At 68.1% G+C, this 54,829-nt stretch carries 59 protein-coding genes and 1 pseudogene (2 of these 60 only partly in view); 19 read left to right on the top strand and 41 right to left on the bottom strand.

What is annotated here, in order from left to right:
• The 3 genes from pyrH to rpsB form a co-directional block, all read right to left on the bottom strand.
• Positions 1 to 590, bottom strand: the 5' portion of a protein-coding gene (gene pyrH / locus EZE58_RS00565) for a UMP kinase (protein ID WP_040341769.1). Its footprint begins 163 nt before the window's first position; only the first 590 of its 753 coding nucleotides appear in the window; it begins with the start codon at positions 588 to 590; its stop codon lies off the left edge, out of view.
• A 159-nt stretch (positions 591 to 749) separates the two neighbouring features.
• Positions 750 to 1,577 (bottom strand): translation elongation factor Ts, encoded by an 828-nt coding sequence (gene tsf / locus EZE58_RS00560; RefSeq protein WP_009378352.1) that lies wholly within the window; start codon positions 1,575 to 1,577, stop codon positions 750 to 752.
• Between the two features lie 33 nt (positions 1,578 to 1,610).
• Positions 1,611 to 2,594 carry a 30S ribosomal protein S2 gene (gene rpsB, locus EZE58_RS00555; RefSeq protein ID WP_063249026.1) on the bottom strand — a complete coding sequence of 328 codons (984 nt, stop codon included), beginning with the start codon at positions 2,592 to 2,594 and terminating at the stop codon, positions 1,611 to 1,613.
• Between the two features lie 794 nt (positions 2,595 to 3,388).
• Here rpsB and EZE58_RS00550 point away from each other — a divergent pair.
• Positions 3,389 to 4,297 carry a peptidoglycan DD-metalloendopeptidase family protein gene (locus EZE58_RS00550; RefSeq protein ID WP_342474209.1) on the top strand — a complete coding sequence of 303 codons (909 nt, stop codon included), beginning with the start codon at positions 3,389 to 3,391 and terminating at the stop codon, positions 4,295 to 4,297.
• A 26-nt stretch (positions 4,298 to 4,323) separates the two neighbouring features.
• Here EZE58_RS00550 and EZE58_RS17145 read toward each other — a convergent pair whose 3' ends face one another.
• From EZE58_RS17145 to smc, 18 genes are all read right to left on the bottom strand, one after another.
• Positions 4,324 to 5,448 carry a tyrosine recombinase XerC gene (locus EZE58_RS17145; protein WP_009378349.1) on the bottom strand — a complete coding sequence of 375 codons (1,125 nt, stop codon included), beginning with the start codon at positions 5,446 to 5,448 and terminating at the stop codon, positions 4,324 to 4,326.
• A gap of 17 nt (positions 5,449 to 5,465) precedes the next feature.
• On the bottom strand, positions 5,466 to 6,695 hold the full coding sequence (gene dprA, locus EZE58_RS00535; RefSeq protein WP_040341767.1) for a DNA-processing protein DprA: 1,230 nt from the start codon (positions 6,693 to 6,695) through the stop codon (positions 5,466 to 5,468).
• Positions 6,692 to 8,356, bottom strand: coding sequence for a YifB family Mg chelatase-like AAA ATPase (locus EZE58_RS00530; RefSeq protein WP_009378347.1), 1,665 nt, complete (start codon positions 8,354 to 8,356; stop codon positions 6,692 to 6,694). Before EZE58_RS00530 ends, dprA begins: the two co-directional genes overlap by 4 nt.
• Positions 8,353 to 8,769 carry a YraN family protein gene (locus EZE58_RS00525; RefSeq protein WP_009378346.1) on the bottom strand — a complete coding sequence of 139 codons (417 nt, stop codon included), beginning with the start codon at positions 8,767 to 8,769 and terminating at the stop codon, positions 8,353 to 8,355. The genes EZE58_RS00530 and EZE58_RS00525 overlap by 4 nt, the downstream gene beginning before the upstream one ends.
• Before the next feature lie 174 nt (positions 8,770 to 8,943).
• Complete coding sequence (locus EZE58_RS00520; RefSeq protein WP_009378345.1) at positions 8,944 to 9,261, bottom strand: DUF2469 domain-containing protein; 318 nt, start codon at positions 9,259 to 9,261, stop codon at positions 8,944 to 8,946.
• Positions 9,258 to 9,998, bottom strand: a complete 741-nt coding sequence (locus tag EZE58_RS00515; protein ID WP_009378344.1) for a ribonuclease HII — start codon at positions 9,996 to 9,998, stop codon at positions 9,258 to 9,260. The genes EZE58_RS00520 and EZE58_RS00515 overlap by 4 nt, the downstream gene beginning before the upstream one ends.
• Entirely contained in the window at positions 9,998 to 10,699 is a 702-nt protein-coding gene (gene lepB / locus EZE58_RS00510) for a signal peptidase I (RefSeq protein ID WP_009378343.1), read from the bottom strand. The genes EZE58_RS00515 and lepB (EZE58_RS00510) overlap by 1 nt, the downstream gene beginning before the upstream one ends.
• A gap of 54 nt (positions 10,700 to 10,753) precedes the next feature.
• A complete protein-coding gene (lepB, locus tag EZE58_RS00505) occupies positions 10,754 to 11,434 on the bottom strand; it encodes a signal peptidase I (RefSeq protein WP_009378342.1) in 681 nt (226 codons plus the stop codon).
• Positions 11,435 to 11,467: 33 nt separating this feature from the next.
• Positions 11,468 to 11,809, bottom strand: coding sequence for a 50S ribosomal protein L19 (rplS, locus tag EZE58_RS00500; RefSeq protein WP_009378341.1), 342 nt, complete (start codon positions 11,807 to 11,809; stop codon positions 11,468 to 11,470).
• A 171-nt stretch (positions 11,810 to 11,980) separates the two neighbouring features.
• Positions 11,981 to 12,751: a tRNA (guanosine(37)-N1)-methyltransferase TrmD gene (trmD, locus tag EZE58_RS00495; protein WP_009378340.1), complete on the bottom strand. Its 771-nt coding sequence runs from the start codon at positions 12,749 to 12,751 to the stop codon at positions 11,981 to 11,983.
• Positions 12,752 to 12,759: 8 nt separating this feature from the next.
• Positions 12,760 to 13,260, bottom strand: a complete 501-nt coding sequence (rimM, locus tag EZE58_RS00490) for a ribosome maturation factor RimM (protein ID WP_009378339.1) — start codon at positions 13,258 to 13,260, stop codon at positions 12,760 to 12,762.
• A 230-nt stretch (positions 13,261 to 13,490) separates the two neighbouring features.
• On the bottom strand, positions 13,491 to 13,721 hold the full coding sequence (locus EZE58_RS00485) for an RNA-binding protein (RefSeq protein ID WP_009378338.1): 231 nt from the start codon (positions 13,719 to 13,721) through the stop codon (positions 13,491 to 13,493).
• 1 nt (position 13,722) lies between these two features.
• Positions 13,723 to 14,196: a 30S ribosomal protein S16 gene (rpsP, locus tag EZE58_RS00480; protein WP_009378337.1), complete on the bottom strand. Its 474-nt coding sequence runs from the start codon at positions 14,194 to 14,196 to the stop codon at positions 13,723 to 13,725.
• Between the two features lie 155 nt (positions 14,197 to 14,351).
• Positions 14,352 to 15,956, bottom strand: a complete 1,605-nt coding sequence (ffh, locus tag EZE58_RS00475; RefSeq protein WP_009378336.1) for a signal recognition particle protein — start codon at positions 15,954 to 15,956, stop codon at positions 14,352 to 14,354.
• Between the two features lie 212 nt (positions 15,957 to 16,168).
• Complete coding sequence (locus EZE58_RS00470; protein ID WP_009378335.1) at positions 16,169 to 17,389, bottom strand: ammonium transporter; 1,221 nt, start codon at positions 17,387 to 17,389, stop codon at positions 16,169 to 16,171.
• 233 nt (positions 17,390 to 17,622) lie between these two features.
• Positions 17,623 to 18,765, bottom strand: a complete 1,143-nt coding sequence (gene ftsY / locus EZE58_RS00465) for a signal recognition particle-docking protein FtsY (RefSeq protein ID WP_009378332.1) — start codon at positions 18,763 to 18,765, stop codon at positions 17,623 to 17,625.
• 125 nt (positions 18,766 to 18,890) lie between these two features.
• On the bottom strand, positions 18,891 to 19,292 hold the full coding sequence (locus EZE58_RS00460; protein ID WP_009378330.1) for a hypothetical protein: 402 nt from the start codon (positions 19,290 to 19,292) through the stop codon (positions 18,891 to 18,893).
• Between the two features lie 192 nt (positions 19,293 to 19,484).
• Positions 19,485 to 23,078, bottom strand: a complete 3,594-nt coding sequence (smc, locus tag EZE58_RS00455; RefSeq protein ID WP_167559568.1) for a chromosome segregation protein SMC — start codon at positions 23,076 to 23,078, stop codon at positions 19,485 to 19,487.
• A gap of 177 nt (positions 23,079 to 23,255) precedes the next feature.
• Between smc and EZE58_RS00450 the strand changes: the two genes are divergently transcribed.
• Complete coding sequence (locus EZE58_RS00450; protein WP_009378326.1) at positions 23,256 to 25,190, top strand: BCCT family transporter; 1,935 nt, start codon at positions 23,256 to 23,258, stop codon at positions 25,188 to 25,190.
• A gap of 34 nt (positions 25,191 to 25,224) precedes the next feature.
• Here EZE58_RS00450 and EZE58_RS00445 read toward each other — a convergent pair whose 3' ends face one another.
• Complete coding sequence (locus tag EZE58_RS00445) at positions 25,225 to 25,371, bottom strand: zinc finger domain-containing protein (RefSeq protein WP_009378324.1); 147 nt, start codon at positions 25,369 to 25,371, stop codon at positions 25,225 to 25,227.
• Between the two features lie 601 nt (positions 25,372 to 25,972).
• On the opposite strand from EZE58_RS00445, the gene trxB reads away from it, so the two are divergent.
• The 8 genes and pseudogenes from trxB (at position 25,973) to chrA (ending at position 31,953) form a co-directional block, all read left to right on the top strand.
• Positions 25,973 to 26,947, top strand: a complete 975-nt coding sequence (trxB, locus tag EZE58_RS00440; RefSeq protein WP_040341762.1) for a thioredoxin-disulfide reductase — start codon at positions 25,973 to 25,975, stop codon at positions 26,945 to 26,947.
• On the top strand, positions 26,944 to 27,270 hold the full coding sequence (gene trxA / locus EZE58_RS00435; RefSeq protein WP_063249033.1) for a thioredoxin: 327 nt from the start codon (positions 26,944 to 26,946) through the stop codon (positions 27,268 to 27,270). Before trxB ends, trxA begins: the two co-directional genes overlap by 4 nt.
• A complete protein-coding gene (arsB, locus tag EZE58_RS00430; protein ID WP_063249034.1) occupies positions 27,267 to 28,373 on the top strand; it encodes an ACR3 family arsenite efflux transporter in 1,107 nt (368 codons plus the stop codon). The genes trxA and arsB overlap by 4 nt, the downstream gene beginning before the upstream one ends.
• On the top strand, positions 28,373 to 29,365 hold the full coding sequence (locus tag EZE58_RS00425) for a metalloregulator ArsR/SmtB family transcription factor (RefSeq protein WP_009378314.1): 993 nt from the start codon (positions 28,373 to 28,375) through the stop codon (positions 29,363 to 29,365). Before arsB ends, EZE58_RS00425 begins: the two co-directional genes overlap by 1 nt.
• Before the next feature lie 15 nt (positions 29,366 to 29,380).
• Positions 29,381 to 29,779, top strand: a pseudogene (locus tag EZE58_RS17295) (arsenate reductase ArsC); the annotation flags it as partial.
• Positions 29,780 to 29,821: 42 nt separating this feature from the next.
• Positions 29,822 to 30,226: a low molecular weight phosphatase family protein gene (locus EZE58_RS17290; protein WP_223289987.1), complete on the top strand. Its 405-nt coding sequence runs from the start codon at positions 29,822 to 29,824 to the stop codon at positions 30,224 to 30,226.
• A 163-nt stretch (positions 30,227 to 30,389) separates the two neighbouring features.
• A complete protein-coding gene (locus tag EZE58_RS00415) occupies positions 30,390 to 30,740 on the top strand; it encodes a PadR family transcriptional regulator (RefSeq protein ID WP_009378310.1) in 351 nt (116 codons plus the stop codon).
• Positions 30,733 to 31,953: a chromate efflux transporter gene (gene chrA / locus EZE58_RS00410; RefSeq protein WP_009378308.1), complete on the top strand. Its 1,221-nt coding sequence runs from the start codon at positions 30,733 to 30,735 to the stop codon at positions 31,951 to 31,953. Before EZE58_RS00415 ends, chrA begins: the two co-directional genes overlap by 8 nt.
• Before the next feature lie 95 nt (positions 31,954 to 32,048).
• On the opposite strand, the gene mutM (EZE58_RS00405) is transcribed toward chrA, so the two are convergent.
• Positions 32,049 to 32,903, bottom strand: coding sequence for a bifunctional DNA-formamidopyrimidine glycosylase/DNA-(apurinic or apyrimidinic site) lyase (gene mutM, locus EZE58_RS00405; RefSeq protein WP_040341758.1), 855 nt, complete (start codon positions 32,901 to 32,903; stop codon positions 32,049 to 32,051).
• 579 nt (positions 32,904 to 33,482) lie between these two features.
• Complete coding sequence (locus EZE58_RS00400) at positions 33,483 to 34,481, bottom strand: bile acid:sodium symporter (protein WP_167559564.1); 999 nt, start codon at positions 34,479 to 34,481, stop codon at positions 33,483 to 33,485.
• Positions 34,482 to 34,586: 105 nt separating this feature from the next.
• On the opposite strand from EZE58_RS00400, the gene EZE58_RS00395 reads away from it, so the two are divergent.
• Genes EZE58_RS00395 through lspA form a run of 4 tightly spaced genes read left to right on the top strand, consistent with a single transcriptional unit; the run spans position 34,587 to position 37,876 of the window.
• Positions 34,587 to 35,012, top strand: a complete 426-nt coding sequence (locus EZE58_RS00395) for a MerR family transcriptional regulator (RefSeq protein ID WP_009378303.1) — start codon at positions 34,587 to 34,589, stop codon at positions 35,010 to 35,012.
• 37 nt (positions 35,013 to 35,049) lie between these two features.
• On the top strand, positions 35,050 to 35,409 hold the full coding sequence (locus EZE58_RS00390; RefSeq protein ID WP_007633539.1) for a metalloregulator ArsR/SmtB family transcription factor: 360 nt from the start codon (positions 35,050 to 35,052) through the stop codon (positions 35,407 to 35,409).
• The gene (locus EZE58_RS00385) at positions 35,406 to 37,316 is read left to right on the top strand and encodes a cation-translocating P-type ATPase (RefSeq protein ID WP_171007022.1); all 1,911 of its coding nucleotides are present in this window, start codon (positions 35,406 to 35,408) and stop codon (positions 37,314 to 37,316) included. The genes EZE58_RS00390 and EZE58_RS00385 overlap by 4 nt, the downstream gene beginning before the upstream one ends.
• Complete coding sequence (gene lspA, locus EZE58_RS00380) at positions 37,313 to 37,876, top strand: signal peptidase II (protein WP_009378298.1); 564 nt, start codon at positions 37,313 to 37,315, stop codon at positions 37,874 to 37,876. The genes EZE58_RS00385 and lspA overlap by 4 nt, the downstream gene beginning before the upstream one ends.
• A gap of 195 nt (positions 37,877 to 38,071) precedes the next feature.
• Here lspA and EZE58_RS17285 read toward each other — a convergent pair whose 3' ends face one another.
• The 6 genes from EZE58_RS17285 to merA form a co-directional block, all read right to left on the bottom strand.
• A complete protein-coding gene (locus tag EZE58_RS17285) occupies positions 38,072 to 38,197 on the bottom strand; it encodes a zinc finger domain-containing protein (RefSeq protein WP_223289965.1) in 126 nt (41 codons plus the stop codon).
• 591 nt (positions 38,198 to 38,788) lie between these two features.
• The gene (locus EZE58_RS00370; RefSeq protein WP_009378292.1) at positions 38,789 to 39,706 is read right to left on the bottom strand and encodes a cytochrome c biogenesis protein CcdA; all 918 of its coding nucleotides are present in this window, start codon (positions 39,704 to 39,706) and stop codon (positions 38,789 to 38,791) included.
• A 3-nt stretch (positions 39,707 to 39,709) separates the two neighbouring features.
• Positions 39,710 to 40,189, bottom strand: a complete 480-nt coding sequence (locus tag EZE58_RS00365) for a redoxin family protein (RefSeq protein ID WP_009378285.1) — start codon at positions 40,187 to 40,189, stop codon at positions 39,710 to 39,712.
• A 45-nt stretch (positions 40,190 to 40,234) separates the two neighbouring features.
• Positions 40,235 to 40,528, bottom strand: a complete 294-nt coding sequence (locus EZE58_RS00360; RefSeq protein WP_009378284.1) for a hypothetical protein — start codon at positions 40,526 to 40,528, stop codon at positions 40,235 to 40,237.
• A gap of 28 nt (positions 40,529 to 40,556) precedes the next feature.
• The gene (gene merB, locus EZE58_RS00355; RefSeq protein ID WP_009378283.1) at positions 40,557 to 41,225 is read right to left on the bottom strand and encodes an organomercurial lyase MerB; all 669 of its coding nucleotides are present in this window, start codon (positions 41,223 to 41,225) and stop codon (positions 40,557 to 40,559) included.
• A gap of 50 nt (positions 41,226 to 41,275) precedes the next feature.
• Positions 41,276 to 42,697 (bottom strand): mercury(II) reductase, encoded by a 1,422-nt coding sequence (gene merA / locus EZE58_RS00350; RefSeq protein WP_009378282.1) that lies wholly within the window; start codon positions 42,695 to 42,697, stop codon positions 41,276 to 41,278.
• Between the two features lie 103 nt (positions 42,698 to 42,800).
• On the opposite strand from merA, the gene EZE58_RS00345 reads away from it, so the two are divergent.
• Positions 42,801 to 43,190 (top strand): heavy metal-responsive transcriptional regulator, encoded by a 390-nt coding sequence (locus EZE58_RS00345; RefSeq protein WP_009378277.1) that lies wholly within the window; start codon positions 42,801 to 42,803, stop codon positions 43,188 to 43,190.
• A gap of 352 nt (positions 43,191 to 43,542) precedes the next feature.
• Here the strand turns inward: EZE58_RS00345 and mutM (EZE58_RS00340) are convergent, their stop codons facing one another.
• From mutM (EZE58_RS00340) to EZE58_RS00300, 9 genes are all read right to left on the bottom strand, one after another.
• The gene (mutM, locus tag EZE58_RS00340; RefSeq protein ID WP_040341752.1) at positions 43,543 to 44,382 is read right to left on the bottom strand and encodes a bifunctional DNA-formamidopyrimidine glycosylase/DNA-(apurinic or apyrimidinic site) lyase; all 840 of its coding nucleotides are present in this window, start codon (positions 44,380 to 44,382) and stop codon (positions 43,543 to 43,545) included.
• Complete coding sequence (mutM, locus tag EZE58_RS00335) at positions 44,375 to 45,322, bottom strand: bifunctional DNA-formamidopyrimidine glycosylase/DNA-(apurinic or apyrimidinic site) lyase (protein ID WP_167559562.1); 948 nt, start codon at positions 45,320 to 45,322, stop codon at positions 44,375 to 44,377. The genes mutM (EZE58_RS00340) and mutM (EZE58_RS00335) overlap by 8 nt, the downstream gene beginning before the upstream one ends.
• Positions 45,323 to 45,344: 22 nt before the next feature.
• The gene (gene rnc / locus EZE58_RS00330; RefSeq protein WP_009378269.1) at positions 45,345 to 46,049 is read right to left on the bottom strand and encodes a ribonuclease III; all 705 of its coding nucleotides are present in this window, start codon (positions 46,047 to 46,049) and stop codon (positions 45,345 to 45,347) included.
• A 3-nt stretch (positions 46,050 to 46,052) separates the two neighbouring features.
• The gene (gene rpmF, locus EZE58_RS00325; protein WP_063249041.1) at positions 46,053 to 46,256 is read right to left on the bottom strand and encodes a 50S ribosomal protein L32; all 204 of its coding nucleotides are present in this window, start codon (positions 46,254 to 46,256) and stop codon (positions 46,053 to 46,055) included.
• A gap of 2 nt (positions 46,257 to 46,258) precedes the next feature.
• Positions 46,259 to 46,777, bottom strand: a complete 519-nt coding sequence (locus EZE58_RS00320; protein ID WP_009378265.1) for a YceD family protein — start codon at positions 46,775 to 46,777, stop codon at positions 46,259 to 46,261.
• Positions 46,778 to 46,908: 131 nt separating this feature from the next.
• A complete protein-coding gene (locus EZE58_RS00315) occupies positions 46,909 to 48,096 on the bottom strand; it encodes an MFS transporter (protein WP_009378263.1) in 1,188 nt (395 codons plus the stop codon).
• Between the two features lie 3 nt (positions 48,097 to 48,099).
• On the bottom strand, positions 48,100 to 48,588 hold the full coding sequence (coaD, locus tag EZE58_RS00310; protein WP_009378261.1) for a pantetheine-phosphate adenylyltransferase: 489 nt from the start codon (positions 48,586 to 48,588) through the stop codon (positions 48,100 to 48,102).
• 641 nt (positions 48,589 to 49,229) lie between these two features.
• Positions 49,230 to 49,679: a hypothetical protein gene (locus EZE58_RS00305; protein WP_095375932.1), complete on the bottom strand. Its 450-nt coding sequence runs from the start codon at positions 49,677 to 49,679 to the stop codon at positions 49,230 to 49,232.
• Between the two features lie 47 nt (positions 49,680 to 49,726).
• Entirely contained in the window at positions 49,727 to 50,476 is a 750-nt protein-coding gene (locus EZE58_RS00300; protein WP_167559560.1) for a GntR family transcriptional regulator, read from the bottom strand.
• 113 nt (positions 50,477 to 50,589) lie between these two features.
• On the opposite strand from EZE58_RS00300, the gene EZE58_RS00295 reads away from it, so the two are divergent.
• Genes EZE58_RS00295 through ehuA form a run of 4 tightly spaced genes read left to right on the top strand, consistent with a single transcriptional unit; the run spans position 50,590 to position 53,730 of the window.
• On the top strand, positions 50,590 to 51,471 hold the full coding sequence (locus EZE58_RS00295) for a transporter substrate-binding domain-containing protein (RefSeq protein WP_009378249.1): 882 nt from the start codon (positions 50,590 to 50,592) through the stop codon (positions 51,469 to 51,471).
• A gap of 21 nt (positions 51,472 to 51,492) precedes the next feature.
• A complete protein-coding gene (gene ehuC / locus EZE58_RS00290; protein ID WP_063249045.1) occupies positions 51,493 to 52,284 on the top strand; it encodes an ectoine/hydroxyectoine ABC transporter permease subunit EhuC in 792 nt (263 codons plus the stop codon).
• Positions 52,284 to 52,940, top strand: a complete 657-nt coding sequence (ehuD, locus tag EZE58_RS00285; RefSeq protein WP_063249046.1) for an ectoine/hydroxyectoine ABC transporter permease subunit EhuD — start codon at positions 52,284 to 52,286, stop codon at positions 52,938 to 52,940. Before ehuC ends, ehuD begins: the two co-directional genes overlap by 1 nt.
• Positions 52,927 to 53,730, top strand: a complete 804-nt coding sequence (gene ehuA, locus EZE58_RS00280; protein ID WP_095375936.1) for an ectoine/hydroxyectoine ABC transporter ATP-binding protein EhuA — start codon at positions 52,927 to 52,929, stop codon at positions 53,728 to 53,730. Before ehuD ends, ehuA begins: the two co-directional genes overlap by 14 nt.
• Positions 53,731 to 53,810: 80 nt before the next feature.
• On the opposite strand, the gene EZE58_RS00275 is transcribed toward ehuA, so the two are convergent.
• Together EZE58_RS00275 and rsmD are read right to left on the bottom strand one after the other, a co-directional pair.
• The gene (locus tag EZE58_RS00275) at positions 53,811 to 54,281 is read right to left on the bottom strand and encodes a hypothetical protein (protein WP_095375937.1); all 471 of its coding nucleotides are present in this window, start codon (positions 54,279 to 54,281) and stop codon (positions 53,811 to 53,813) included.
• On the bottom strand, positions 54,278 to 54,829 hold the 3' portion of the coding sequence (gene rsmD, locus EZE58_RS00270) for a 16S rRNA (guanine(966)-N(2))-methyltransferase RsmD (protein ID WP_095375938.1). The gene runs 96 nt beyond the window's last position; only the last 552 of its 648 coding nucleotides appear in the window; its start codon lies off the right edge, out of view — the gene reads right to left on this strand; its stop codon occupies positions 54,278 to 54,280. Before rsmD ends, EZE58_RS00275 begins: the two co-directional genes overlap by 4 nt.

Here is a 54,829-nt window from a genome sequence, read left to right as displayed (position 1 = left end):
ATCTCGTCGATCTTCGCAGCCGTCGGGTCGAGCTTCGGGTCGGCGGTGTAGACGCCGTCGACGCCGTTCTTGGCGATGAGGACCTCATCGGCGTGGATCTCGAGCGCGCGCTGGGCCGCGACGGTGTCGGTGGAGAAGTAGGGCAGACCGGCGCCGGCGCCGAAGATGACGACGCGGTTCTTCTCCATGTGGCGCATCGCCCGGCGCGGGATGTAGGACTCGGCGACCTGGGACATCGGGATCGCGGTCTGCACGCGGGTGTCGACGCCGAGCTGTTCGAGGAAGTCCTGCAGAGCGAGGCAGTTCATCACGGTTCCGAGCATTCCCATGTAGTCGGCGCGCGTGCGGTCCATGCCGCGCTGGGAGAGCTCGGCGCCGCGGAAGAAGTTGCCGCCGCCGACGACGATGCTCACTTCGACGTCCTCGACGGTGGGGGCGACTTCCCGGGCGACGGCAGCGACGACGTCGGGGTCGACGCCGATGCTGCCTCCGCCGAAGACCTCGCCGGAGAGCTTGAGGAGCACGCGGCGACGATGCGTGCGCACCGGTCGGCTGGCGTGGCTCGATTCGTGTACCGGGGTGGATGTCATGAGGTCCTTCTTCCATGCGTTCGGCGCCGCCGCAGGCAGCGCCGATCCGGGTGGTTCGTCTGGGTCAGTCTAGCGAAAACGGGGCCGGACCCATCGGTCCGACCCCGTCATCGGATCCTGTGGGAGTCCTCACGGACCCCCACAGCGATCACAAGCGGATCAGGCTCCCACGCGGTAGCGGAGGAAACCGGTCGCCTTGAGGCCGGCGGCCTCGAGGACCTTGCCCACGGTCTGCTTGGGATCCTTCGCGAATCCCTGGTCGAGCAGGCAGTTCTCCTTGAAGAAGCCGTTGACGCGGCCTTCGATGATCTTCGGCAGAGCCTGTTCCGGCTTGCCTTCGTTCTTCGCGGTGTCCTCGGCGATGCGGCGCTCGTTCTCGACGAGCTCGGCCGGGACGTCCTCACGCGAGAAGTACTTCGGCGCGAGGGCGGCGATGTGCACGGCGACGTCGTGCGCGACGGCCTGGTCGTCACCTTCGTAGGCGAAGAGAACACCGACCTGCGGGGGCAGGTCCTTGTTCGTGCGGTGGAGGTAGGACTCCACCTTCTGGCCTTCGAGACGACCGACGCGGCGCAGGTCGACCTTCTCGCCCAGGGCGGCACCGGACTCGGTGATGAACTGGGCGACGGTCTTGCCGTCGGCCTCGACCGAGAGCAGCGACTCGGCTGACTCGGACTTGTTCGACACGGCGAGTGCGAGGACTTCGTCGGCGAGGTCGATGAAGCGCTGCGACTTCGCGACGAAGTCGGTCTCCGAGTCGAGCTCGATCATGGTGCCGACGCCGCCGTCGACGAAGGTGGCGACGAGACCGTCGGAGGTGGCACGGCCTTCGCGCTTCGTGGCGCCCTTGAGGCCCTTCACACGGAGGAGCTCGATGGCCTTCGCCTGGTCGCCGTCGGCCTCATCGAGGGCCTTCTTGACGTCCATCATTCCGGCGCCGGTCTTCTCGCGCAGTTCCTTGATGTCAGCGGCAGTGTAGTTTGCCATTCTTTCTCCTAGTGGTGGTGGAGGTGAGTGAGATCAGGACTCGGTGGAGTCAGCGGCAGCGTCGGCGGCTGCGGCCTTGCCCTCGGCGTCCGCTGCCTTCGCATCGGCGTCGGCGACGGCACCTTCGGCGGCGGCGTCCGTCGCGTCGGTGGCGGTGGTCTCCTCGGACTGGGCCTCGGCTGCGGTGGCAGCGGCGGAGGCTTCGGTCGAGGCGGATGCGGCGTCGGCGTTCGCCTCGGCGGCGTTGCCCTCGAGGAGCTCGCGCTCCCACTCGGGCATCGGCTCGACGGCGGAGACGTTCTTCTCACCGGACTCGTCGTCGCCGGAGTGGCGGGCGATGAGGCCCTCGGCCACGGCGTCGGCGATCACGCGGGTGAGCAGCGAGACCGAGCGGATGGCGTCGTCGTTGCCCGGGATCGGGTAGGTGACGTCGTCGGGGTCGCAGTTGGTGTCGAGGATCGCGATGACCGGGATGCCCAGCTTCTTCGCCTCGTCGACGGCGAGGTGCTCCTTCTTCGTGTCGACGATCCACACAGCGGACGGGGTGCGCTGCATGTCGCGGATGCCGCCGAGGGTCTTCTCGAGCTTGTCCTTCTCGCGACGGAGGATGAGGAGTTCCTTCTTCGTGTGCGAGGAGCCCGCAACGTCGTCGAAGTCGATCTCTTCGAGTTCCTTCAGCCGGCGCAGACGCAGGGAGATGGTCTGGAAGTTCGTGAGCATGCCGCCGAGCCAACGCTGGTTGACATACGGCTGGCCGACGCGCTTGGCCTGCTCGGCGATCGATTCCTGGGCCTGCTTCTTCGTGCCGACGAAGAGGATGGAGCCGCCGTGGGAGACGGTCTCCTTGACGAACTCGAACGCGGTGTCGATGTAGCCCAGCGACTTCTGCAGGTCGATGATGTAGATGCCGTTGCGCTCGGTGAAGATGAAGCGCTTCATCTTCGGGTTCCAACGACGGGTCTGGTGTCCGAAGTGAACGCCGCTGTCGAGCAGCTGGCGGATGGTGACGACGGCCATGCCGACGCCCTCCTTTCTCGTGCACCCTGCGGGTGCGTTGTGCCATGGTTCGCGGCCAACACGGGGCTGGCGGCGACGATGGCGGTTTCGGTTGATTCCTGGTACCCGGTTCGCCCAACCCACATGCGCGTACGCATGCACCATGGGATGGAGAAGAGATCGGATACGCGTAGTCAGAAGACACGCTTCTGCTGAGGGCAGTCTATCGCGGGTGGCCAAGCCTGCGCCAATCGGAGGATGTCCCTCGCCGAGGCGGCCGCCGGGTGTGCCTGTCCCGTGCCCGGGCGGCTGCGCCACCTCCCGCCGAGGCTGCCGTCGGGTTCGCGTCGCCTCTGCGCTCTCGGGCGGGCTCCCCGCTTCCGCGACTCGTGCGCATTCGGCTGTGGACGCGCATTGCGCTCAGCATGCCTCCCCGCGGTGTGGGGCACCGGCGAGGGTGAGCGGAGCCCGGCCCATCGGGGGTCCGGTGGTCCCACTCGTGTGCTCTCTCCTGTGCATGCGGCACCGACTCGTGTGCGCGCGGCCTGTGGACGCCCGATGGTCGTCCACAGGCGGAGAATCCTCTGCTGACAGCACCGGCGGCATCGATTTCCATGGGCGTTATGGCCGTTCCCGAATCGACTCGTCCGCCCCACCGCAGCGCTGCCCCTCTTCCGCGACGGCGACTGTCGGCCCGTCCGACTCGGCGTCCGTCTGCGCGTCCGCCTCGGCGACGCAAAGCCGGTCCCCTGCCGAGCAGGCCGCTGCTGTGGATCAGCGTCCTCGTCACCGCGGTTCTCGTCGCCCTCGGCGGCGTGGGCGCAGCTGACGCCTCCCCGCAGGCTTCCCGAGCCGCGGGCACCACCTGGGTCACGCCGGTACCGGCGATGGAGATCGTCACCGCCTTCGATCCGCCGCGGGAGACATGGCTGGCCGGGCACAGAGGCATCGACGTCCGGGCCGTACCCGACGAACCCGTGCGCGCCCCGACCGCGGGCACCATTCGCTTCCGCGGCTCGGTGGCGGGCACCGAGACGATGAGCATCACGACGGAGTCCGGTCACGTCGTCTCCTTCCAACCGGCGCGTTCGGATGCCTCCGTCGGCGACCGCTTCGCAGCTGGTGAGCAGATCGGCACAGTCTCGACGGGCGCGCACTGCCAGGAGTCCTGCCTCCACATCGGCGTCTGGCCTAAGGACAGCGACCGGGCGTATGTCGATCCGGCGCCGTTCTTCGGTCAGGATGCGTCCCTCCTGCTGCCGCTTGCACGCAAGCCGGCCGAAGAGCCGGCCGGCGATGACACGGCTTCGGGTGCGGGAGGGTGGGGCGGACACCGGAATGGGCGCATTCCCTCCTCGGCGCTGTGCCCGCTCACCACCGCCCCCGGGCACATGCTCCGATGCGATGCGCAGGCCGCATTCGACCGCCTCTCCCACGCGTACTCCGCGCGGTTCGGCAGGCCGATCTCGGTCACCGACTCCTACCGGGACTACGACACGCAGGTCATCCTCAAACGGCGCAAGGGAAGGCTCGCGGCGACGCCGGGGACGTCGAACCACGGGTGGGCGCTTGCGATGGACCTCGGGGGCGGCATCAACTCATTCGGCAGTGCCGAGCATCAGTGGATGCGGGCGAACGCTCCGACGTTTGGATGGGTGCATCCGACGTGGGCACGGCAGGGAGGGTCCCTGCCCGAGGCATGGCACTGGGAGTTCAGGAAGTGAGCGCGTGCCGGACGTGAGCGAGTCGCTCAGGCCCGCGGGTGGGCCTGCCGGTAGGTCTCCTGCAGGCGCTGCATCGACACATGGGTGTAGATCTGCGTGCTGCTCAGCGTCGAATGCCCGAGCAGCTCCTGGATCTGGCGCAGATCGGCACCGTTGTCGAGCATGTGCGTGGCAGCCGAGTGGCGGAGACCGTGCGGTCCGATGTCGGGGGCGTCGGGGTTGTTCGCGCCGTAGCGGTGGACGAGCTCGCGGACCTGGCGGGCGCCGATTCGGCCTCCACGCAGGCCGAGGAAGAGCGCGTCACCGCTCCTGTCGGTGGCGAAGCGCTCCCGCAGTCTCAGCCAGATCGCGAGGGCATCGCGTGCCGGGCCGCCGAAGGGCACCCGGCGCTCCTTGTCGCCCTTGCCGAGCACGGTGATCATCGACCGCTGGTGGTCGACGTCGCTGCGGTCGAGGCCGCAGAGTTCGGATACGCGCACGGCCGTCGCATAGAGCATCTCGAGGATGGCGGCGTCCCGGGCGAGCAGCGCCTGAGCGTCATCGTCAGACTCTGCGGCCTCATCCTGTTGGGAGTCCGCCCCCGCTCCCCTGCTCGCTGTCGCTCCGGCCCCCTCACGCGCGCGGTCCGACCCGGCTCCTCCCCGCCGATTGCCTCCGTCACCACTGCGTCCTGCCGAGACGAGGGCGGCCGCCTGCTGGGGTTTGAGCACGGTGGGCAGCCGTGAGTCCTTCTTCGGGGTGCGCAGACGCGCGGCCGGGTTGGACGGCAGTCCGTGGGTGCTCACGCAGTAGGAGAAGAACGATTTGATCGCCGCGATCTTGCGCGCCACCGTCGACTTCGCCGCTCCCGCATCGTCGAGGGCGATGAGCCACGACCGCAGATCGTCGAGGCTGATGTCGGACACGGCGATCCCACGTCCGGACCCCACTGACCCAGCGCCACCCGAATCGTCGGTCTTCCGTGACCGGTCGGTCTCCCGTGACTGTTCGGGGGTCCGGGTTGCGCGTCGCCCCGGCAGATGGGCGGCGTGCGCGAAGAAGTCGCCGACATCACCGACGTAGGCGCGGCGGGTATGGGCGGAGACGTCACGCGCGCGCAGGTGGTCGGCGTAGTCGTCGACCACCTCGGGGAAGCGAGGCGATGAGGTCACGCTTCAAGCGTACTCGTTCAGCGCCGGCGCAGCTTCTTCCACCCGGGCCCGTCGCGTTCGCTCAGTCCCTCGATCTCGAGGAGGGCGAGCGCCGAGAGCGCATCGGCCACCGTCAGGCCCGCTCTGGCCGCAAGCGTGCCGACATCGAGGGCTTTCGTCGCCGAGAGCGCGTTGAGGCAGATCCGCTCCCGTTCGCCGAGGTCGTCGACCCGGTCATCGCGGCCGCCCGCTCCAGAACCCCCACCAGCTCGAGAGGAATCCCCGGCTGCACTGCCGCCGAGGTCGCCCAACGGCAGCTCCTCGGGCCGGACGAGGTCGAGGACGTCGGGGGCGCCGGTGACGAGGTCGGCTTCCCTCAGACGGATGAGCCGGTTCGTTCCGGCCGATGACGCCGAGTACACCGACCCGGGGTAGGCGGCGACGACGCGGGAGAGTTCGAGCGCGTGCCTGGCGGTGTTGAGCGCCCCGCTGCGCCACCCGGCCTCGACGACGACCGTGGCAAGCGCCGAGGCGGCGATGAGGCGGTTGCGCAGGAGGAACCGGTGGCGCATCGGAGTCATCCCGGGTGCGGTCTCGGAGACGAGGAGACCGTGCTCGAGCACCTGTGCGAAGAGGTCCGAGTTCGCCGCGGGATAGAACCGGTCGACTCCCCCGGCCATGAATGCGACCGTCGTGCCCTCCCGGGCGAGCGCCGCACGGTGAGCGGCCGCGTCGATGCCGAAGGCTCCCCCGGAGACGACGGTGTACCCGTCGGCGGCGAGATCCCAGGCAAGGTCGGAGGCGCACTTCGTCCCATAGCCGCTCGCCGCCCGCGCCCCGACGACGGCGACCGCCTGCGCAAGCGCCTCGCGCAGGGTCGCCGACCCGCGCACCCACAGCCCCAAGGGCGCTGCGGGACCGAGTTCGTCGATGGCGGTCGGCCATTCGTCGTCGGTGGGGATGACGAGACGTCCGCCGAGGCGGGCCATGCCTTCAAGGTCGTGTTCGCCGTCGGCGTCGGCGGCGCGCACTGCCCACCGGGCGAGCGCCTCGGGGAGTCTCCCCTGACCGGTGATGTCCCCGAGCTCGGCGGAGAGCCGTCCGACGACCTCGTCGACCGCGACCGCCCCGGAGGAGATCGCCCGGATGAGTTCGACCGCGGTCACAGGGCCCGCGGCATCGACGAGGGCCTTGAGCAGGCCGTCACCGGGTTCGCCGATCCGCAGGAGTGCTGCGACGGCGATGCGCTGCGGGGTCACGTCCATCATGTCTCCTGGGTCCGCAGCGCGAGGGCCGCAGCGATCCGGTCGGCGTCGGGAGCCTCCGCCCCGGCGAGGTCGGTCAGGGTCGTGGCGACCCGGAGCACTCGGTCGTAGCCGCGCATCGTGATCCTCCCCGTCTCGAGCGCGCGGTCGAGGCTGCGCAGAGCTGCCGGTCGCATCCCGAAGTGGTCGCGCAGCCACGGCCCCGGTGCCATCGCATTGAGCGACCAGTCGCAGTTCGCATACCGATCCGCCTGCGCGCGCCTCGCGTGCTCGACTCGTGCGGCCACACCTGCGCTCGACTCCTGCTCCCCGCCGAGACGCAGGTCGGCCGGAGTGACGGGGTAGAGCTCGAGCTGGAGGTCGACACGATCGAGGAGAGGCCCGGAGAGGCGATTGCCGTACCGGCGTCTGTCCATCGGCGTGCAGTTGCACACCGTGTTCGCGCCCGCCTGCATGCCCGCCCCGCACGGGCACGGGTTCGCGGCCATGACGAGCTGGAACGATGCCGGCAACACCATCGACCCCCAGGCCCGGTGGATGTGGACCTGACGGGCCTCGAGCGGCTGCCGCAGCGCTTCGAGCACGTCCCGGGAGAACTCCGGCGCCTCGTCCATGAAGAGGACACCCCGATGGGCTTTGCTGAGGATGCCGACCGTGCCGGGCTTCCTGCCTCCCACGAGCGCCGAGGCGGTGCTCCGGTGATGGGGTGCCTCGAACGGCGGCCGGTGATCGAGCTCCTCACCGGGCACGAGTTCCCCGCGCAGAGAGCGCACCGCGGCGACTTCGAGGGCCTGGGCGTCGTCGAGCGGTGGGAGGATCCCGGGCAGGCACTGAGCGAGCAGGGTCTTCCCCGCGCCCGGGGTGCCGCGCATGAGGAGGTTGTGACCGCCCGCAGCGGCGACCTCGAGCCCGAACCGAGCCTCATCCTGCCCCTGCACCTCGGCGAGGTCGTGGAGTTCGGTCGGATGCGCTCCCGGTCCGGGAGCCTCGACGACCGGTGGCAGGGCGGGAACGGCGAGGCTGCCGCCGTAGGCGTTGACGAGTTCGGCCAGCGAGGACACCGCGAGGACATCGACGTCTCCGATGAGCGCGGCCTCCGCCCGGTTGCCGGCGGGAACGACGAATCGGTCGAAGCCGGCGAGCAGGCCGCAATGGAGGCTCGGCAGCACGCCGCTCACCGGTCGGATGCGGCCGTCGAGGCCGAGTTCCCCACAGTGGATGACCGCCTCGGTCTCGGCGGAGCTGATGATCCCGCGGGCCTTGAGCACGGCGACGGCGATGCCGAGATCGAAGCCGGTGCCGATCTTCGGCACACTGCCCGGGGTGAGGTTGATCGTCAGATGCTGGGTGGCGACCGGGATGCCGAGGAAGGCGAGCGCCGCACGCAGCCGCTTGCGCGATTCGCTCACCGAGGCGTCGGGAAGGCCGACGATGTCGATGCCGGGAAGACCTGCGCTGACGACGGCTTCGATCGAGACGATCTTTCCGGCCAGCCCCCAGAGGGCGACGGCGGCGGCCCGTCCGACGACGGTCTTCTCCGGTGTCGTCTCGCCACTCCTCGCGTCCTCGACTCCCAATGGTTCGTCGCCGTCGGGGCTCCAGTCGGCGTCGACAGCATCGCAGTCATCCCCTGGGTCATCGACGATGTGCAGCTGTTCGCTCATGCGTCGACCTGCACATTGCGCACATGGGTGACGGTCGGGCGCGGTGACATGACGATGCCGATCGCGTCGATGCGGGTCGCAGGGTAGAACTCGGCCTGCTCGCGCAGCCACAGTCCCGAGAGCATCCTGATCCGACGCAGCTTCACCGGCGTGATCGCTTCGAGCGGTGAGCCCTGCCGCATCGTGCGGCGGGTCTTGACCTCGACGAAGACGATGGTCGCTCCGTCGCGGGCGATGATGTCGATCTCTCCCTCACGGCACCTGACATTGCGGTCGAGGACGACCATGCCCTCGGCCTCGAGGCGGGCGACGGCGAGGTCCTCACCCGTCCGGCCCAGGGCGAGCTGACGGTCACCGCGGGTCGGGGTGTCCGTCGGCCGCGCAGTCCGTCCTGTCTTCGTCGTCCGTGCCATGCCGTCCAGGCCACCACAGCACGTGGTCGTCTGGAAGCATCAGAGAACGGCCTGTGGACAGCGGTTGAGCCTCCACAGGCCGTGAGCACATGAGTGCGCGACGCTCCACACCCGGATCACGCACGAGTCAGGGCTGTCAGCCTCGGCGCCGACGGCATTCCGTTCAGCGGCGGCTCAGCGCCCGATCGAGGTCGGCGGCTCGAGGTCGGACTTGGCGATCTCCTCAATGTTGACGTCCTTGAACGTGAGCACGTGGACCATCTTGATGAACCTGGCCGACCGGTAGCTGTCCCACACCCAGGCATCGCGCAGGGTGAGCTCGAAGTAGACGTCGCCGGCGTCGTTGTGCGCTTTGAGGTCGACGTGGTTGGCGAGGTAGAAGCGGCGTTCGGTCTCGACGACGTAGGCGAAGAGACCGACGACATCGCGGTACTCCTTGTAGAGCTGGAGTTCGAGCTGGGCCTCGTAGTCGTCGAGATCGTCTGTGCTCACGTCGTTCCTCTCTTCGCGTCGTTCTCGGGGTGCAGCCGGAAGCTCATCCGGTGGTGGAGGCTCGGTCCGTGCTCGGCGATGGCCTGCCGGTGGTGAACGGTTCCGTATCCGACGTTCGACTCCCAACCATACTGCGGGTGCGCCTCGGCGAGGCTGATCATCGTTTCGTCGCGGTGCACTTTCGCCACGATACTCGCCGCCGCGATGACGGGAACGCTGCCGTCGCCCTTGATCACGGTGCGCACGGGCGGCAGCTCCATGTCGGCGGCGGGCCCGAATATCCCCAGGCAGTCGAGCGTGAGTGGAGCCGAGAGCCAGTCGTGCTTGCCGTCGAGGAGGATCATCGTCGGTCGCGACGACGCACCCGCACCCGGGCCGCCGGACGCTGTGCCGAGCGCACCCTCGAGTGCCCGCCGAGCCGCGAGGTTGAGGGCCATGGTCATCCCGAGGGCGTCGATCTCGGCAGGCAGGGTCGATCCGACGGCCGAGGCGTGCGCCCATGCCTGGACGCGAGCGGTCGCCGCCGACCGAGAGGGACCGTCGAGCTGTTTGGAGTCGTGGATGCCCTCGGGCACGTCGGCGGCGCACAGGGGGCCGAGTTCGAAGACGGCGACGCCGACGCTCACCGGTCCGGCGAGCGCTCCGCGTCCCACCTCGTCGACGCCGATGACGATCTCATACCCCTCGGCGGCGAGTGCGCGTTCGACGCCGAGGTCGTGCAGTCCTCGTCCGGTCATCAGCTGACAGTGATTCCCTGCGGATCGGGCACGTCTGCGAAGACGTCCTTGGGGGTGGAGACCCACCGGACGTGGCTGAGCGGCCAGTTGACGAAGAACACGGTGCCGACGACGTTCTCGGCGGGAACGAACGGCTGGGTGTCCTGGTGGTAGCGCGAATCGGCGGAGTTGCTCCGGTTGTCGCCCATCACCCAGTAGGAGCCTTCGGGCACGGTGACGGAGAACTCCATCTCGGAGGGCGCAGTGTCCGGCGGCAGATACGTCTCCTCGATGGGGGTGCCGTTGACGAGGATCCTCCCCTGGGCGTCGCAGCATTCGACGGTGTCCCCGCCGACCCCGATGACGCGTTTGACGAGCTGGTTGCCCGCGTCGGAGGGGGCGAGGCCGAGGAATTCGAGGACGGGGTTGGGCTGGTAGGCGGACACCTCGGCGTCGGTGAGCCAGTCGTCGGGATCGTCGAAGACGATGATGTCACCGCGGTTGGCCGGGCCGAACTTGGGGGCGAGCTGGTTGACGAGGACCCGGTCGTCGATCTGCAGGGTGTCCATCATCGAGCCGGAGGGAATGTAGAACGATCGGACCACCCAGGTCTTCAGCGCGGTGGAGATGAGGAGGGCGATGATGATGATGACCACGGTCTCGGCAAGGCCGCGCAGGAGCTTCTTCGACTTGGGCGGGGAGGGCTGAGGTTCGGTGGTCATTCGTTCGCTTTCGCATGGGTCCGCGACCGGCGCGGGGTGGCTGGAACGAGCGTATCAGTCGATGCTGGAGCCGTGACCGATGACCGGGCCGATGACGCGGTCGACGGGGATGAAGCCGCCGCCGGGGCGCCCGAGCAGCGCCCGGGAATCGGCGGAGTCGTTCCGGTTGTCGCCCATCACCCACATGGTGCCTTGGGGGATCCGGGTGGAGAATTCGGTCGCCGAGGCGGGTAGCGGCGCGTACTCCTCGTTCAGGGGTTCGCCGTTGAGGAGCAGTCGGCCCTGCGCATCGCAGCATTCGACGGTGTCCCCGCCCAGGGCGATGACGCGTTTGACGAAGTAGACGTCGCGGGGACCGACGCCGACCCACGAGCCGATCTTCTGCAGCGGGGTGGGCAGGGCGTCGTCGACGAAGGAGCCGCGTCCGTCGAAGACGACGATGTCGCCGCGGTCGATCCGACCGCCCAGCGCATCGGGGCGCCACACGGAGATCGTGTCGCCGGCCATGAGGGTCGGCTGCATCGACTCACTGGGGATGGTGAAGCGCTGGATGACGAAGCCGCGCGCCGAGGCGCCGAGGACGACGATGACGACGGCGATGGCGGCGAGGACCTTCCACACCGTGGGCGAGAGGCGGCGGGACGAGGACGCGCCGCCTTCGCGCGCGCCTCCTCGCCCCATCCCGGAAATGCGAAAACGCGACCCGGAGGTCGCGTTCTCGTCATGCTGCGGCATGTCGTGTCCGTGCGGCGCTGAGCCGGACGGTCATCAGGCCTTTTCGCGGATGCGAGCAGCCTTGCCGCGGAGGTTGCGGAGGTAGTAGAGCTTCGCGCGGCGGACGTCGCCGCGGGAGAGGACCTCGATCTGCTCGACGATCGGCGAGTGCACCGGGAGGGTGCGCTCGACTCCGACGCCGAAGCTGATCTTGCGAACGGTGAACGTCTCGCGAACGCCGTCGCCCTGGCGACGGATGACGACGCCCTTGAAGACCTGGATACGCGAACGGCTGCCCTCGACCACGCGGACGTGGACGTTGAGGGTGTCACCGGGGCGGAAATCGGGGACGTCGGACTTCAGCGAGGCTGCATCGACAACATCGAGCTTCTGCATAGTGCTTCTCCTGTGGCCTCTGCTTCAGGTCGAGGACACGCATATCGGACCGGTCTGACCGGTGATCGGATTCGTCTGCCGGGATCGCTCCCCTGGCCGCCGGAGTCCATCCGGCGGGCGATTCGGGCACCCATCCCCCTGAAGCAGGTGGATGCCAACAAACGCGACGATCTATTCTGTCACGGTTCCGTCCCCGGACTCAAACCGATCGAGGACCTCCCGGTCCCGGGCGTCGAGGTCACCGAGGCCCGTGAGCAGGTCCGGCCTGACCTCGGCGGTGCGTTCGAGACGTCGGTCACGTCGCCACCGGGCGATCGCGGCATGGTTGCCGCTGAGCAGGATCTCCGGGACGTCGTGGCCGCGCCAAGTGGCGGGCTTGGTGAAGATCGGGTATTCGAGGAGGCCGTCCTCGTGGCTCTCTTCGGTCAGGGACTCGGGGTTGCCGATGACGCCGGGGATGAGCCGGCTGACCGCTTCGATCATCACCATCGAGGCGACCTCGCCGCCGTTGAGGACGTAGTCGCCGATGCTCATCGGCCGCACCTCGAAGGACTGCCCCGCCCAGTCGAGGACGCGCTGGTCGATGCCCTCGTAGCGTCCGCACGCGAACGTGAGGTGCTCGGTGTGCGCGAGCTCCTCCGCGATCCGCTGATCGAAGACCTCACCTGCGGGACTCGGGACGATGAGGATCGGCTTCGTCGCCTCCCCCGTCCCCTCGCCGAGGATGTGCTCGAGCGCGAGTGCCCACGGCTCGGCCTTCATCACCATGCCTGCCCCGCCCCCGTAGGGCGAGTCGTCGACGGTGCGGTGGCGGTCGAACGTGAAGTCGCGGAGGTCGTGGACGGTGAGGTCGAGGAGTCCCTGCTCGATGGCCTTGCCGATGAGGGAGAGCTTGAGCCCCTCGAGATAGGCGGGGAAGATCGAGACGACGTCGATGCGCATGCCCGGGCTCACTCGGCGTCGAGGAGGCCGGCCGGCGGGGTGAGCGCGATGCGTCCGGCGTCGGTGTCGACCTCGGGGACGATCTCGGTAACGAACGGGATGAGGACCTCGTGGCCGTCGGTGTGCCTGAGGTGGAGGAGGTCCTGGGCGGTGCCGTTGGTGACGTCGACGATCTCGCCGACCTGCTCATCGCCGACGAACGCCTTGAGTCCGATGAGGTCGTCGAGCAGCCACGCCTCTTCGTCGTCGGCTTCGTCGTCCTGCTCGGCGAGGAGCAGCGTGTTGCGGATCTCCTCGGCGCGTGTCCGGTCGGGGACCTCGTCGAAGGCGAGCAGCAGGCGGTCGCGGTGCCAGCGGGCGGACGTGAGCGTGAGTTCGCCGATGTCCGGGTCGGTCGCATAGGTCATCCCGGGCACGAGCCGCTCGTCGGGCCGGTCGGTGCGGACCTCGACGGTGAATTCGCCTCTGATGCCGTGCGGTTTGCCCAGCCGGGCGACCACCAAGTCCATGCGTGCTCCTTGTCGTGTGCGAGTGCTCGTTCAGCACTCAGTGTAGTTCTCCGGCCGGGACCCTCTGCGGCTGCACCCGCTCGGTTCCGATCCGCATGGCATGGATCGATCCGTACCATGCGGACTCAGACCGAGCGGTTGCGTCGGCACCGACCCGAGCCCCGCCTCGGCGGTGAATGCACGAAGGGGACGTCCGGCACGCGGCCGACGTCCCCTTCGCGGTGGTTGGTCTACGCCTCGATGAGGTCCACCCGCACCGACTCACGGCCGGCGAGGGAGTTGATCACGGTGCGCAGGGCCTTCGCGGTGCGACCCGCGCGGCCGATGACACGTCCGAGGTCGTCGGGGTGAACCCGGACCTCGAGCGTCGTCCCACGCTGGGACGACCGGGACCGAACTGCGACGTCGTCGGGATGATCGACGATACCGCGGACCAGGTGTTCGAGCGAATCAGCCAACATGTCAGGCGTTGTCCTCAGCGGCTTCGGCCTGAGCGGCGTCCTCGGCCTCGACGGCCTTGGCGACGTCGTCGGCAGCGGTGTCCTCAGCCTCGACCTCAGCGGCGTCGGCCTTGCCGGAGCCCTTCTGGGTGATGGCTTCCTTGATCACCGAGTCGGCGTTGGGAGCGACGTAGGCTTCCTTCTCCGGCTGCGGCTTGACGGTGTTGACGGCTTCGCCCTCACCGGTGAACTTCTGCCAGTCGCCGGTCAGCTTGAGGAGGTTGCGGACCTGGTCGGTCGGCTGGGCGCCGACGGAGAGCCAGTACTGCGCGCGCTCCGAGTCGATCTTGATGACCGAGGGGTCGCTGAGCGGCTGGTAGATGCCGATCTCCTCGATCGCGCGACCGTCGCGACGGGTGCGCGAGTCGGCGACGACGACACGGTAGAAGGGTGCATGGACCTTGCCGATGCGGGTCAGACGAATCTTGACTGCCACTGTAGTGGTGTCTCCTTTTGTGTTCTGTTTGCACAGAGGCACCGCACAGTCGTGGGGTTGACGTGGCGGAGTCTGCGACCTGGACTATCGACTCGAGGCAGAAGAGAGGGCCCGCGCCGAGGCGAAAGTACAAGAGATCATTGTGCCAGAAAGGGCTACTTCTTTCCACCTGGGAACATGCCGCCGAATCCCTTCGGCAGCTTCGCGAGATCGAAGTCCTCATCCCCGCCGAGGTCGACGCCGCCGAACGCGGAACCGACCGGGTCCTTCGTCTTCCCCGCCTTCCGGTCCTGGGCGGCCTGGGCCTGCTCGGCGCGCTTGGCCGGGTTGCCCGACTGGCCGGCCTTGCGGCCCTTCTTCTTCCCCGCGGCCTTCTTCTTCCGGTTGGGGCCTCCCCCACCGGGCAGTCCGCCCATTCCGGGCATGCCGCCCATCCCGGGCATCCCCGGCATACCGCCGCCGCGGCCCATGCCGCGCATGAGCTTCTGCGCCTGCGTGAAGCGCTCCATGAGCTGGTTGACCGCGGTCACCGTGGTGCCGGCGCCCTTGGCGATGCGGGCGCGACGTGATCCGTTGAGGACCTTCGGGTTGCTGCGCTCGTACGGTGTCATCGATCTCACGATCGCCTCGACCCGGTCGACCTCGCGCTCGTCGAAGTTCTCGATCTGGTCCTTGTACTGGCTCATGCCCGGCATCATGCCGAGCATCTTCTTCATCGAGCCCATCTTCCGCAGACCGGCCATCTGGGTGAGGAAGTCGTTGAGGTCGAAGTCCTCGCCGGACTCGAACTTCTTCTGGAGCTTCGCGGTCTCCTTCTCGTCGAAGTTCTTCTCGGCCTGCTCGATGAGGGTGAGGATGTCGCCCATGTCGAGGATGCGGTCGGCCATCCGGTCGGGGTGGAACGGCTCGAAGTCGGTCATCGACTCACCGGTCGAGGCGAACATGATCGGCTTGCCGGTCACCTCGGCGACCGAGAGCGCGGCACCACCGCGGGAGTCGCCGTCGAGCTTCGAGAGCACGACACCGGTGAAGTCGACGCCCTGAAGGAACGCCTCGGCGGTCGTCACGGCGTCCTGACCGATCATCGCGTCGATGACGAAGAGGACCTCGTCGGGGTTGACCGCCGCGCGGATGTCCGCGGCCTGCTGCATGAGCTCCTCGTCGATGCCGAGGCGGCCTGCGGTGTCGACGATGACGACATCGTGGAGCTTCGACTTTGCGACGTCGATGGCGTCGGTGGCGACCTTGACCGGGTCGCCGACGCCGTTGCCCGGTTCGGGCGCGTAGACGACGGCACCGGCACGCTCACCGACGATCTGGAGCTGGCCCACCGCATTGGGCCGCTGGAGGTCGGCGGCGACGAGCATCGGGCGGTGGCCCTCGGACTTGAGCCAGTGAGCGAGCTTGCCCGCGAGCGTCGTCTTGCCGGCACCCTGGAGGCCGGCGAGCATGATCACCGTCGGCGGGCGCTTGGCGAAGGTCAGCCGCCGCGTCTGTCCGCCGAGGATGCCGACGAGTTCCTCATTGACGATCTTGACGACCTGCTGACCCGGGTTGAGGGCACCCGAGACCTCTTCCGACAGCGCCCGTTCGCGGATCCGCCCCGTGAACGCGCGGACGACGGGCAGCGCCACGTCGGCGTCGAGGAGCGCGCGGCGGATCTCGCGGATAGTGGCATCGACATCGGCTTCCGAGAGCCTGCCCTTGCCGCGGAGATTCTTGAACGTCGCGGTGAGCCTGTCGGAGAGGGAGTTGAACACGTGCAAGCCTTCTTCGTATGCAATGGTCGACTCTCTAGACTAACAACTCCGCCTGGGAGGCTCCGAATCCCGCGGCCCCCTTCCCCGACGCCAGAGCACCCCACCCGAGTCGTCTGCTGGGACCTCGGGTGGGGTGGTCTGTGAGCACTCCGGCGTACTCCCCCGTCGAGGCGGCCGGCGAGACCGACCGGCCCCCTGACGGGAGTCTCGGGTCAGCGGAAGGAGTAGGCCCGCTCCGCGTGTTCGATGGTGTCGATGCCGTCGAGTTCGTCGCGCGGATCGATCCGCAGTCCCATGGTCTTCCGCAGCACGAGCGAGATGACGAGGGTGACGGCTCCGGCGTAGACGAGGGCGACGAGGCAGGCGACGATCTGGGCGACGAGGAGTCCGAAGCCCCCGCCGTAGAAGAGTCCGGCCGCGGTCTCCTCGGTGGGGATCGCGAAGAACCCGATCATCACCGTGCCGATGATGCCGGCGACGAGGTGGACGGCGACGACGTCGAGCGCGTCGTCGTAGCGCAGGCGGTTCTTCGCGACGACCGCAAAGTAGGCTCCGGCGCCGGCGGCGACGCCGATGAGGATCGCGGCGTAGGGTTCGACGTCGGCGCAGGCCGGGGTGATCGCGACGAGACCGGCGATGAGGCCCGAGACGCTGCCGATGCTGCTCGGACGCGAGGCGCGCAGACGTTCGATGGTGATCCACGTGATCATGCCGGCGGCAGGAGCGACGAGGGTGTTGACCCAGATGAGCCCGGCCTGCTCGATCGTCGAGGCGGCGCCGCCGTTGAACCCGAACCAGCCGAACCACAGCAGTGCTGCGCCGAGGACGGTGATGGGGATGTTGTGCGGCTTGTGCGGCGTCGAGTAGCGGACCCGGCGGCCCATGACGACGACGAGGACGAGGGCGGAGATGCCGGCGTTGATGTGGACGACGGTGCCTCCGGCGAAGTCGATCGCGGCACCGAAGACGCTGCCGATCGCGCCGTCGGCGGTGAGTATCCCATCACCCCAGACCATGAAGGCGAGCGGGCAGTAGACGAAGGTGACCCAGAGGGCGGCGAAGACGAGCCAGGTGGAGAACTTCGCCCGGTCGGCCACGGCTCCGGCGATGAGGGCGATCGCGATCATTGCGAAGGTCGCACCGAAGCCGATCGAGATGAGCGTCTCAGGTTCACCCGCCACCGCGCCGGAGAGGCCGATCTGGCTGAGCGGGTTGCCGACGATGCCGCCGATCGACTCGCCCGAGCTCAGCCCGTACCCGTAGAGCACCCAGACCAGCGCCCCGACGGCCATCGCCGAGAAGACCATCATCATCATGTTGATGCTCGAGCTGATCCGAGTCATCCCTCCGTAGAAGAAGGCCACACCGGGGGTCATCAGCAGCACGAGCCCTGCGGCGACCATCATCCACACATTCACTGCATCGAGTTCCATGTCGTCGTCTCTCATTCGTCTCAGTCGGCTCCGGTTCGAACCGAACGAGACCAGTCTCGACTGGCGACGTCACAGGAATGATTCGCTTATGTTTCGAGTATGTGACACGGACCTCAGGAGAGGTGGAATCCCAGGTCAGATGTGGTGAATGCAGTCGCGAACTCGTTCTGAAAGCCGTCTCAGCGGCTGGACAGAGGCAGAGTCGCCGCCTCAGTCGAGGGTGCCCGCGGCCCTCAGTCGAGGAGGGCGTCGACGAAGCCCTCGGCCGTGAACGGGGCGAGGTCGTCGGCTCCCTCGCCGAGGCCGATGAGCTTGACCGGGACTCCGAGCTCCCGCTGGACTGCGATGACGATGCCGCCCTTCGCGGTGCCGTCGAGCTTCGTGAGCACGATGCCGGTGATGTCGACCGCCTCGGCGAAGACCTTCGCCTGCTGCATCCCGTTCTGACCGGTCGTCGCATCGAGGACGAGGAGGACCTCGTCGATGTCGTGGCCCTCCCCGAGGGGACGGGTGGCCACGCGCTTGACCTTGCGCAGCTCGTCCATGAGCCCGACCTTGTTCTGCAGACGCCCGGCGGTGTCGATGAGGACGACGTCGGCGTCCTCGGCCTTGCCCTGCTCGACGGCGGCGTAGGCGACCGAGGCGGGGTCGGCACCCTCCTCGCCGCGGACGGTCTCGACGCCGACACGCGAGCCCCACGTCGTCAGCTGCTCGGCGGCGGCCGCACGGAACGTGTCGGCGGCACCGAGGAGGACGGACTTGTCCTCGGCGACGAGGACGCGGGCGATCTTGCCCACGGTCGTCGTCTTCCCGGCGCCGTTGACGCCGACGACGAGCATGACGGCCGGGTCGCCGGCGGTGTGCGCAGTCGCGAGCTCGCGGTCCATCGTCGGGTCGACGAGCTTGACGAGCTCCTCGCGCAGCAGTCCCCTGACCTCCTCGGGGTCGCGGGTGCCGAGCACCTTGACCCGCTCGCGCAGGGTGTCGACGAGTTCGGCGGTCGGTTCGACGCCGACGTCGGCGAGGATGAGGGTGTCCTCGATCTCCTCCCACGTCGCCTCGTCGAGGGTGTCGCGGGAGAGGAGGTTGAGCAGACCACGGCCGAGGCCGGAGTTCGACTTCGCGAGCCTCTCGCGCAGCCGGACGAGGCGGCTCGCCGGTTCGGTGGGAACCTCGGAGCCGGCGGCTTTCTCCCTCTCCTTCGTGACGGTCTCGGAGATCTCATCGATCGAGAGCTCGCCGGTGAAGTCGGCGTCGATCGACCGGTCCTCGCCGAGCCCCTTGCGTCGGGCGTTGATGCGCAGGCTGATGCCCAGCGCCACGACGAGGATGAAGACGATGGCTGCGACGATGAGCAGGATGATCGGCTGGTCCATTGCGGGACGTCCTCCTTGGTCTGCTGTCTTGTGCACCGTAACGCGTTACGGTCTGGGCCCCGTGACTGTGCCACGGGCTGGACCGCGCGAGGGCAGGACAGTGCCCACGGCGGTGAGGTGTGGTCTCAGGTGCCGCGGGAGCTGAAGAGCAGACCGGCGGTGGTGCGCCAGCCGGTGCCCGATTCGGGGATCTTCCAGTGGCGGGTGCGCGGCCTGACCGTGAGCAGCGACGGGGCCGCATGGCGGCGCGGCTGGGGCCGGAGCACATAGGAGTGGTCGCGGATCGCGGTGACGGCCGCCTGCTCGCGCGTGGCGAGGTGGGAGGTGCCGTCGTCGTGACCGAAGAACTCGTGGACTTCGTCGTCGTAGCCGGTCCACTGGCCCGGCAGACGGAACCGCTGCACGTCAGAGGAGTACTTCAGGCGGCCTTCCGCCCGCAGCCCGGGGAGGGCGACGAGGAGGACGACGACGAGGGCGAGGGCGAAGGAGATGGCGAGGCCGACGATGACGACGAGAACTGCATTCATGCCGGGCAGTCACCCCGTGGTTCAGCCGACTCGGCCATGGACGTCCCGCTCCTCATGTTCTCCGACAGTGCTCCTTCGTCCGACAAGTCTATAGTCCCTGCACAGGGCATGAGCGATACGGGGTCGTGTGGCTGCTGGAGAATTCCCTGGGACTCCCCTGAGCATCTCCGGTTCGGAGCCTCCGACGAGGCATCAGTGACCTGCTGGCGCGGACTGCTCGGACTGGGAGGGGATCCGCTGGGAGATCACCTTCGAGACCCCGTCGCCGTGCATCGTCACCCCGTAGAGGGCGTCGGCGATCTCCATCGTCCGCTTCTGGTGGGTGATGACGATGAGCTGGCTCGAGTCCTGCAGCTCCCGGAACACCGTGAGCAGGCGGGAGAGGTTGAGGTCGTCGAGGGCGGCCTCGACCTCGTCCATGACGTAGAACGGACTCGGCCGGGCCTTGAAGATCGCGACGAGCATGGCCACGGCCACGAGCGAGCGCTCCCCGCCGGAGAGCAGCGACAGCCGCTTGACCTTCTTCCCCGCGGGCCGGGCGTGGACGTCGACGCCGGTGGTGAGCATGTCGTCGGGGTCGGTAAGGCTCAATCGTCCCTCACCGCCGGGGAAGAGACGGGAGAAGATGTCCTCGAATTCGCGCGCGGTGTCGGCGTAGGCCTCGGCGAAGACGCGTTCGACGTGACGGTCGACCTCCTCGACAAGCTGCATGAGGTCCTTGCGGGAGGATTCGATGTCGGCGATCTGCTTCTCGAGGAACTGGTGGCGCTCCTTGAGCGCTTCGTACTCCTCGAGCGCGAGCGGGTTGACTGTGCCGATCCGGTTGAGCTGCTTCGTCGCCTCCTTGTGCCGCTTCTCGACCTCGGCGCGGACGTAGGGCCGCTCCTCCTCGCCGTCTTCGAACCCGGGAACGGGGGTGTCGGGGCCGTAGGCCTCGATGAGGCGCTCGATCGAGAGCCCCGTCTCCTGTTCGGCGCGGTGCTCGATCTCCTCGAGCTTGAGCCTGTACCTCTCCTTCGCGAGTTCGGCTTCGGCGGCGGCGTCCTTGAGCCTGCCGAGTTCCTTCCGCGTCGTGCTCAGCTCCTCGCCGAGGCGGCCCTTCTCCTCCCGCAGGCCCGCGCGCTCGGTGACGAGGACCTCGATGGACTCCCCGAGCTCGGCCACCGTGGCGGTCGCCAGCGCCGCCGCCTCCTCGGCGACTTCGGCGATCGCCTGCGCCGAGGCGGCTGCGGTGGTCTTGCGGGCGATCGTCCGCTGGGCCTGTTCGCGGGCCGCCTCCTCGGCGGTGGCCTGGCGCAGCAGGGAGTCGACGCGGTCGCGGAGGAACCGCGCCCGGTCGGTCGCGGACTTGTGCGCGATGCGGGTCTCGATGACGTCCTCAGAGGTCTGGGAGACCTGCCGGCTGAGGTCGTCGCGGCGGGTGGTGTCGACGACCTCGTCGACGTCCTCGGCTCCGGCCAGTGCCGCCTCGGCGGCGTCGGCCTCCTGCCGGGAGGCGGCGAGTCGGCGGTGGAGTTCTGCGTCGTTGTCGGCGGCCCGGGCCAGCCGGGTCTCGTCGGCGCTGATCTCCCCAGCGATGCGGGAGACCTCCTCGGCGGCGGCCATGATCTGCGCGTCCGAGGAGTGGAGGGCCTCGAGCGCTGCGGCGGTGACGGGCTTCGCCTCGGCGAGTTCGGCTTCGGTGGCGGTGATCTCCGCGTCGAGTCCGGCCACGGTCGCCTCGAGGCCGGCGATCGTCTCCTCGGTCTCGGCGAGCGCCGTCTGGGAGGCGAGCCTCGTGCCCGAGGCGGTGCGGGTCCGGCTCACCCTGGTCGAGGTGATGACCTCGCCGTGGACGGTGACTGCGGTGAGCTGCGGGTGCGCGTCGACGACGGCGAGCGCGGCGGCCGCATCCGGAGTGCAGACGACGGAGGAGAGGGCGGACTTGACGAGCCCCTCGAGGTCGGGATCGTCGGCACCGACGACGTCGGCGAGGCGCGTCGCCTCCGGTGCGTGGTCTCCGCCCTTGCCGGATCCCCCCGCCGAGGCGGTCGCCTCAGCGAGCCCCGGCGCACCGTCGGGTTCGGGGCGGGGTCCGCTCGGGATCGTCAGGGAGACGTTCGTGTCCTCGCCGAGGTGGTCGAGCACCGTGAGCGCGGCCTGCGGGGAGTCGACGATGACGCCGCTGACCGTCGTCGACAGGGCGGCGGCCACGGCCATCTCATAGCCGGTGGTCACGGTCAGCCGCTCGGTCACGGCGGTCCGTACGCCGGGCAGTCCGGAGGAGACGATGTCGTCGAGGTCGGCCTCGAGCGCGGTGCCCAGGGCGAGCGCCTCCGCTCGGGCCCGGGCGGAGGCGAGCTCCGAGCTCGCGTCGGCGCGCCTGGCCTTCTGCTCGGCGAGTGCGTCTTCGAGCGCGGTCTGGGCGGCCTTCGCCGTCTCGTAGGTCTCATCGAGGGTGCTCTCGCCCTCTTCGACGTTCTCGACCGCGTCTTCGGCCACGGTGAGGGCCTCACGGCGGTCGGCGAGGCGGGCTTCGATCGTCGTGATCTCGGTGCGCCCGGCTTCGATCCGGGATTCGAGGTCGGTGATGCGGGCCTGTGCCTGCTCCTGGCGGGAGTGGAGGGTCGAGCGGTTCTTCACCGCCTCGGTGATGGCGATCTGCGCGGACTTCACCTCGGCCTCGGCCTCCCGCAGGGCCGCGGTGAGCTCCTCCTTGCGGGTGTTCGCGGCCTCGAGAGCGGTCGTCGATTCGGTGACGGCCTCCTCGGCGGCGCCGAGTTCGTCCCTGATGCCGTCGGCCTGGCTGCGCAGCTCGGCGGGTGAGCGTCCCTCCCGGCGGCCGAGGCTCGTGACCTCGGAGAGGAGGTGGGCGCGCTTGTCTCCGGCGCGGCTGGCCAGGCCGCTGGCGCGCACGGCCTGGGTCTGGGTGCGGGACTCCGCGGTTCGCATCGCTTCGAGGTCGCCCTCGACGGTGGTCAGGCGGGTCTCGATCTCGTTCAGCCGGGATTCCGTCTGCGTGCGGCGGGCTTCGAGGTCGGCGATCCGCTCGGTGTGGTCGCCACCCCCGTCGGAGGCGGCGAAGAGGGAGGCCTGGAGGCGCACGGCATCGTCGGCCAGCAGCCGGGCGGTGGAATCGCGAAGGGTGGCCTGGACGGTGGCGGCCCGGGCGGCGGCCTGGGCTTGGCGTCCGAGCGGTCCGAGCTGCCGGTTGAGTTCGGTGCGCAGATCGCCGAGGCGGTCGAGGTTCGTCTGCAGGCCGGTGAGCTTGCGGACGGCCTTGTCCTTGCGGCGGCGGTGCTTGAGGACGCCGGCGGCCTCCTCGATGAAGCTGCGGCGCTCGATGGGGTCGGCATGGAGGATCGCGTCGAGGCGGCCCTGGCCGACGATGACGTGCATCTCCTTGCCGAGGCCGGAGTCGTTGAGGAGCTCCTGGATGTCGAGGAGGCGGGCGGGTGCCCCGTTGACGGCGTATTCACTGCCACCGGTGCGGAAGAGGGTGCGGGAGATCGTCACCTCGGTGTAGTCGACGGGGATGGCTCCGTCGGAGTTGTCGATGGTCAGGGTCACCTCGGCGCGGCCGAGGGCCTGGCGCTTCGAGGTGCCGGCGAAGATGACGTCGTCCATCTTCCCGCCGCGCAGGTTCTTCGCGCCTTGTTCGCCCATCACCCAGGACAGCGCGTCGACGACGTTGGACTTGCCTGATCCGTTGGGTCCGACGACGCAGGTGATGCCCGGCTCGAACTTCAGGGTCGTGGCCGAGGCGAAGGATTTGAATCCGCGCAGGGTCAGGCTTTTGAGATGCATCGTGCCCTTAAGCATAGCGGGATTGCGGGCATCGCCCCGCTCACCCTGTTGCCCACGTCACACATTTTGGTAGTCTGCCTCTCACGTCGCCTATCCGGTGCCGCCTGCATAAGCTCCACCGCCGTCGAGACCAAGGAAGGATCGCCGCACAGAGGCGCAGTCGCGGCAACCGAACCCATGAGCGATTCCCCCGACGAGTCCACGACCACCTCAGCGACGAACGGCTTCGACAGGACCCGCGAACTCATCACCCATCTGCAGAACCCGCCGACGAAGAAGCGCTATCTGCGCCGGATCGGACTCGACAAGACCGTCTTCTTCACCGCCGGCTTCATCGCCGTCGCCTTCGTCGTCTGGGGGTTCATCTCTCCTGAGAGCCTCGGCGTCGTCGCCGGTGCCGCGCTGACCGGGGTGATGGACAACTTCGGGTGGCTCTTCGTCATCGCCGCCACCGTGTTCACGATCTTCGTCATCGTCGTCGCCGTCAGCCGCTTCGGCCGGATCCCGCTCGGCAAGGACGGCGAGACCCCGGAGTTCCGGACCTCCTCGTGGATCGCGATGATGTTCGCGACCGGCATGGGCATCGGTCTCGTCTTCTCCGGTGTGGGCGAGCCCCTCTTCTTCTACATGTCTCCCCCACCGGCGACCGTCGACGGTTCGACCGCCGAGGCGATGGGCACAGCCATGGGCACGACGCTCTTCCACTGGACGCTCTACCCGTGGGCGATGTACGCGATCGTCGGCCTCGGCGTCGCCTACGGGTCGTTCCGGCTCGGGCGCTCGCAGCTCTTCTCCTCGATGTTCACCTCGCTCTTCGGCGAGCGCGTCGTCAACGGCATCGGCGGGAAGTTCATCAACATCCTCGCGATCCTCGCCACCCTCTTCGGTTCAGCGTGCTCGCTCGGGCTCGGCGCGATCCAGATCGGCGGCGGCATCGAGACCGCGGGCATCCTCTCCGACGTCTCCTCCCCCATCCTCGTCGTCATCATCGCGATCCTCACCGCGGCGTTCGTCGCCTCGGCGGTCTCCGGGGTGGAGAAGGGCATCCAGTGGCTGTCGAACATCAACATGGTCCTCGCCGTCATCGTCGCCCTCATCGTCTTCATCGGCGGGCCGACCCTGTTCATCCTCAACGTCGTCCCCTCCGCCGTCGGGTCGTTCATCGAGGATCTGCCGCAGATGGCCTCACGGACGGCAGCGAACGGAGTCGGCGTCAACGAATGGCTCTCGTCGTGGACGGTCTTCTACTGGGCATGGTGGATCTCGTGGTCGCCCTTCGTCGGCCTCTTCATCGCCCGCATCTCCCGCGGTCGGACCGTGCGCCAGTTCGTCACCGGCGTCCTCATCGTCCCCTCGGTCGTCTCGACGATCTGGTTCGCGATCTTCGGCGGCGGCGCCATCGGCATCCAGGAGCGCGCGGAACGCGGTGAGGGCACGGTCAGGGCGCTCGCAAGCATCGTCGACGGTGAACCGGACATCAAGATGGACACGATCCTCTTCGACCTCCTCGGCGCGCTTCCCCTGCCCAATCTCATCGCGATCATCCTCATGATCGTCACCGTCATCCTCATCGCGATCTTCTTCGTCACCGGTGCCGACTCCGCGTCGATCGTCATGGGCACGCTCTCAGCCAACGGTGCCCTTGAACCGGGCAGGCGGCTCGTCATCTTCTGGGGTGTCGCGACGGGTGCGGTGGCCGCCGTCATGCTTCTCGCCGGGGGCAGTGACCCCGCCGAGGCGCTCAACGGGCTGAAGAACATCACGATCGTCTCCGCGCTGCCGTTCGTCATCGTCATGCTCCTCCTCTGCGTCGCGCTGTGGAAGGACCTCTGCCAGGATCCGCTGGTCATCCAACGGGAGCTCGCGACCCACCTGCTCGACCAGTCCGTGGCCACCGGCGTCAACGAGTACGACGGTCAGGCCTTCGGTCTGGCGACCTCGGAGCTCAGTCAGGTCCCGACCGACGGGGACGGGCCGGACGGCTCAGACGGTTCGGACCGTGTGGGGGCCGGCCGGGCCCGGACCGGGGTCGGGAAGGGCGGGGACGCTCCCCCGCCGATCGGGCACGAGCCCGATGATCCCGACGCCGAGGCGGACGGTCGTCGGACGTGAGACGACCCCGGCCGTGAGGTGAGCGCACGTCAGCTCACCGGTACCGCGGCGCCTTCTGGCACTGCGGGCAGAAGTGGGTGCCGCGTCCGCCGACGGTGAGCTTGACGATCTCGCCGCCGCAGCGCACGCACTCCTGGCCGCCGCGACCGTAGACGAGCAGCGCCCGATCGAAGTATCCCAACTTCCCACGATAGATACATTGAAAGACTGGGGGTCTCCAAAGGTGACGTATCCGCTGGTCAGAGGCTACTTCACTACGAAGTGACGTACGGACGACGTGCGTTGCCTACACACCAGAGTACGGCCTCAAGACTTCAACATGCCAACGGCGCGGTCGAATGTATAACCGGGCATCCGCGACCGTGCGCACAGGACTCCTCCGCCATCGAGGATGGGCACTGCGTCACCTATGACGCACTCCCGGTCACCCTTGCTTCTTCTTTTGGCGTCCTGTTCGAGCTAGTGGTCCGTGAAGACCTTGGCGATGGACGTCGTCCGCTCCCGCGTCAGAGGCGGCGCGGTCCGGACATTGGCCCACTCCCCTCGCTCCACTGAGTTCAAGGGAAAGGTCCGATCTGTGCGTGGGCTGCGCCATGCGGCCACCTGGTGCAGGAACGCGGTGCGTCATCCGGATTTGAGGGCGTAGGCGCATCCAATGCACGCCGCCATGCGGCCGCTCCAACCCTGGCGGGTGCGTGGTGCGGCGACATCCAAGGTGAACATCGAGTGAACCCTCATGTGCCAGCTTGACCTATTGATTCGACATCCTTCAATATAGAAACATGTCGAATCAAGATACTGAGTTGGTCATCGTCGGATCGGGCCCTGCCGGATACACTGCCGCGGTCTACGCGGCGCGAGCAGGCCTCGCCCCAGTGTTGATCGCCGGTTCGGTCACGGCCGGCGGCGCGCTGATGACGACGACCGAGGTGGAGAACTTCCCCGGCTTCGTGGACGGCGTCCAGGGACCGGAGCTGATGGAGGCGATGCGTGCGCAGGCCGAGCGCTTCGGTGCCGAGATCGTCTATGACGATGCGATCCGCCTCAGCCTCGACGACGGCGTGAAGATGGTCGAGACCGGGAATGGCGTGACGTATCGAGCCCGCGCGGTGATCCTGACGATGGGCTCGGCCTACCGGAAGCTCGGCCTCCCCGAGGAGGATCGTTTGTCCGGGCACGGCGTCTCCTGGTGCGCCACCTGCGACGGCTTCTTCTTCCGAGATCAGCAGATCGCTGTGGTCGGCGGCGGAGACTCCGCGATGGAGGAGGCCTTGTTCCTCGCCCGGTTCGCTTCGAAGGTGACCGTGGTCCACCGGCGTGACGAGTTCCGGGCGTCGAAGATCATGGCCCAGCGCGTCATGGAGCACCCGAAGGTCGAGGTGGCATGGAACAGCGAGGTCGCCGAGATCCTCGGCGACGAGCGAGTGACCGGGTTGCGGCTGCGCGACACCACCAGCGGGGCCGAGCGCGCTCTCGACGTCACCGGGGTATTCGTCGCGATCGGGCACGATCCGCGCTCCGAACTCGTGGCCGGTCAGGTCGGCATCGATTCCGACGGCTATGTACAGGTGGCCCACCCGTCGACGCGGACTAGCCTGCCGGGCGTCTTCGCGGCCGGCGATCTGGTGGATCACACGTACCGGCAGGCGATCACCGCCGCCGGCACCGGCTGCGCCGCCGCGCAGGACGCCCAGCACTACCTGTCGAATCTTGCTCCTGCTACCCACGCGGAGCCCGTCCTGGAGGTCTCCGCATGAGCACCATTGCCCACGTCACCGACTCCACTTTCCAAGCCGAGGTGACTGAGTCGGAACTACCTGTCATCGTCGACATCTGGGCCACCTGGTGCGGGCCGTGCAAGGCGATCGCTCCGATCCTGGACCAGCTCGCCGAGGAGTACGACGGTCGTGCCCGGATCGTCAAGGTGGACGCCGATCAGAACCCGGAGACCGTGACAGCAGCCGGGGTGACATCCATCCCGACCCTCGCCTTCTACAAGGGCGGAGAACGGGTCGATGTGCTGATCGGCGCGCATCCGAAGCCTGCCATCGCCGCGAAGCTCGAGGAGCTGCTCGCATGACCGCCGCATCCACTGCTACTGCCCGCATCGCGCCGAAACGGCTCTCCACGCTCGACAAGTGGCTGCCGCTGTGGATCGGCCTCGCCATGGTCGCGGGACTCCTTCTAGGCCGATTCCTCCCTGCACTGTCAGACCTGCTGAGCCATCTGGAGGTCGGCGGGATCTCGGTCCCGATCGGGCTCGGGCTGCTGGTGATGATGTACCCGGTGCTCGCGAAGGTCCGCTACGACAAGGTCGCCGCCGTCACCGGCGACAAGAAGCTGCTGGCCTCCTCGCTTGTGCTGAACTGGCTGGTCGGCCCCGCCGTGATGTTCGCCCTCGCGTGGATCTTCCTGCCAGACCTGCCCGAGTACCGCACCGGCCTCATCATCGTGGGCCTCGCGCGCTGCATCGCCATGGTCGTGATCTGGAACGACCTCGCCTGCGGCGACCGCGAGGCGACCGCGGTGCTCGTGGCGATCAACTCGGTGTTCCAGGTCGTGATGTTCTCCGTGCTCGGCTGGTTCTACCTGACGGTGCTGCCCGGCTGGCTGGGCCTGGATGCTCAGGGGCTGGAGGTCGCGGTCTGGCAGATCGCGCTGAACGTGCTGGTGTTCCTCGGCGTGCCGCTCGTCGCGGGCTTCGCCTCGCGATGGATCGGCGAGAAGCGGCGCGGACGGGATTGGTACGAGGAGAAGTTCATCCCGAAGGTCGGTCCCTGGGCCCTCTACGGCCTGCTTTTCACCATCGTGCTGCTGTTCGCCCTGCAGGGAGACGCGGTGCTGGGCAAGCCGCTGGACGTCGCACGGATCGCGCTGCCGCTGCTGGTGTACTTCGGCCTGATGTGGTTCGTCGGGCTCCTGCTCGGCAAGGGCATCGGCCTCGGCTACGCGCGGTCGACGACCCTGGCCTTCACCGCGGCGGGCAACAACTTCGAGCTCGCGATCGCCGTCGCGATCGGCACCTTCGGGGCGGCGTCCGGCCAGGCGCTGGCAGGCGTCGTCGGGCCCCTCATCGAGGTCCCTGTCCTGGTGGGGCTCGTCTACGTCTCGCTCTGGGCCGCCCGCGCATGGTTCCGCACAGACCCGTACGCCGCTGAAACCATCACTGAATCGAGGACATGATGAGCGAGGACATCCTGCTGCCCGAGCCGTGCGCGCCGACAGCGTCGCACGCGATCAGCACTGAGGTCGCGGCCACGGTCGCGAGCGCGTTGAAGGCGCTGGGCGACCCCTTCCGGCTGCGGATGCTCTCGGCGATCGCGGCAGACCCGCGCGGAGAGTCCTGCGTGTGCGACCTCGCCGAGCTCGCCGAGGTCTCCCAGCCCACGGTCTCCCACCACCTGAAGGTCCTCAAGAACGTGGGCCTGTTGGACGCCGAACGCCGCGGCACCTGGGTCTGGTACCGCATCAACCCGGCACGCCGTTCGGCGGTGACCGCACTGCTGGACGCCTTCGCGCCGGCGGCCATCGCCGAGGCAGCGCCCGAGGCACTGCCTGACGAGGACCCTGCGGACACGGACGCGCAGATCGCCCATCTCGCCGCGGACCTCGCGGCCGCGACCCCGGCCCTGCCGCCCGAGACCGTGACTGGCATCGTGCGGGAGTCCTACGCCGCACTGGCCCGCAGCGCGAAGATCACCCGCTACATCGTGCCGCTGACCGAACGGTTCGCGAGGCAGCGCCTGGCCGACCTCACCCGAGACCGCGAGAGCGCCGCACCCCAGGTGCTGTTCGTCTGCGTCGCGAACGCCGGCCGCTCCCAGCTCGCCGCCGCCCTGGTCAGCCGGCTCTCCGGCGGACGGGTGATCGCCCGCTCGGCCGGATCTACCCCGGCCGCGGACGTGCACCCGCACGTCAGGTCCCTGCTCGCGGAGATAGAGGGAGACGACGCATCTCAGCGCTTCCCGAAGCCGCTCACCGACGACGCCGTGCGCGCCGCCGACGTGGTCGTGACCATGGGATGCGGCGATGTGTGCCCGGTCATCCCCGGAGTCCGCTACGAGGACTGGGCCGTGGGAGACCCGGCCCTCGCCTCGCCCGAGGGCATCGCGGCCATCCGCGACGACATCGAATCCCGTGTCCGCAAGCTGCTCGACACGCTCCTCACCGACTGAAACCGAAGGAACCTCATGACCGACCAGAAGCCCTCCGTCCTGTTCGTCTGCGTCCACAACGCCGGACGCTCCCAGATGGCCGCCGGCTACCTCCGCGACCTAGCCGGCCACCGCATCGAGGTCCGCTCCGCAGGATCGATGCCCGCCGACCAGATCAACCCGATCGCGGTCGAGGCCATGCGCGAAGAGGGCATCGACATCACCGCCGAGCAGCCCAAGGTCCTCACGACCGAGGCCGTGCAGGACTCCGACTTCGTGATCACCATGGGCTGCGGCGACGCCTGCCCGTTCTTCCCCGGCAAGCGCTACGAGGACTGGAAGCTCGAGGACCCGGCAGGGCAGGGCATCGAGGCGGTCCGGCCCATCCGCGACGAGATCCGCTCGCGCATCGAAGCGCTCATCGAGGAACTGCTCCCCCCGGCCGCCCCGCAGCAGCAGGACGAGCGCCAGCCTTCGGTGCTGTTCGTCTGCAAGAAGAACGGCGGGAAGTCCCAGATGGCCGCCGCGCTCATGCGCAAGCTCGCCGGCGACGCCGTCCAAGTCCACTCCGCGGGCACGGCCCCGGGGTCCGAGCTCAACGCCATGTCCGCCGCGTCCGTCTCCGAGGTCGGGGCGAGCATGGACGGCGAGCACCCGAAGCCGATCGACCCGGGCCTCCTGCTTTCCGTGGACCGCGTCGTCGTCGTCGGCGAGGAAGCCGTGGTCGAGCCCGTGCCGGGAATGGCCGGGGTCCTCGAGACCTGGGTGATCGACGAGCCGTCGACGCGGGGCATCGAGGGCGAGGATCGGATGCGCCTGATCCGTGATGAGATCTTCGGGAAGGTCCGCGAGCTCGCCACGGAGCTCGCATCTGAAGACTGAGCGAACCTCTGCAAGAACGAAAGGCGTTCGCTCGCGCTGCTGGGGATCGAACTTTCTCGCACCGGAGCAGAAGCCCCCGCCGTCTCGTGACACTTCAGCTGTTCGTTGAATCATCGAGACAGGCGACTCCGAGTCCTTGACTCACTATCTGTAGTCGATATCGATGCACGTTGCTGACATGGAGTCCAACGACGACGCTTCGACGGAGTTCGAGCACCACGACCTATTGTCCGGGCTCGTGCGCATGCACGTCCTGCACCACGCAGCGCAGGAGGAGATCTACGGGGCGTGGATGATCGAGGAGCTCGCAGGCCATGGCTACCGGCTTTCGCCCGGGACGCTATACCCGATGCTGCGCCGGATGGTCGCCGACGGATATCTGACCATGCGCTCCGAGCGCGACGGACGCACGGTGCGCAAGTACTACTCCGTCACCGACAAGGGACGCGAAGGGCTCGCCCAAGCGCGGGAGCGCGTCCAGATCTTCACCCGAGAGGAACCCGAACATGACTGATGCCGTGTCCGCACCGACGAGAGCCGTGGGAGGCTCCGCCTGGGAGGTGTTCCGCGTCTTCCTCAGGCTCGGCGTCACCTCCTTCGGCGGACCGATCGCGCACCTGGGCTACTTCCGCACCGAGGCCGTCGAGCGCCGGAAGTGGCTGGACGACAGGGAGTACGCCGACCTCGTCGCGCTCTGCCAGTTCCTGCCGGGCCCCGCGTCGAGCCAGGTCGGGTTCGCGATCGGCATGCACCGCGCCGGGGCCCTCGGCGCGCTGGCGGCGTTCCTCGCCTTTACGTTGCCATCGGCGGCGCTGATGGTCGCGTTCGCCTACGGGGCGTCGCTGTTCACCGGCCCCGTCGCCGAGGGACTGCTCATCGGGCTGAAGATAGTCGCGGTCGCCATCGTCGCCCAGGCGGTCCTGGGGATGGCGAAGAGCCTGGCTCCCGACAGGCAGCGCGCGTCGATCGCAGCCGTCGCCGCGGCCGCGGCCCTGCTGCTGGCCGGATCGTCAGGGCAGGTCATCGCGATCGCGCTCGGCGCGGTCGCCGGGTACTTCTTCTGCCGTGCTGCGAGCATGGCGACCGGCGGGGCGCTGCACTTCCCCGTCCGGCGCGGCGTCGGCGCAGCGAGCCTGGTCCTGTTCGGGATCCTGCTGCTCGGCCTGCCAGTGGCAGTGATCGCGACGGGCTCAGGAGGTCTAGCGCTCTTCGACGCCTTTTACCGCGCGGGCTCCCTGGTCTTCGGCGGCGGGCATGTCGTCCTGCCGCTGCTCCAGTCCGGAGTCGTCGAGACCGGGTGGGTGGGCGACCAGCAGTTCCTGGCCGGCTACGGTGCTGCGCAGGCGGTGCCCGGGCCGCTGTTCACCTTCGCCGCGTTCCTGGGCACGGCATCGACCACTGGGCCCGGCGGAGTCCTCGGAGCGGCGATCGCCCTTGTCGCCGTCTTCCTGCCCGGATTCCTGCTCCTGGTCGGCGTGCTGCCGTTCTGGAACTCGCTGCGCCAGCGCCCCTGGGCCCAGGCCGTGATGCGCGGAGCCAACGCCGCGGTCGTCGGTATCCTCGCCGCAGCCCTGTACTCCCCGGTGTTCTCCACCGCGATCACCGGCCCCGGCCCGTTCGCTCTCGCGCTGGTCTGCTTCGTGCTCCTGATCGCGTGGAAGCTGCCGCCGTGGGTCGTCGTGATCGTCGGCGCTGCTGGAGGAGTGCTGCTCTCGCTCGTGCCCTGAACGGACAGCTTGTGTCGTCCGCGGGAGCCCTGAGCACTTTCTCCACATCTGTCTGCTCAACGTCCGTGACCTGGCCTCCTCAGGCAAACTCCTCATCACGCTAGGGTCGTTGTCGATTTTCGCTGGCAGATCGGACACGAGTGGCTCGAGCGGTTCATGAATTGTTCCCGCACGATCGGCGTCCCGCAGCGCGTGCAAGGCTGGCCGGTACGACCGTAGGCATTCAGGCTGCGGGCAAAATAACCGCTGCTGCCGGCCACGTCGACATAGAGGGAATCGAACGAGGTTCCGCCTTGGTTTAGCGCGGCGGCCATGACGTCGCGCGCAGCATCGATCAGCGTTGAGATCCTTGGCTTGCTCAAGGACGATGCCGCCGTCTCCCCGTGCACCTTGGCAGCCCAGAGTGCTTCGTCGGCGTAGATGTTCCCGATGCCGGACACTACCGTCTGGTCCAGCAGCACGCGCTTGATGCCGGTTTTTTTGGCCTTGATCAACGCAACTGCTGCCGGCTGGTCGAACAGCGGATCGAACGGATCCCGCGCGATGTGGGCGATCGGCGAGGGTAGCACCGCTCCGCCTTCGTCGTACATCAGATGCCCGAACGTGCGCTGGTCATCGAACCGCAGATCGTGGCCGCCGTCGGTGAAGGTGATCCGCGCCCGCTCGTGCGCAGCGACGGCAGCATCAGGCGACGTGATGAGCATCTGCCCGCTCATCCCCAGGTGAGCCAGTAGTGCGTCCTCGCCGTCCAGGATCAGCCACAGGTACTTACCGCGGCGGGCAGTCCCCGTGATCGTCGCCCCGACCATCCGTGCGGCCAAATCCTCCGTACCGCGCACATGACGGCGGGCCGCACGCGGATGCAGAATAGTGGCCGAGGCGATCGTCCGGCCACGGACATGATCGTCGAGTCCACGGCGCACGACCTCGACCTCAGGAAGTTCAGGCACGGGTAGCACCTCGCAGTGTCCGGGACCCAGGGCTACGGCGGTGCGCTACTGAACAGGTCGGGCTATCGAGGCGCTTGGACAGAGCCTGTCGTGCCAAGTCAGACCGGGGTATGATTCGTTGACGCCGGCCCGCTGACCGGCACTGCCAATCGCGACATTGGAGTGAACGGCCTCCTTCGACCCGCTTTAATGCAATGTTTAAGTAGCCCTACTTCCCACGATAGATACATTGAAAAACTGGGAGAGTAAGACGATGGCGTTTTCGCTGGTCAGAGGCTACTTCACCGCTAAGTGACGTGCGTATGATGTGTGCTGCCTCCACACCAGAGTACGGCCTCACGACGTCAACCTACCAACTGCCCGATCGAAGGAAGGATCGGGCATCCGCGACCCGTGCGCACAGGACGCCTTCGCCATCGAAGCAGTCCCGGCCTCCACTTCTCCTTCTCTTGGCCTTCTGTTCGATCAGGTGGTAGTGGGGACCTGAGCGACGCCCGCCGGCCGCCCTGACGAGAGCCGAGGCCCGCCTTCGGCACTTCTCTGATTGAGGGATCCCGGCACCCCCGTTGCACGAGGCTTCTACGACACGGACTTCGCCGGTCCTATCTCAGGATCGTGAGCCACGCGGATGATCCACGGGATCAGTCGCACGAAAACCACCATGACGACCAGCTCGACCAGGGTCTGCGTGACGACCACGAGGGGCGCGAGGTCGAACGCCGCGGGCAGCGCGAGCACCAGCGGCAGCACGACGAGTGAGTTCCGGGTCGCGCCGCTGAACACGATCGCCCGTCTGCCCGGCACGTCGAGGCCCGCGACTCTGCCCGCCAGCATCCCGACCGGCACCATCACGGCGGCGAAGAGGACGTAGACCGGCACCGCGAGGAGCAGAGAGCCGAGCCGCGCGCTCACGCCAGCGATCTGCGAGGCGACGACGACCGCGAGCGTGGCGACCATGAGCGGCACCATCGCGCCCATGACCGCCTGTTCGACCCTGCGCGCGGCGCGCGATCTGGCCGCGGACAGCTGGGTCAGCGCCGCGCCCACGAGGGGCAGGGCGATGATGAGCACGAAGGCCTCGACGAACGGCGCGAACTCCACGGACCCCACGAACTCCGCTCCGACGAACAGCCATAGGTACAGCGGCAGCAGGAGCATTTGGGTGAGCATCAGCAGCGGGGCGGCTGCCAAGAGCTTCTCCTCGTCGCCGCCGGCAAGCCCGGCGAAGACGATCACATAGTCGATGCACGGGGTCAGCAGCACGAACAGCACGCCGACGAGGAGCACCTTGTCGTGGGCCACGATCCCCGACAGCAGCCAGACGACGGCGGGCACCAGCACGAAGTTCACGACGAGGATCGCGGCGAGGAAGCGCCAGTCGCGGAAGGCGTGCCCGATTCTGCCGAACGGGATGCCGAGGAACGTGGCGTAGAGCAGCAGCGCGAGCACTGGGTGGATCGCCAGCTCGGCCGGGTAGGCGACCACGGGCCAGGCCAGCCCGACGACGGCCCCGATCGCCAGCCCCGCGACATAGAGCGCGACCTGGTGCCGCTCCATCCATTCCACGCTCATCTGCATCTGTTCTCCCTCATCACGTGCAAGGGCGGGCAATCCCGCCTACAGAAAAACGTTAGACCTTGAACCCGGGTTGAAGGTCAAGCTAGCGAAGCATAGGCTCGAAGCATGAAGATCTCCGAGGTCGCCGAGCGCAGCGGAGTGCCGGCGAGCACGCTGCGCTACTACGAGCGCCTCGGCTTCCTCGCGGCGCGCCGGAGCCCGAACGGATACCGGGACTTCGACGAGGGCCACCTCGAGCGGCTCGACTTCATCGCTTCAGCCAAGCGGCTCGGACTCGAACTGCCCGAGATCCGCCGCCTCTTGGAGCTCGCCGACACGGGCACCTGCACCGGCGTCAAGGTCGCGCTGCAGCCGCTGCTGGCCGAGCAGATCGCCGCCGTCGAACGGCAGATCAGCATCCTGACCGTACTCCAGGAACAACTGAGCGCGGCGCAGGCCCACGTCGACGACTGCCCGGACAGCGACGAGCAGTGCCGGTCCGAGTGCGCGTTCCGGGCCTTCGCACGGACCGCGCCGGTGCCCCATCAGTAATAGCCAATAGGTCAGCCATTGCTGTATAGTTCAGTGCATGCTGACTATTGCTTCTCGCCTCGACGTCATGAACCGGCTGGGCCGGGCCATGGCGGACCCGACGCGCTCCCGGATCCTGATGACCCTGTTGGACGGGCCGAGCTACCCGGCCGTGCTCTCGCGCGAGCTGGAGCTGACGCGCTCGAACGTGTCGAACCACCTGACCTGTCTTCGTGACTGCGGGATCGTGGTCGCCGAGCCCGAGGGGCGGCAGACGCGCTACGAGATCGCCGACCCGCACCTCGCGGCGGCGCTCACGGCGCTGGTGGACGTGACGCTGGCCGTGGACGAGCACGCGCCGTGCGTGGACGCCGAGTGCACGGTGCCGGGCTGCTGCGGGACTGGAGCGGGCGCGTGAGCGCGGCGTGCGGGTGCGACGAGCCGGAGACCCGGGTCGGCGAGGAGGCCGAGGAGGAGCGGGAGCGCCCGTGGTGGCGTGACCGCGGGATCATGGTCCCGGTGCTCTCCGGCGTCGCCTTCGGCACGGGCCTGGTCCTGGAATGGACGGGGGCGGAGATCCCGTCGCTGGTGGCGTTCTGGATCGGCCTGCTGCTGGGTGCGTCGACGTTCACCCCGGGCGCGGTCCGCAAGCTGTTCAAGGGCAAGCTGGGCATCGGGCTGCTGATGACGATCAGCGCGGTGGGCGCGGTCATCCTCGGCTACGTCGAGGAGGCCGCGGCGCTGGCGTTCTTGTACTCGATCGCCGAGGCGCTGGAGGACAAGGCGATGGACCGCGCCCGCGGCGGGTTGCGGGCGCTGCTCAAGCTGGTCCCGGAGACCGCGACCATCCGGCGGGATGGCGCGTCCGTGGAGGTCGCCGCGAAGGATCTGGCCGTTGGTCAGCTGATGCTCGTGCGTCCGGGTGAGCGGATCGCGACCGACGGGATCGTCCGCACGGGCCGGTCGAGCCTGGACACCTCGGCGATCACCGGGGAGTCGATCCCGGTGGAGGTCGAGCCCGGCGACGCGGTGTCGGCCGGGGCGATCAACACTGCCGGTGCCCTGGAGGTCGAGACGACCGCGGCGGGTACCGACAACTCGCTGACCACGATCGTGGAGCTGGTGGAGCAGGCGCAGGCCGAGAAGGGGGACCGTGCCCGCCTGGCCGACCGCATCGCCCGGCCGCTCGTGCCTGGCGTGCTGATCCTCGCCGCTCTCGTCGCGGTCATCGGCTCGCTGCTGGGCGACCCGGAGCTGTGGATCACCCGCGCCCTCGTGGTGCTCGTCGCCGCGTCGCCGTGCGCGCTGGCGATCTCCGTCCCGCTGACCGTCGTCGCCGCGATCGGCTCGGCGAGCAGATTCGGCGTGATCATCAAATCCGGTGCCGTGTTCGAGCGGTTCGGCGTGATCCGCCACGTCGCCGTCGACAAGACCGGCACCCTCACCCGCAACGAGCCCGCCGTTACCGCCGTCCTCACCGCCGACGGAGTGGACGAGGCGCGGGCATTGGCGTGGGCGGCGTCCCTGGAGCAGCACAGCACCCACCCGCTGGCCGCCGCGATCACCGCCGCCTCGCCCGGAGCCCCCGCCGCCCTGGACGTGACCGAGCAGGCCGGGCACGGCATCGAGGGCACCCTCGACGGGGCCCGGGTCACCGTCGGCAGCCCCCGCTGGCTGGACGCCGGGACGCTCAAGGACCAGGTCGCGGGCTTGGAGGAGCAGGGCATGACCGTCGTGATCGTGCACCGCGACGACGTCCCGGTCGCCGCGATCGGGGTCCGCGACGAGCTGCGCCCCGAGGTCCCCGAGGTGGTCCGCACCCTCGCCGCCCAGGGCGTCGGGGTGACGATGCTCACCGGCGACAACGCCCGCACCGCCCGGGCGCTGGCCGCGCAGGCCGGGATCGAGGACGTCCGCGCCGAGCTGCGTCCCGAGGACAAGGCCGCCGCGATCAGCGAGCTGGGCAGGCACGGCTCGGTCGCGATGATCGGCGACGGCATCAACGACGCCCCCGCCCTGGCCGCCGCGGACATCGGCATCGCGATGGGCGCGACCGGCTCCGACGCCGCGATCGAGTCCGCCGACGTCGCCTTCACCGGCCACGACCTGCGACTCCTCCCGCGCGCGTTCGACCACGCCCGCCGCGGCAGGCACATCATCAACCAGAACATCATCCTGTCCCTGCTGATCATCACCGCGCTGCTGCCGCTGGCGCTGTTCGGCGTGCTCGGCCTCGCAGCGGTGGTGCTGGTGCACGAGATCGCCGAGGTGATAGTGATCCTCAACGGGCTCCGCGCCGCCAGGACGAGGAAGACCGCCTCGTGAACGTGCCGGATGCCGTCGAGACGGCTGACGCCGGCGTCGCGGACGAGAAGGCCCCGCCTCCTCCCACCCGGCGGGCGGTCGGCGCAGCTCTCGCCGTCGGCGCGCTCGGCCTCGCTCTGGACCAGGGGACGAAGGCCCTCGCGGCCGCGCGGCTGACGCCGGGCGAACGGGTCCCGCTGCTCGGCGACTTGTTCGGCCTGTCCCTGGTCTACAACCCCGGGGCCGCGTTCTCGCTCGGCGCGGGATCGACGTGGATCTTCACGGCCGTCGGCGTCCTCGCTTCGGTGGCGGTGGTCGTGTTCGCCGCGCGGCTTCGGGGCTTGCGGTGGGGCCTTGCCCTGGGCATGGTCCTCGGCGGTGCGGTCGGCAACCTCGTCGACCGGCTCGGTAACCCGCCCGCGATCGGTCAAGGGCACGTCACGGACTTCCTCGCCTACGGGAGCCTCTTCGTCGGGAACATCGCGGACGTCTTCGTGGTCGCCGGTGTCGGCCTGGTCTGCCTGAACCTCGCCTCGCCGAGGCCGGGCGAAAATCATCGCGTACGAAATGCCCAGCCGTGATGAAACTGGAACAGCTGAACATCGCCACCCACAGGAGATGTTTCGTCACGAAAGTGCGACCTCGGTCTTCGGAGTCCGGTTCAGTTCTACTTCACCGAGTTCTTGCATCCGGCGGGGCGTATTCGATCGATGCTGGGGCCTACGTGCATTGATCAAGGCGCGTCGAAGCAACACTCATCGCGTGAAGCAGGGCCTCTATCGTTCCAGCTGGCAAACCGGGCAGAGGTGGCTCGATCGGTTCATGATCTTCTTCCGTACTATCTGCGTTCCGCAGCGCTCGCACGGGTGTCGAGCGATCCCATAGCCAGCCAGAAGGTGCACCCCGTAGCCTGCGTCACACAATAGGAGCAATGAATTACGGGAGGTGTGACGAAGGGGTCTGAACTGTTCACCGGCGGATTCACGCCGGCGGGCGTGGTGACGTACAGTGCCTATGTTACGAGAACGGAGCCTCAGGACTTCAGCCTGAGAGGAACGGGCGCAGTCGAGGAAAGAGCCGGCCACAAGCGATCTACGGTCCAGGAAACCTCTGCCATCGACGGATGGACATTACATCCCTGCTGCGAAGACCCAGCTTCGACACCTCATTTTCGTTTGCCATCACATTCGAGCAGGTGGTCAGCGAAGATCCGGGTGATGTCCTCGCCTGTTCGCGCGTCAGCCGCAGCGCAGCTTTGCCGATCTTCTGGACGTGCACGTCGTGCACGACCGAGCCGAGCGCCTAGTCCAAGACCGAGACTCGGATCATTGTCCTGATGAGCGGGCGTCCGTCGCGTCCACTCACCTTCTCGGTACGGGCCGGAAGTCTTCCCCGCCATATTCGCCGCCAGATGATCTTGGCGCTGTAGTTTTGGCGCTCGGCGGTAGTTACGACGTCGAGTCAATCGTCCTCAGATTCCGGCAGAGTCGTGCTCACTCCGTCGTCGCGCTCGGCCGGTCGTCGGCAGAGTGCGCTTGCTCGGCGTCGCAGCAGTCTCCATTGGCCTTCCAGATGGACATAGGACGGCGTCCGGCGAGGGTTCCGAGCAGCAGCGCGACGAACACGGCCGCGACGGACACTCCGGTCACGACGCCGACGTGCCCCTGGACCCAGTCAGACACCGAAGTTGCGACCGCGGCGACGGCATTGGTGCGGCCGAACGCTGAAGCGTCACCGGTGACGGCCGGGTACCAGTACCAGGCCAGGTAGGCCCCGGTGAGGATGAGCACGGCGGCGGTGACCCTGGGGCCATAGCGTGCCAGTGAGGCAATGCGTCGCGAGAGCGCCGTACCGGCAGCGGCAGCGGTGACGGCGACGAGCAGCAGGACGCTCGCGGATCCCGCGGCGTAGACGGCGAAGACGAGGAGCAGGCCGGCGAAGCTGGCTGTGGCCTGCGCCTGCGCGACGACGGCGAGGAACACTCCGAAGGTGCACGACAGCGACGCCGCGGCGTAGCCGACCCCGAAGACGACCATGCGTGCGGTGCTCGGCGGACGCGCCGTGACCCGGCTGGGGATGCCGGGCAGCCGGAGCGAGAACGAGCGACCGGCCAGCATCGCCGCGCCGAACAGGACGAGCACGACGCCGACGGCGAGCCCCAGTGCTGGAGCGGCCTGGATCAGGCTCCGCGCTCCGGCACTCACAGCGATACCCGCCAGCGCCAGCGTGCCTGCGAACCCGATTGTCACGGCGAGGCCTGCCCGCAGCGATCGCAGGAGGCGCACCGGGGCCGGGGAGGATGCGGCGTCGCCCAGCGCGTGGGTGATCCATGCCGGAAGCAGTGCAAGACCGCAGGGGTTGACCGGGGCGATCATTCCGGCAGCGAAGGCGAGGGCAAGGAGTCCACCCATGGCTCAGGCCCCGGCCTTTTCGAGCTCGCCGATGATCGTCTCAGCGTCGGGGTCGGTGGCGCGGAAAGTCACCCGGCCGTCGGAATCGACGATGATGAGCGTGGATAGCGCGGCGACGTCGAATCGCTGGGACAGGGTTGCGCCCTGGTCGATGGCGGCGGGGACGCGTTCAGCCTCGACGTATTTCATGAAGCCTTCGATAGTCTCCTTGGTTTCGCGCGGATCCATGTCGACGGCGAGGAATCCGGCACCGGTGCCGTTCGCTTCCGCGCTGGCGGCGGCCTCGCCGAGGGATCGGACCCCGCCGACGCATTCGCCGCAGCCGACAGAGAAGAAGAACACCGCGGTGGGCTTCCCCGCGGCGGGCAGGCTGACCTGCCTGCCGTCGATGCTGGTCACGGCCGCGGGCGAGCCGACATCGGCTGTGGGCGCGGCGTCGTCAGATTTGCCGCAGGCGGTCAGGACCAGCGGTCCTGCGACCATGAGGCCTGCGAACGAGAGCGCCGCGCGGCGGGTGAGGGGGGGTGGTCATAGGTTCTGGTCTTCCTTCGTGTCGGTGGCATGATCGGAATCAATGGTCGGGCAGCAGTCGTGGCCGGTGCGGTCGCTGCGGGTCCGGCGGTGGGCGGCGGCGAGTACGACGAGCACCACGAGCGCCATGCCGGTGCCTACCACACAGGGGTTGGCGAGGATCCCGCCGAGGCCGGCGAGCACGCCGCCGGCGATGAGCAGCGGCAGACCGCAGCACAGTGCCATGAGGAGCACGACCCCTGCCCCGAGCACCAGGCCGCCGCCGGGTCGGTCGTCGCGTCTGGTCGTCATCGGTGTTCTCGTTTCATTCGGGGCCCGGCTAGCAGCAGCGGTGGCAGCGGTCGGCAGTCTGGGCGTCGGCCCGGAGCCGGTCGAGCAGGTGGGAAGCGAGTTCGATGCCGATCCGATGGGCTTCGATCACCGGCACCGCTTGAGCCCCTGGGTGCTCAGCGAGCCATCCGGCGGCGTCGTCTGCAGATGTAAAGTAGTGCACCTGGTCGCAGAACGAGGAGCGGATCGAGGTGATCTGCTCCGGGTTCACCAGGGACACGACGGCGCTCGCGGGTTCGACGCGGGTGACGCCGGTGGCAGGGTCGACGTTGACGGCGACGACGATCCTCTCGCCGCTGGCCGGGGAGACAGACTCCACGCGGGCCGCCCGGTCGAGGAGGCCAGGGAAGACCAGGGTGTCCAAGGCGCACCAGGTGTAGAGCTCCTGATCGGCCACGGCGAATCGGTGCGGGGTCGGGCGCAGGGTGAGGCCCTGGCCGACGATGCGGCCCTGGTCGTCGTACTCAGTGTCGGGCACGGCGGCCAGTCCGTTGCAGGCCTGCTCAGGGGTGCGGCCGGCGGCGGTGGCGAGCTGCTCGATCGTGACGGGGTCGCCGTCGACGAGCAGCCGCAGCAGCGGGACCAGCAGGCCGGGGTCGAGGCCGGTCTCCTCGGGCCTGTTGAGCCGATCGGGCAGTTGCGTGCTGAGGTCGGACATTTCGGTTTCCTCCATTTCTGAGTTCGGGCAGGTGCTGCTTCCGGGTCGGGTCAGGCGCAGCAGGACAGCTTCGAGACGTCGGCGGTGAAGGCCTTGGCGGCGATCCGGATGCCCTCGGCCATGGTCAGGTACGGGGCCCAGGCGTCGGCGACCTCCGCGACGCTCTTGCCGAGCACGTGGACTCCGGCAGCGGCGAGCTCTCCGGCGTCCTTGGCAACGGCGGTGAGGCCGAGGATCTCTCCGGTGTCCGCGTCGGCGACCATCTTGATGAACCCGCGGGTGTCCCGGTTCACCAGCGCGCGGGGCACGTACTCCAGCGGCAGCACCCGGCAGTCGCAGCGGATGCCTGCGTCGAGGACCTGCTTCTCGGTCATGCCGACCGCGCCGATGGCAGGCCCGGTGAACGTCACACGCGGCAACCGGGCATAGTCCACCGACCTCTCGGCGTCGGCGAAGGCGTTCTCGGCGACCAGAGTGCCGTGGTGGGCGGCGACGTAGACGAATTCGGGGTGCCCGGTCACGTCGCCGGCGGCCCAGATCCGGGGGTTCGAGGACTGCAGCTGGTCGGAGACCACGATCTGCCCGGATTCGCCGGTCTTGACCTCCACCGCCTCAGGGTTCAAGGCATCGGTCACGGGCCGGCGGCCGAGCGCGACCAGGAGCTGGTCGGCGCGGAACTCCTGCGAACCGCCGGACACGTCGGCGGCCACGATGACCTTCCCGTCGGCGCTGCGAGCGACGCTGGTCGGGACCGCTCGGCGGACCACCCGGATGCCCTCGTCGGCGAAGACCTCGGCCAGCGCCTTGGACACCTCCGGCTCCTCCTTCGAGGCCAGCCGGGAGCGCACCAGGAGGGTGACATTCGATCCGAGGCGGGCGAACAGCTGGGCCTGCTCCAGCGCCACGTATCCGCCGCCGAGCACCAGCAGCGACTCGGGGACCTCGGTCAGCTCCATCGCCGTCGTGGAGGTCAGGTACCCGGCCTCCTCCAGCCCGTCGATCGGCGGGGCCCAGGGATGTGAGCCTGTGGCGACCAGGTACTGGGCGGCCTCGATCGTCTCGACAGCGCCCTCGGCAGACCTGACCTCGAGGACCGGAGCTTCAGGGGTGCCGGCGAACGCGGCTTCGCCCTGCCGTACGTGCCAGCCGTACGACTTGGCGACGTCCACGTACTTCTCACCCCGCAAGCCCTCGACGAGGTCCTGCTTCCCGCCAATCAGCGTCGGCATGTCCACCGGTCCCGCGGCCGTGGCGATGCCGGGGAACCGCTGCGAGGCGTCTACGGCAACATGCCGGGCATCAGCGGCGGCGATGAGCGCCTTCGACGGCACGCAGCCGGTGTTCACGCACGTGCCGCCGAAGGTCCCGCGCTCGATCATCGCCACCGACTTGCCGAGCGTGGTCGCGCGGATGGCGGCGGCGAACGCGCCGCCTCCGGATCCGATGATGGCGAGGTCGTACTTGGTAGGCATCGCTGCTCCTGTCAGTCCTTGGATTTCTGCTCCGTCTCAGCCATACTGGACCTTCCAGTACAGGGGAAGGTCAAGCGCGGCCGCGACACGGATGGAGGAGGCCATGAGGATCGGGGAATTCGCCGAGGCGGCCGGCACCACGGCGAAGACGCTGAGGTTCTACGAAGAGCAGGGGCTGCTCCCCCCGCCCGACAGGACGTCGTCGGGGTACCGCGACTACCCGCCGGACGCAATCGCGCGCGTCGACTTCGTCCACCGCGGCCAGGCTGCCGGCCTCACGCTCGCCCAGATCCGCCAGATTGTGGACATCCGCGACGCCGGCCACGCCCCGTGCGCCCACGTCCGAGACCTGCTCGACGCGCGCCTGCGCGACATCGAGCAGCAGATCGCCCAGCTCACCGCCTTGCGCGACACCATCGCCAACCTCCGGGACGACGCGGCGCACCCCGAGCCCGAGACCTGCAGCGCGGACCAGGTCTGCCGGTACGTATAGACAAGAGAGCCGCGACCGGCGAATCCGACAGACCGCTGTTCCAGGGCGCACGACGATGCGCAGTGGCGCAACGATGCTGCCCCCTTCAGGGATGGCGGCAGGGACGATGGCCAGAGGAGCCGTTCTGGCATCGACATCTCGGTTTGGTCGATTGGCGAGCACCACGTCAGGACACGAGGACAGACCGGTTCAGAAGGGCCGGATCTGTTCACTCGGGACTCGCCGAGCTAGCAGAGCTGACCGCGGTCCACCATCCACGGCGATGAGACTCGCTATATATCTATGTACAGCGGATCGAGCCGAACCCCACTGCGACCGCGGTCCGCCTGCAACTCGAGAGACGACCTCTCGACTAGCGTTTCCGCTGGCAGAGCGGGCAAGAATAGCTCGACCCGTTCATCAACTTCTCCCGCACGATCGGCGTCCCGCAGCGCCTGCAGGGCCGGCCGGCACGACCGTAGGCGTTCAGGCTGCGGGCAAAATACCCGCTGCTGCCGGCCACGTCGACATAGTGAGAATCGAACGAGGTGCCGCCCTGGGCGAGTGCAGCCGTCATGACGTCTCGCGCAGCCTCGATTACCGCCGAGATCCTGGACCTGCTCAACGACGCTGCCGGTGTCTCCCCGTGCACCTTGGCAGCCCACAGCGCCTCGTCGGCATAGATGTTCCCGATGCCTGACACCACCGTCTGATCCAGCAGTACGCGCTTTATGCCCGTGCGCTTACTCTTGATCACCGCAACTACCCCCGGCTGGTCGAACAGCGGATCGAAGGGATCCCTCGCGATATGGGCGATCGGCGACGGGAGCACTGCTCCGCCCTCGTCGTACATCAGATGCCCGAACGTGCGCTGGTCATCGAACCGCAGATCGTGGCCGCCGTCGGTGAAGGTGAACCGCGCGCGCTCGTGCGCACCGACTGCAGCATCGGGGGACGTGATGAGCATCTGCCCGCTCATCCCCAGGTGCGCGAGCAGCGCGTCGTCGCCGTCCAAGATCAGCCACAGGTACTTGCCGCGGCGGGCGGTCCCCGTGATCGTCGCACCGACCAACCGCGCAGCCAGATCATTCGGGCCACCCACATGACGGCGCGCCGAACGAGGATGCCGGACAACAGCCGAGGCGATCGCCCGTCCGCGGACATGTTCGTCGAGTCCCCGGCGCACGACCTCGACCTCAGGAAGTTCAGGCACGGGTAGCACCTCGCATGATCCGGGACCCGGAGTTACGGCGGTGCGCTACTGAACAGGTAGGACCGTCGAATTGCTTGCCCCGTGCCTGGTCAGACTGCGGTATAGGTGGTCTACGCCCGACCGGTGCCCGGCACAGCCAATCGCGACCTTTGTGTCTGCGACTTGCTTCGACCCGCTCTACGTCAATGTCGAAGCGGCCGGACTCCCCGTTGACGTTGACATAGAGCGAGTCGAAGCTCGTCCCGCCCACGGCCAGGGCATCGCCCATGACGGTCGTCGCCGATTCGAGGACGGCGGCCAGGCGGGAGCGTCGTGTCCTTGCCGGCAGCGCGAGCGGATGGACACCGGCCCGGAAGAGCGCTTCGTCGGCGTAGATGTTGCCGATCCCGCTGACGAGCGTCTGGTCGAGCAGGGCCGCCTTGATCGGTGTGCGCTTGCGCGCGAGCGCATCGACCGTGGCGTCGATGTCGAAGGCGTCCTCGAGTGGGTCGGGTGCGATGTGGATCGCCGAGGCGGGCACGAGCCGACCGTGGGAGGCGACGAGGCCCTGCACGCTGAGATGGCCGAAGATCCGCTGGTCGACGAACCTCAGGTCATAGCGTTCCTCACCGCGTTCGAGGCGGAGCACGGCACGCGTGTGCCGGTGCGTCTCATCGGCGGCGAGGTGGACGCGCAGCTGACCGCTCATGCCGAGGTGGATGAGCAGCCCGGCATCCCCGTCGAGGGTGAGCCACATGAACTTACCGCGTCGCTCTGCCCCGGTAATGGACGCCCCGGTCACGCGTTCGGCGAACGCGGCGGCGGTGGCCTCGTCGATGCGACGCGCCGAGGTGGTCCCGAGGATGCGGGGGTCGACCACCTCGGCGGCGGTGACCCGGGCACCCGCGGTCCATTCGTCGACGCCGCGGCGGACGCTTTCGACCTCGGGGAGTTCGGGCACGGTGCCGGGTCCGACCTGCGCGTCAGCGCTGGTAGTCGGGGTAGAGCGTCCGGATGGCCTTGACGGCGACCTCGGCGGCGGCCGCCTCGGCGGACTTCTTCGACGATCCGTCTCCCGAACCCCAGCCGTTGTCGCCGAGGCGGGCGGTGGCGGTGAAGATCATTGCGTGGTCGGGGCCGGTCGAGGTGATCTCGTAGCTCACGGGGCCGAGTCCGAGGTCGGCGGCGGCCTCCTGGAGCGTCGTCTTGTAGTCCATGCCGGCGCCGAGGTTGACGGCGTCGGCGAGCATTCCGTCGATGAGACGGTGGACGAACGCGAACGCGACCTCCCGGCCGGAGGAGACGAAAGTGGCGCCGATGAGGGCTTCGACGGTGTCGGCGAGGATCGAGTCCTTGTTCCGGCCGCCGGTGAGCTCCTCGCCCTTGCCGAGCAGGATGTGCTGACCGATGTCGTGACGGCGGGCGATCTGCGCCAGCGCCCTCGTGTTGACGACGGCCGAGCGCATCTTCGCCAGCTGACCCTCCGGCAGGTCCGGGTTGTCGTAGTAGAGCGACTCCGTGGCGACGAGGCCGAGCACCGAGTCGCCGAGGAACTCGAGGCGCTCGTTCGTCGGAATGCCGCCGGCCTCGAAGGCGTAGGAGCGGTGGGTGAGCGCTAGACGAAGAGTCTCGGGATCGATGTCGATCCCGAGACTCTTCTGCAGTTCTGCTGTGGTATCAGTGTCCACAGGTCAGGCGTCAGCGACCTTGCGTCCCTTGTACTCAAGGAACAGCGGGGTGCCGGCTGCGTCTTCGACGACCTTGGCCTGGTGGGGGCGCGAGTACACAACGCGACCGTTCTCCACAGTCTTGACCAGGTTCGGAGCCTGAGCCTTCCACTGCGAACGACGGTGGCGGGTGTTGCTGCGCGACATCTTACGCTTGGGAACAGCCACGTCTAGCTCTCTTTCTTCTCATCCAACAAGTTCTTCAGCTGCGAGAACGGCGAATCGGATTCGCTGTCGTCCTCCTCGATGTCCTCACCGAGGGTGTAGGAGAACTCCTCGCTTCCGTCCTGGGAAGGACTGAAGGGCAGAGCCATCACGACAGCGTCTCTGATCGCGGGTTCGAGGTCGAGCTGATCGCGATTGATGACGTAGGAGTCCTCGTCGCCATCGGCCTGCTCATAGACGTACATCTCGTTGATGTCGACATCTATGGGCAGCTCGATCTCGTCGAGAGTCCTTGCATCCTCGCCGCGGGCCACGGTCGAGACCGTACCCGTCACGTAGATCCCCTCGGAAACGCTCTCGAACATGAGCTCGAGATTCATCGGCGTTCCTTCGGCGACCCCGATCACTTCGATCTTGAGATCCGCCGGAGCCGGCACCGTGGCATTGACACGTTCCCACTCACCCGGATGACCGAGCAATCCCATGGATCGGAGATCGTAGACGAACTCTGACCGCTTCTTCATGCTCTCTCCTCCGTATGCGAATGAGATGCCGCTCCTGCGTTCACACGCGACTCACTATTCTAATCAACGCGGGCCACCATTGCCAATCGTCGCCTCATCCCCGCCGAGGTGTTCCTCGTCACCCCTGACCCTCACCACTTCTCGTGGCTGTTGCGCCAGGTCACCCCTCCGGCGAGGAGGAGCAGCGCCCCGGAGATCGTGAAGACGATGCCGGAGCCCGCGACGATCGTGAGCACCGAGGCGAGCGAGGGGATCGCGACCTGGCTCAGCCGGTTGCCGGCCAGCCGGATCGAGAGCACCGCCGCCCGGTTCGCCGGATCGGAGAGGGTCGAGACCCACGTCATCGTCAGCGGCTGGGTGAGCCCGAAGCAGAAGCCCGCGATCGCCAGGAGGATCGCCAGCGTCCACGTCTGAGTGAGGATCGGGATGAGGATAACGCAGACGCCCGCCGTCGCCGAGGCGGTCCACAGCAGCGAGAGACTCCCCCACCGGTTCGCGAGCATCCCGATGATCATCCGCGAGATCACCGAGGCGAAGGTCCGCAGGGCGAGCAGCCACGTCACCGTCGTCACGCTCAGCCCGTTCTCCTGCCCGATGAGCGGCAGGTAGGCGGTCATGAGGTCGACGGCGGCCAGGGTCGCCATCGACGCGAGGATCGCCGGCTTCATCCCCCGGATCCGCAGCAGCGCCCACGGGGTGCGGACGGTTTCGGCCGCCTCGGCGCGGGAGACGTGAGGGGTCCGCCCGCGGAGCATGACGATAACGGCGGCGATGAGGGTGAGCGCCGAGAAAGCCGTCATGAACCACAGGGCGCCGACGATGTGCGGGGAGCCCCCGGTGGCGTCGGCGATCATTCCGGCCAGGGGCAGGCCGATCGTCTGCCCGATCGAGACGCCCAGGGTGAGGTGTCCGAACTTCGCCGTCAGCCGGGAAGCCGGGAAGCTCTGCGGGATGAGCGCCTGGGAGGCGACGGTCGTGAGCAGCTGCCCGAAACCGAGACTCATCGTCGCGACGAGGAGCACGCCGAGGTTGGGCGCGACGGCGGCGAGCGCGACGGGCGCGATCGAAAGGACGGTGCCGACCCAAAGCACCGCGGTCGCGTATCCGCGGTCGACGAGGCGGCCGACGAAGAGCGCGGTGAGCAGAGGGACGAGCGAATAGCACGCGGTCATGAGACCGAGGACGACTCCGGTCCCGCCGAGTTCGAGGGTGCGGTAGGAGATGAGGACGCGCACACCGTTGTACGTCGCGTGCGCGAGGACAGTGTGGATGACGAGGCCCGTGAACCAGGCCCGAGAGGAGGAAGGAGTCGCGGCCATGCCTTACGTGTCGGCGCTCAGCGCCGCGAGCACGGGCTCGGGCACGAGGCCCGTGATGTCGCCGCCGTGCCTGTGCACCTCTTTGATGAGGGAGGAGGAGACGTGTTCGAACTCGGGGTTGCCGGGGACGAAGATCGTCTCGAGGTCGGTGAGGTGCTTGTTCATCAGCGCCATCGGCAGCTCGTAGGCGAAGTCCGTGCCCGAGCGCAGACCCTTGACGACGGCGGGGGCACCGATCTTGGCGCAGTAGTCGACGAGGAGGCCACCGGGGACGACGTCGATGGAGATGTTCTCGGCATCCCGGGTGCGTTCGTCGGCGGCGAGCGAGGCGCGGATGAGATCGGCCCGGGTCTCGGGGTCGAAGCGGCCGGACTTCGAGGGATTGTGGACGACGGCGACGACGACCTCGTCGAAGAGCTTCGCCGCACGGGCGATGATGTCGAGATGACCCATGGTGATCGGGTCATAGGATCCGGGACTGACGACCTTCATGGCCTCATCGTATCCCGCGCCGTACGCTTGGCCCGGTCGGTCCGCTTGCCGAGCACTCGGCTGAAGCTATGGTGCAGCCATGAGTTGTTTCGACACTGGCTCCCGAGTGATGGTCGGCGGACTCTCCCGGCAGCGACTGCTTGCCGCACTCGATTCTGCGGAGGTGCGCCTGAACGACCACGCACGCGTGCTCATCGCCGGACCGGCATTCGACCGCCGTGACCCCGAACCCATCAGAGTGATCACGCGCAGCCTCTCGACCCTCGGGCTTCCTTCCGGAGGCACCCTGCGCCAGATCTTCTCAACCGCAGAAAGCCGAGGGCTTCACCCCTGCCCACCCGACAGCGGCCCGTACCTGAGACTTGCTTGGCTCTCCCAACCGCAGTCGCATGACTCGGTCCAGTCCACCGGGCGCGCGCCGGCCGGGGCCGTGACGATCGCCTCGGAGCCGATCGACGAGACGTTTGCAACGCCCAAGGGGTTCTATCTTCGCCTCGTCGATGGCCAAGCATGGCTGCGCGCTTATCGATGTGACGAGGCGTTCGAGTTCTCAGCCGATGACGTCTTCGCATTCCGAGCCGATTCATATCGGTGTCCAGCGGCGTTCGAATCGGTCAGGACCCGGTCGGTCCGCTTGCCGTTCAGTCCGGGTGGCCCCGCTGCTCCTTGAGCGCCGACCACCCGTGCCAGGCAGCGGCGACGACGACCATGGCCCCGAAGAGGATGAGCGAGCTGAAGCTCTGAACCATCATTGCGAGCCGCGCCGACTCCCGTCCTCCCGCGGCGGCGAAGACCATCATGCTGCCGATCGAGAGGACGGCGGCGACGAGACCGACAAGGGCCACCCACGCCACCCGCAGCACATGCGAATGCTCCCACCGCAAGCGGGCGGCGAGGAGGCCGAGCCCGAATGCGGAGGCTGCCGCGGAGGCCGCGAAGATCAGCCCAAACCACGTGAGCACTCCCCCGTAGACGTGGACGAAGAACTCGGTGAGGACGACGACGAGGACCATGGCCACGAGCACCGTGACGACCGCTTCGCGCACGAGCGCCCAGTAGCGCGCGGCGAACGAGCGCCCGAGAGGATCCATGCCCAGATCGTATCGCCGCCCGCCGGCGGTCGGCGCACAAGGGTCGCTCACTCTCGCAAGCTCGCCCACTGGTCGTCAACACCGGACTCGCGTCCGTCCCCGCGGACGACGACGGCGTCGGGCTCGGAGGCGGGATTGTGGAGGCGGGCGACCGCCTCGGCGGAGATCCGGCCGATGATCGCCACCGCCTCGGACTCGTCTCCGGCGGCGATCACCTCGGCGAGGCGACGGTGGATGTCGATGAGGTCGCACCTGACCTCGTAGCCGGCCGGATCGGACAGCGACAAGAGCCGCGTGTGGACCATCGAGGCCTTCATCATTGCCCGCAGCCGCGGCGACCCGGAGCACGCGACGATCGCATGGTGGAAGTCGAGGTCGGCGTCGCCGATGGTGCGGGCGGTGTTGTCCTCGATCGCCTTTTCGAGCGCGCTGAGCGCCTCGTCGATGAGCACGGTCGACCGTCTGCCCCGGATGATCATGCGCGCTGCCTGGACCTCGATGGCCTCGCGGACGGCGTAGACGTCGTCGATGTCGTCAGGTCCCATCCGCTTGACCCATGCGCCCCGGCCTGGAGCATGGCTGATGCTGCCCTCGCTGACGAGCCGCTGCAGCGCCTCACGCAGCGAGGGCCGGGAGACTCCGAGGAGTTCGGCCGTGCGGACCTCGCTGATCGACTGCCCGGGAAGCAGACTGCCCCGGTAGATTGCGTTACGGATCTCCTCGGCGACGAGGTCGATCGTCGACGAGCGCACGACTCTGCGGAGCACGGGAAGTTCCGAGGTGTGCGGATCGCTCATGTCACGAGCATATAACGTTGTCTGACAGTGTGACATCACGACTGTAAGAGGATTGAATGGGGCGATGAGACGCACGTCACCCAGTGCGCCGATGCTCACCGAAAGGACCCGCAATGAAATCCCTGAAAGGACTCGCAGCCGCGACCTCGATCCTCGCGCTCACCTTCACCCTCGGTGCCTGCAGCGGAGGAGGCTCAGACAAGAGCACCCTGCAGCAGGCCATCGACGACGGGAAGATCACGGTCGGCTTCGCCGGTGAGGCCCCGTACAGCTTCGAGGAGGGCGGGGAGCTCCAGGGCGCGAGCGTCGCGCTCGCCAAGGAGGTCTTCAAGAACCTCGGGGTCGACAACGTCGAAGGCGTCAACACGGAGTTCGGCTCCCTCATCCCCGGGCTCAACGCCGAGCGCTTCGATGCGATCTCCGCGGGCATGTCGATCCTCCCCGACCGCTGTGAGCAGGCGGCCTTCGGCAACCCCGAGTTCATGTACACCACTGCCCTGATGACGAAGAAGGGCGAGAACGAGGGGATGAAGAACCTCGACGAAGTCAAGGAGAAGGGCCTCAAACTCGCGACCATGACCGGTGCCGTCGAATCCGACTACGCGGAATCGCTCGGCATCGATTCGCAGAAGGTCGGGACTCCGCAGGACGGCATGGACGCCGTAACCACTGGACGCGCCGACGCCTTCGCACTCACCGGCATCTCACTCAACTGGATGGCGAAGAACACGCCTGACGCCGATGTCGCGGTGAGCGAGTCGTTCGTCCAGGAGATCGACGGGGTCCCCCAGGTCGGCGCCGGTGCCACGGTCTTCCGCACCGACGACACCGAACTCCGCGACGCCTGGAACAAGGAGCTCGACAAGATCGTCGGCGATGAGAAGGCCTACCTCGACATCGTCGGCGACTACGGCTTCACGAAGGAGGAGCGGCCCGACGGGTCGATCACGACCGATCAGCTGTGCAAGGGCGAGCTGCCGACCGCTGACTCCTGAGTCGCAGCGCTTCCCGCACTCATGACCGACAAGCTCAGTGCGCTCCAGGGTTTCCTCCCACAGGTGTGGGAGGGAATCCAGGTCACGCTCATTCTCACTCTCGCCGGTGCCGCAGGTGCGCTGGTCATCGCGATCGTCCTCGGACTCGCAATGACCTCCTCGCACGCGTGGCTGCGGATCCCTGCCCGGATCATCGTCGAGTTCTTCCGCGGCACGTCCCTGCTCGTCCAGCTCTTCTGGCTCGTGTTCGTCCTCCCGCTCTTCGGACTCCAGCTCGACCCGATGGCGTGCGGCATCGGTGCGCTGGCCCTCAACTACGGTGCCTATTCCGCCGAGGTGGTCCGGTCCTCGATCGCGACCGTGCCCAAGGGCCAGTGGGAGGCGGCGATCGCGCTCAGTCTCTCCCCGGCCCGCCGGATGCTGCGCGTGATCTTCCCGCAGGCGTGGGCGCTGATGATCCCCTCGCTCGCGACCCTGTTCATCCAGCTGCTCAAGGGCACTGCCGTCGTCTCCTTCATCACGCTCTCCGACCTCACGGACAAGATCGGGCAGCTGCGCATGGCGACGAACGACACGTTCTTCGCCTACTCCGTCGGACTGCTCATCTACTTCGTCATCGCCTGGCTCATCCAGGAGTTCATGAACCTCCTGGAGCGCCGCGCGGTCAAGAGGCTGGGCAGACGCCGTCCCGGTTCGCGCAACGACCGTCGGAGGGCCCGGCGCGATGCCCGTGTCGGCTCGACCGAGGTGACCGGCCCGCGCACGGCCGCCGGTCAGTCCACGGGCAACGTCGGATACGGACAGCCGCTGTGATGTGGAACTGGGAGTTCGCCGCCGAGGCGCTGCCGATCCTGCTCCGCGGCTTCGTCAACACGCTCATCGCCACAGTCGTCGGCACGATCATCGCCGCGATTCTCGGCCTCATCCTCGCCATCGCTATCCGCGGGCTGCCGCGATGGATCAACTGGGTCGTCCGGCTCTTCGTCGCGTTCGTCCGCAACACCCCGCTCGTCGTCCAGCTCGTCTTCGTCTACACCGCGTTCTCGGAGATCCCAGGGCTCGTCGACATCCCGGCGCTCGTCGTCGGCTCCGGGGTCATCGGCGTCCACTATGCGACGTACATGTCCGAGAGCTACCGTGCCGGCATCGACGCGGTGCCGCCGGGACAGCGCGAGGCCGCCATCGCCCTCTCCCTGCCCCCGGTGCGCACCTTCACCGCGGTCATCCTCCCGCAGGCGCTGCGGGCGACGATCCCCTCGCTCGGCAACTACGCGGTCGCGATGTTCAAGGACACCCCGTTCCTCTTCGCGCTCTCCGTCGTCGAACTTGTCACCTCGGCGCAGCAGTTCGGGGCGTCGAAGTTCGCGTACACGGAGGCGTTCACCCTGGCCGGACTCATCTTCCTCGCCGCCAGCTACCCCACCTCCCTCCTCATCCAACGATTGGAGCGGCGCCTTGCCACCTACTGAGAACACCCCGTCCCCGCACAACGACACCGCGCCGGCGATCGAGTTCAGGGACGTCGAGAAGCGGTTCGGGAAGACGACGGTGCTCGAGAACCTCAACTTCACCGTCGCTCCCGGTGAGCGGGTCACCCTCATCGGACCGAGCGGTTCGGGCAAGACGACGATCCTTCGGCTCGTCATGACGCTCGAGGAGCTCACGGGCGGATACATCTACATCGACGGCATGCCGCTGACCTTCGAGGAGAGGGACGGCAAGCGCGTCGAGCTGCCGAGGAAGACGACTCGTGAGATGACGACGCGCATCGGCATGGTCTTCCAGCAGTTCAACCTCTTCCCCAACATGACCGTGCTCGAGAACATCATCGAAGCCCCGATCCACGTCCTGGGGAAGTCGAAGGACGAGGCGATCGCAGATGCCCGGTCGCTGCTCGACCGCGTCGGGCTGAGCGAGAAGGCCGACGAGCACCCGACCCGGCTCTCCGGCGGTCAGCAGCAGCGGGTGGCGATCGCCCGGGCGCTGGCGATGAGCCCGGAGATCCTCCTCCTCGACGAGGTCACCTCGGCCCTCGACCCCGAACTCGTCGGCGACGTCCTCGCGGTGCTGCGCGACATCGCCGAGACCACGGACATCACCATGCTCCTCGTCACCCACGAGATGCAGTTCGCGCGCGAGGTCTCCGATCGGGTGATGATGTTCGACAGCGGCCGCGTTCTCGAGGAGGGCCCGCCCGACCTCATCTTCAACGACCCGAGCCACGAACGCACGAGGTCGTTCCTCTCGAGCGTGCTCTGAGCCGCTTCGACGGTGCTCTGAGCCGCTTCGACGGTGCTCTGAGTGCTTCGACGCGGTGATCCGACAAAAACGCGGTCTGCTCACCGCGTATTTGTCGGATCACCGCGTCGATGGCGCGAAGTCGGGATCCACGCGTCCACGGGGGCACGCCGGCGCTCGGCTGCGAGGACCGAGCGCCGGCGCCGGTTCTGCACCATGAGTACGACGGCGATGATCACACACGCGAGCGCGCCCGCGGTGAAGACGTCGGCGAGCCACGCCCAGTGGACGACGTACTGGTCGGAGAACTCCCACGGCCCGTCATCGCCGGCGATCTCCCATGAGGTCTGCAGCGACTGGCTGCACGTCACTCCCGCGGGGAACTGCTGCATCCACGTCGTGAAGCCGGTGACCTCGAAGCCCGCCGGCGGTTCGGCGCAACCCTCTGCCCCGCTGCGATGGTCGACGATCTGATACTGCAGCCACAGGAGGACGCGCGACCCGACGAAGAGCACCGGCACGAGCAGCAGGTAGAGCCACGTCGAGCGCAGCCAGCTGCCGCCTCGCGTCATGAAGCCGCCCCGCCGTCGGCCGCGTCCTCAACGCCCGGATCCTCGTCGCCCGCATCCTCGTCGCCCGGGTCCTCGACGGCGAGCTGGACGAAGTGGAGGGCGGTCTCGCCGAAGGTCTTCGAGCGGAAGACCTCGAGCCCGTCCGGCATCGTCGGCTCCGGTGCCCGGGAGGAGCGTTCGACGACGACGATCGACTCCTCGTCGAGGTGGCTGCGCAGGCGGCTGAGCACCTGGGTCACCGCGTCCTCGCCGAGCGGGTAGGGCGGGTCCATGAAGACGAGGTCGAAGACCCGGGACTCCGGATGGTCCGGGTCGGGGAGGTTCCCGAGGAACTGGAGGACGTCTCCGCTGGTCACCGACGCCGAATGCCCGATGCCGAGCTTGTCGGCGTTCGCTTCGATCGCCCGGGCCGAGGCGAGCGAGGAGTCGACGAAGACGACCTGCGCGGCCCCGCGCGACATCGCTTCGAACCCGAGTCCCCCGGATCCGGCGAAGAGGTCGAGGACATTGGCGGCTTGGAGCACCCCGTAGCCCTCGAGCATCGAGAA

Origin of the sequence: Brevibacterium sp. LS14 (assembly GCF_012027885.1) — a bacterium.
Lineage (GTDB): Bacteria > Actinomycetota > Actinomycetes > Actinomycetales > Brevibacteriaceae > Brevibacterium > Brevibacterium casei.
Note: the sequence above shows the minus strand (reverse complement) of the source record. Positions and strands in the feature narration are given on the sequence as shown.

What these genes read in the sequence shown, in the direction of transcription:
- tsf (WP_009378352.1), bottom strand. Translation starts at nt 1,577, where the DNA reads ATGGCAAACTACACTGCCGCTGACATCAAGGAACTGCGCGAGAAGACC.
- rpsB (WP_063249026.1), bottom strand. Translation starts at nt 2,594, where the DNA reads ATGGCCGTCGTCACCATCCGCCAGCTGCTCGACAGCGGCGTTCACTTC.
- dprA (WP_040341767.1), bottom strand. Translation starts at nt 6,695, where the DNA reads ATGATGGACGTGACCCCGCAGCGCATCGCCGTCGCAGCACTCCTGCGG.
- EZE58_RS00530 (WP_009378347.1), bottom strand. Translation starts at nt 8,356, where the DNA reads ATGAGCGAACAGCTGCACATCGTCGATGACCCAGGGGATGACTGCGAT.
- EZE58_RS00525 (WP_009378346.1), bottom strand. Translation starts at nt 8,769, where the DNA reads ATGGCACGGACGACGAAGACAGGACGGACTGCGCGGCCGACGGACACC.
- EZE58_RS00515 (WP_009378344.1), bottom strand. Translation starts at nt 9,998, where the DNA reads ATGACCGGACGAGGACTGCACGACCTCGGCGTCGAACGCGCACTCGCC.
- lepB (WP_009378343.1), bottom strand. Translation starts at nt 10,699, where the DNA reads ATGACCACCGAACCTCAGCCCTCCCCGCCCAAGTCGAAGAAGCTCCTG.
- lepB (WP_009378342.1), bottom strand. Translation starts at nt 11,434, where the DNA reads ATGCCGCAGCATGACGAGAACGCGACCTCCGGGTCGCGTTTTCGCATT.
- rplS (WP_009378341.1), bottom strand. Translation starts at nt 11,809, where the DNA reads ATGCAGAAGCTCGATGTTGTCGATGCAGCCTCGCTGAAGTCCGACGTC.
- trmD (WP_009378340.1), bottom strand. Translation starts at nt 12,751, where the DNA reads ATGCGCATCGACGTCGTCTCGATCTTCCCCGCCTATCTCGAGGGGCTC.
- rimM (WP_009378339.1), bottom strand. Translation starts at nt 13,260, where the DNA reads ATGGACTTGGTGGTCGCCCGGCTGGGCAAACCGCACGGCATCAGAGGC.
- EZE58_RS00485 (WP_009378338.1), bottom strand. Translation starts at nt 13,721, where the DNA reads ATGTTGGCTGATTCGCTCGAACACCTGGTCCGCGGTATCGTCGATCAT.
- EZE58_RS00470 (WP_009378335.1), bottom strand. Translation starts at nt 17,389, where the DNA reads ATGGAACTCGATGCAGTGAATGTGTGGATGATGGTCGCCGCAGGGCTC.
- ftsY (WP_009378332.1), bottom strand. Translation starts at nt 18,765, where the DNA reads ATGGACCAGCCGATCATCCTGCTCATCGTCGCAGCCATCGTCTTCATC.
- EZE58_RS00460 (WP_009378330.1), bottom strand. Translation starts at nt 19,292, where the DNA reads ATGAATGCAGTTCTCGTCGTCATCGTCGGCCTCGCCATCTCCTTCGCC.
- smc (WP_167559568.1), bottom strand. Translation starts at nt 23,078, where the DNA reads ATGCATCTCAAAAGCCTGACCCTGCGCGGATTCAAATCCTTCGCCTCG.
- EZE58_RS00450 (WP_009378326.1), top strand. Translation starts at nt 23,256, where the DNA reads ATGAGCGATTCCCCCGACGAGTCCACGACCACCTCAGCGACGAACGGC.
- trxB (WP_040341762.1), top strand. Translation starts at nt 25,973, where the DNA reads ATGTCGAATCAAGATACTGAGTTGGTCATCGTCGGATCGGGCCCTGCC.
- trxA (WP_063249033.1), top strand. Translation starts at nt 26,944, where the DNA reads ATGAGCACCATTGCCCACGTCACCGACTCCACTTTCCAAGCCGAGGTG.
- arsB (WP_063249034.1), top strand. Translation starts at nt 27,267, where the DNA reads ATGACCGCCGCATCCACTGCTACTGCCCGCATCGCGCCGAAACGGCTC.
- EZE58_RS00425 (WP_009378314.1), top strand. Translation starts at nt 28,373, where the DNA reads ATGAGCGAGGACATCCTGCTGCCCGAGCCGTGCGCGCCGACAGCGTCG.
- EZE58_RS00415 (WP_009378310.1), top strand. Translation starts at nt 30,390, where the DNA reads ATGCACGTTGCTGACATGGAGTCCAACGACGACGCTTCGACGGAGTTC.
- chrA (WP_009378308.1), top strand. Translation starts at nt 30,733, where the DNA reads ATGACTGATGCCGTGTCCGCACCGACGAGAGCCGTGGGAGGCTCCGCC.
- EZE58_RS00400 (WP_167559564.1), bottom strand. Translation starts at nt 34,481, where the DNA reads ATGCAGATGAGCGTGGAATGGATGGAGCGGCACCAGGTCGCGCTCTAT.
- EZE58_RS00395 (WP_009378303.1), top strand. Translation starts at nt 34,587, where the DNA reads ATGAAGATCTCCGAGGTCGCCGAGCGCAGCGGAGTGCCGGCGAGCACG.
- EZE58_RS00390 (WP_007633539.1), top strand. Translation starts at nt 35,050, where the DNA reads ATGCTGACTATTGCTTCTCGCCTCGACGTCATGAACCGGCTGGGCCGG.
- EZE58_RS00370 (WP_009378292.1), bottom strand. Translation starts at nt 39,706, where the DNA reads ATGGGTGGACTCCTTGCCCTCGCCTTCGCTGCCGGAATGATCGCCCCG.
- EZE58_RS00365 (WP_009378285.1), bottom strand. Translation starts at nt 40,189, where the DNA reads ATGGTCGCAGGACCGCTGGTCCTGACCGCCTGCGGCAAATCTGACGAC.
- EZE58_RS00360 (WP_009378284.1), bottom strand. Translation starts at nt 40,528, where the DNA reads ATGACGACCAGACGCGACGACCGACCCGGCGGCGGCCTGGTGCTCGGG.
- merB (WP_009378283.1), bottom strand. Translation starts at nt 41,225, where the DNA reads ATGTCCGACCTCAGCACGCAACTGCCCGATCGGCTCAACAGGCCCGAG.
- merA (WP_009378282.1), bottom strand. Translation starts at nt 42,697, where the DNA reads ATGCCTACCAAGTACGACCTCGCCATCATCGGATCCGGAGGCGGCGCG.
- EZE58_RS00345 (WP_009378277.1), top strand. Translation starts at nt 42,801, where the DNA reads ATGAGGATCGGGGAATTCGCCGAGGCGGCCGGCACCACGGCGAAGACG.
- EZE58_RS00320 (WP_009378265.1), bottom strand. Translation starts at nt 46,777, where the DNA reads ATGAAGAAGCGGTCAGAGTTCGTCTACGATCTCCGATCCATGGGATTG.
- EZE58_RS00315 (WP_009378263.1), bottom strand. Translation starts at nt 48,096, where the DNA reads ATGGCCGCGACTCCTTCCTCCTCTCGGGCCTGGTTCACGGGCCTCGTC.
- coaD (WP_009378261.1), bottom strand. Translation starts at nt 48,588, where the DNA reads ATGAAGGTCGTCAGTCCCGGATCCTATGACCCGATCACCATGGGTCAT.
- EZE58_RS00305 (WP_095375932.1), bottom strand. Translation starts at nt 49,679, where the DNA reads ATGGATCCTCTCGGGCGCTCGTTCGCCGCGCGCTACTGGGCGCTCGTG.
- EZE58_RS00300 (WP_167559560.1), bottom strand. Translation starts at nt 50,476, where the DNA reads ATGAGCGATCCGCACACCTCGGAACTTCCCGTGCTCCGCAGAGTCGTG.
- EZE58_RS00295 (WP_009378249.1), top strand. Translation starts at nt 50,590, where the DNA reads ATGAAATCCCTGAAAGGACTCGCAGCCGCGACCTCGATCCTCGCGCTC.
- ehuC (WP_063249045.1), top strand. Translation starts at nt 51,493, where the DNA reads ATGACCGACAAGCTCAGTGCGCTCCAGGGTTTCCTCCCACAGGTGTGG.
- ehuD (WP_063249046.1), top strand. Translation starts at nt 52,284, where the DNA reads ATGTGGAACTGGGAGTTCGCCGCCGAGGCGCTGCCGATCCTGCTCCGC.
- EZE58_RS00275 (WP_095375937.1), bottom strand. Translation starts at nt 54,281, where the DNA reads ATGACGCGAGGCGGCAGCTGGCTGCGCTCGACGTGGCTCTACCTGCTG.